This is a genomic window from Bacillus cereus group sp. MYBK245-2, assembly GCF_051916145.1.
Classification (GTDB): Bacteria; Bacillota; Bacilli; order Bacillales; family Bacillaceae_G; genus Bacillus_A; species Bacillus_A pacificus.
In genome coordinates, this window is record NZ_JBQAGB010000020.1 from 1 (window position 1) to 57,671 (window position 57,671).

The following is a 57,671-nucleotide window of genomic DNA, read 5'->3' on the forward strand; positions in this document are numbered from 1 at the left end:
CAAACTCTCCAATAAAGTTAGTTTGTCTAGCATCATAAAATAAAAATTGACGTTTCACGTTGTTTGTTTCGTTCAGTTTTCAAAGAACTACTTGGTCGCTCATTTGCGACTTCCTTATGTTAACACTTTCGTTTTTTGATGTCAACTAAGTTTTTTAATTTCTTTTTGTCGTTTTCTGCGTTTCTGCATCAGCGACGGTTATTAATATATCATGCAGTACATAAAGGGTCAATACTTTTCATAAAAAAATTTCACATCCCGTTAAAACTTTAAAATCATGTTCCAAAAGCCATTATAGCTTCCCTTCATCCTACTCCACATTTCATATCTTATCACTCTATCACATTTTTAGACGAGTGAAAATTCTAAATTTTATGTTATATTATTATTATAGGAGCGTGGTGAGAATGGGCATTAAATATTCGAACAAAATCAATAAAATCCGGACCTTTGCATTAAGTTTAGTATTTATCGGTCTCTTTATTGCATACTTAGGAGTCTTTTTTCGTGAGAACATTATTATTATGACAACATTTATGATGGTTGGCTTTTTAGCTGTTATCGCTAGTACTGTCGTTTACTTTTGGATTGGTATGTTATCTACTAAAACCGTACAAATTATTTGTCCAAGCTGCGATAAACCTACAAAAATGCTCGGTCGTGTCGACGCATGTATGCATTGCAACCAACCTTTAACAATGGATCGAAATCTAGAAGGAAAAGAATTTGATGAAAAATATAATAAGAAGAGCTATAAGTCATAAGTATATACGGAGACAATGCATCCTTACAAAACTAAACATGAAAAGGTGATTTCTTAACCAAGAAATCACCTTTTGTATTTATCCTTAATTAAATCCTCCACTGAACATTTTAAATCATTCTGAACCTAATGTAATTCCCATATATAATAAAGAAAGAGGTTGACGTAAAGCCGTCAACCTCTTTCTTTATTATATATTACGCCTTATGACACTCTGGACAAACGCCATAAATTTCTAAGCGATGACTATTAATAACGAAGCCTGTCGTTTTCGCAGCTTCCTCTTCAAGCTGTTCCAAACCTCCATAAGGAAAATCAACAATCTTACCACATTTTTCACAAATCACATGATAATGTTGACTTGTAACATAATCAAATCTACTTGAAGCGTCTCCATAAGTTAATTCCTTTACAAGTCCAACCTCTTTAAATACACGCAAGTTATTATAGACAGTTGCAACACTCATATTTGGAAACTTACCTTCTAATGCTTTATAAATTTCATCCGCTGTTGGGTGCGTCATAGATTCCACAAGGTACTCTAAAATAGCATGACGCTGTGGAGTAATGCGTACACCCGTATTTTTCAGCATTTCTAGCGCTTCTTTTAATTCTTCTTTGACCACCGTCATGCACCCCGATTCTATACGGATTATTATTTTATAATTCTTATAAAGAGTGTACTCCTTTTCTTATAAATCGTCAATATTTCTACTATAAGTATGTGGTTTATTTTTGTATATAGCCTTATTCTTATGTATCTTTCCCTATTTTTTATGCATTTACAATAGAAAAAAGTGCGACATAATCGCACTTGGAATACTATCATCTGAGGAGGTATGCCCTACACTTCACTTTATGTAAGACAATAAAATATGTATAGACACTCGCCTTACTTCTATATATTTTATCTCCACAATGGATTTACTTTATATAAGAAAGAACATCTTCAACATGTCCCTTCACTTTCACTTTACGCCACTCTTTTACAAGCTCACCGTCTTTATTAATAAGGAATGTAGAGCGCTCAATTCCCATGTACTCTTTCCCAAAGTTCTTTTTCAACTTCCAAACATCATACAATTCCGCTACCTTATGATCTTCATCTACTAAAAGTACAAATGGAAGTTCATGCTTCTCAATGAACTTCAGATGTCTGTTCGCTGAATCAGGACTTACACCAAGAATAACTGTGTCCTTCTCTTGAAATAATCCATATGCATCTCGAAAATCACATGCTTCAGTTGTACACCCTGGAGTCATATCTTTCGGATAAAAATATAGAACTACATTTTTACCACGAAAATCAGCTAAGCGAACTTGTTCCCCGTTACTTCCCTCTAATGTAAATTCTGGAGCCATTTCTCCTACCGTGATCATTGTTATCACTCCTACTCTTTTCTTTTACTATAACAAATGCTTCCTTATTTTTCATTGTCTATTACAGACCTCATTACAAAAGCAAACGGTAATGTATATCCAATTAGCGCTTCTCCAATCGCAATCCACCGCCCAATTCCAATCGGAGATATGTCACCATATCCAACAGACAATAAAGTAACTGCGCTAAAATACAAACAAATTTCAACCAGTTGAAAAGAGTGAGCGTTTAAGCTTTCTCCATCCTCTTTCAAAACTGCAAAACCCATTTCCTCTAATACAACGTAACTTAATCCAAATGCAATCAATACTGTTGTATAAATCAAAAATAATGTAGCTAAATTATACAGCGAAAAAAAACGCGTTGAATCCGAATAGGAACTCCATAATAATTGGACACTCCTCAAAATAGCAATTGCTGCAATTAATAGAATAAATCCCCATAACATGTCCTCCACCTCATTTTATATGTATGAGACAGCCATTAGATTTATCCCTTAGAAACGAACAAGCTTTTATAATTAATTCCCTGCACCACGGTACCTTTTTACCCCTTGATTCCAAAGAGTAATTGCAATCGTAAAACAGATAACACCAACGAGCGGTGTTGCAAATGCATAGCTATTCCACTCTGTTTTCCTTAAAAAGTACGCTGCTGGATACACTCCGACAAACGCAAATGGTAGGACAAACGTTAAAATAAAGCGAATCACACGGTTATAAATATTAACAGGATAGCGGCCATAATTCCCTATGTTATACATTAGCGGCATAATCGAACTTTTCGCGTCCGACCAAAAACCAAGGCTTGCAAGCGTAACAAATATCCCTCCGTATACAAGTGCGCCCCCTCCTACCATCAACAAGAATAAGAAGATATCGTACCAGTAAAAAGATAATTGCAACTCCACTGCTGCGTAGCCCATTACAATCATTCCCGTAATCGCTCCAATTAAAGATTCAAGCTCCATTCTCTCTAATATAATTTGAAATAAACTATGAATCGGTCTCGTTAATATGCGATCCATTTCTCCTTTAATAATGTAACGATCATTAAAGTCCCATATGTTAAAGAAAGCTGAGAAAATGGCAAACGGCACTAAAAAGAAACCATAAATAAAGATGACTTCTTCTCTACTCCAACCTTTTAATGCTTGCGTATGTCCAAACACAACAAGAATAAAGATTAAATTAACAGCCTGTAGTGATAAATCAGAAAGTAACCCAACGATAAAATCGCCCCGATACTCCAATTTTGTTTTTATATATTGACTTGCATATTGCAAAAATAGTTTTATATATATCATCTCATCATCCCCCTTGTACAATTAGACGTTTTCTCGCCGTTCTCCACATGAGTACAATCGGAATAATAAGTACAATGGCCCAAATTACTTGGAATAATAATGCCTCATACAATTTACTTCCTTGTATACCTTCTGAGAAAATCATACTCGGAATATAACTAATAGCCTGAAACGGTAAAAACATCATTGCCTTTTGGGCCCATAACGGATAAAAACTAATTGGTAATAATAGACCTGAAAACAAATCAATAACAACACGTTTTGCATACATAATTCCGCTATTATTAAATAAGAAGAATGTGAGCATTCCCGTCATTAAATTAATTTGTGTATTAATAATAAAACTAAATATTAAAGATAAGAAGAAATATAACCACGTTTGAAAGTTCGTTGTAATTTGCAATGAAAATAATAAGGTAACGATGACCATACCCGGAATTGAAAAGAAGGCAAAGCGAAATATTCCTTCACCAAGACCTTGCATCACTTTCATCCCTAAATAGTTATATGGACGTATCAGTTCTACCGCTACACGTCCTTCTTGAATCTCCATCGCAATTTCCCTGTCTATATTATTAAAATAAAAAGCACGTGCCATCCACGCAATTGCGATATACGTAGTCATTTGCGAAATAGATAAACTTTCAATATTCTCTTTTCCGCTATAAATTGCTTGCCACAAAAAATAATATGCGCCGATATTAATTGTATAAATTAAAATCCCGCTATAGTAGTTTGTACGATACGCAAGCATCATTAAAAAGCGAATTCGAATCATTTCAATGTACTTACCCATGTTTAATACCTTCTTCATAAATGTTACGAATAATTTCCTCTGTAGACACTTCATTAATTTTTAAATCTTTAATTTGAAAGGCTTGTACCACTTTAGAAATAAGCATTGAAATAATAACTTCTTCATTCGGGATTTTGGCAATCCACGCGTTTTCCTCTTTCGCTTTCGACCAAACGACATGACTATCTGGCATAACCATTGATAAAGCCTGATAGGAAACTGGTGCGACAAACTGAAAATGTATTTCTTTCTCTGCTCCCCACTGCGTACGAAGATTATTTAAAGAACCGTCATACATAATATTGCCTTCATCCAGCATGATAACGCGCTCACATAAAGCTTCAATATCAGTAATATCATGAGTTGTTAATAAAATCGTTGTTTTATAACGTTCATTCATTTCTTTTAAAAATTCACGTATTTTCAATTTCACAAGTACATCTAACCCAATTGTTGGTTCATCTAAAAATAATAACGGCGGATTATGAATTAATGCTGCCGCTAATTCACAACGCATTCTTTGACCTAAAGATAGCTTTCGAACTGGCTTATCTAATAAAGGACCAATATCTAACGTTTCGATCACGTGCTCCATATGTTCTTTATACTGAGCGTCTGATACACCGTACACTTTTTTTAATAAACGAAACGATTCTTGTACGGCAATATCCCACCAAAGCTGTGAGCGTTGCCCGAAAACAACACCAATCGTTCTTACAAATTCTTCCCTCTGCTTATGCGGATTCATCCCGTTTACTAAAATGTCTCCTGATGTCGGAGTCAAAATCCCCGTAAGCATTTTAATTGTCGTTGATTTACCAGCACCATTCTCACCGATATATCCAACCATTTCACCTTGTTTCACAGTAAAAGATACATCATTTACTGCTGGTACTATTTTATAATTACGATTCAATAAATCGCGAAATGCACCCTTTAAACCTGGACGACTTGAATAGGCTGTAAATTCTTTACGTAACCCTTGTACCTCAATTACCGATTTCATAACCGGACCCCCTTCCTAAATGTCACAACGAATAGTTTACCCAACTGCCTTCTCTATCACAAACAATACGTCTTTTCGAAAAACATGTTAGAATAATACATAGATTTTTGTAAGGAGATGAATGGTAGTGAAATTCACAAAATCAGAAGCATTACATAAAGAAGCTTTAGAACATATCGTTGGCGGTGTTAATAGTCCTTCTCGTTCTTTTAAAGCAGTTGGTGGCGGCGCTCCTGTTGCTATGGAACGTGGAAAAGGTGCTTATTTCTGGGATGTAGACGGAAATAAATATATCGATTATTTAGCAGCATACGGTCCTATTATTACTGGACATGCTCACCCGCACATTACAAAAGCAATTACAACAGCTGCTGAAAATGGTGTACTTTACGGAACTCCAACAGCGCTAGAAGTAAAATTTGCAAAAATGTTAAAAGAAGCAATGCCTGCATTAGATAAAGTCCGCTTCGTAAACTCTGGTACTGAAGCTGTAATGACAACAATTCGTGTCGCTCGCGCTTACACAGGCCGCACAAAAATTATGAAATTCGCTGGTTGTTACCACGGTCATTCTGATTTAGTACTTGTAGCAGCTGGATCTGGTCCTTCTACACTAGGAACTCCTGACTCAGCGGGTGTACCACAAAGTATCGCTCAAGAAGTTATTACCGTTCCATTTAATAATGTAGAAACTTTAAAAGAAGCATTAGATAAATGGGGACATGAAGTAGCAGCTATTCTTGTAGAACCAATCGTTGGAAACTTCGGTATTGTAGAACCAAAACCTGGCTTCCTTGAGAAAGTGAATGAACTTGTTCACGAAGCTGGTGCACTAGTAATTTATGATGAAGTTATTACTGCTTTCCGCTTCATGTACGGTGGTGCTCAAGACTTACTTGGCGTAACACCAGACTTAACAGCGCTTGGTAAAGTTATTGGCGGCGGACTTCCAATCGGTGCTTACGGTGGTAAGAAAGAAATTATGGAACAAGTTGCCCCTCTTGGACCTGCATATCAAGCTGGTACAATGGCAGGAAATCCTGCTTCTATGGCATCTGGTATTGCTTGTCTAGAAGTTCTTCAACAAGAAGGGCTTTATGAAAAATTAGATGAACTTGGTGCAATGCTTGAAAAAGGAATTTTAGAACAGGCTGAAAAACATAATATCGATATTACATTAAACCGCCTAAAAGGCGCTTTAACTGTATACTTCACAACAAATACAATTGAAGATTACGATGCAGCACAAGATACAGACGGAGAAATGTTCGGTAAATTCTTCAAACTTATGCTGCAAGAAGGAATTAACTTAGCACCTTCTAAATACGAGGCATGGTTCTTAACGACAGAACATACAAAAGAAGATATTGAATATACAATTGAAGCTGTAGGTAGAGCATTTGCCGCTTTAGCAAACAATAAATAATCCCGTCATTAAAAGGAAAAAAGAAAGCACACCTTTCTTTTTTCCTTTTTTCTATTTCATAAATCCCTTATTAATAGTATAATTATTCATAATTATCTGTTTAATTTTATTTTATATCCTTACTATCTTTGTATACAAGGCTGCTCACGCCTCGAATAGTAAGATTATTCAAACTTTCATAAGAGGGGGGATTGACGGATGCTCAATAAAACAAACACATGGACACCGTCTTTATTTCGAGATTACAAAAATGCAGAACACGATGCGTGTGGAATCGTTTCCGTTATGGAGAAACGAAAAATTCCTACAAAAGAAAATATTGACCTTTGCATACAATCGCTCGTCAAAATGAATCATAGAGCTGGTTTCATTAATGGCGAAGGTGATGGAATCGGTATTCACATTGATGTACCAAAAGCACTTTGGAATGAAAAATTAAAAAGTAGCGGATATAATCCAACGATCGTGGATCATCCCCACTTTATCGTTGGACATTTTTTTCTAAACAAAAACGAAAATATAGTTAATTTAAAAAATCATATTCGTACACAACTAAACAACGAAAACTTTGCAATTCTTTTCGAAAGTGATGATGTAATAAACTCCGATGCACTCGGTCCACTTGGTAAACAAGAAGAACCTTTATTTTGGCAAGTTGCTCTTATCGCAGAAAATGAAGTTACAAATATTGAGCAAACATTATTTACAGTAACGATAAAAATAGAAGAAAATGAAGCGATTCATGTTGCTTCCTTAAGTCGTGATCACGTTGTATATAAAGTTCTCGGTGCTGGTGATACACTTGTTGCCTATTACAATGATTTACAACACCCACTTATTGCTTCAACTATGACACTAGGACACAATCGCTATTCTACTAATACATTATCTAACTTCTTTCGTGTACAACCATTTAGTATCCTCGGACATAATGGTGAAATTAACACAATTGCAAAATTACGCGATCAAGCTGAAATGATTCACGTTCCACTTACTGCTGGGGGCAGTGACTCCCAAGATTTAAACCGCACCTTAGAAACTCTACTTGTTCAATACAACTACAGTTTATTTGAAGCAATGGATATACTATTCCCGCCAATTATTAATGAAATTAAACTTTATGAACCACATTTACAAGATTTATATACGTATATACGTGAAGCATGGGGCCATTTTGCACAAGGTCCAGCTGGCATTATTTCACGTTATAAAGATGAAGCTGTTTTCAGCGTGGATTCCCTTGGGCTACGACCAGTATGGAAAGTAGAGACAGAAAGCTCTTATATTTTCTCTTCTGAACCTGGAGTTGTATCACCAACTGAATATGTAGCAGAACCAAAACCACTCGCTCCAGGGGAAAAAGTCGGACTAAAGTGGAATGAACAAGATGAGCTTGTTCTTTATGAATATGACAAATACCAAGCTCAAGTATATGACCGTTTTAAAAAACGAGTGAATACTAAAGATTATCATTTAAACTTATCTACTCCTGAAACGAAAGAAATCCAAGGATTATGTGATTCTATGCAAGTTGAAACAAAACAATACGTTGCTTTCGGATGGGATCGTGAACATATTCAGCTTCTTGAACAGATGGCAACAAAAGGCGTTGAGCCAATTCGCTCACTTGGGCATGACTCACCACTCGCTGCACTCGATACTGATAGACGAAATATCGCTGACTTCATTAAGGAAAGTGTAGCTGTCGTTACAAATCCAGCAATCGATCGCGATCGAGAAGTTGAACACTTCTCCACACGAACGATACTTGGCAAACGTCCAAGTTTATTGGCTGGTGCTAAACAGCCATTTGTAGTTGAGATGCTTTCCCCAATCATTTTAGAAGGAAGTGTAGCACAATCTATTGTAGAAGAATTACACACAATTACGTACGAGCAACTTATACAACTATTCAATACTCATAGCTCTATCGCTACAATCTCTGCTACATTCAGTCAGGCAGAAACTTTACAATGTGCCTTAAGTCGAATTAGTTCTGAAGCGATAACAGCCGTGAACGATGGAGCTTCCCTATTATTAATAGACGATGCTGATGCTCACCTAAATGGACGATTATGGATTGATCCGCATTTAGTTACCGCGAAAGTACATCAAGTATTAAACCAAAATAAATTACGCCGAAACTGCTCTCTCGTTATACGTTCTGGTGCCCTTCGCTCCTTACACGATATCGTCACACTGTATGGATTAGGAGCAGATAGTATCAATCCATATTTACTATTTGCAACCGTAAATGATGGGACAAAAACACCAATTACGAATTTATATCATGCACTTAATAAAGGACTGGAAAAAGTCATTTCAACAATTGGAATTCATGAATTGCGTGGTTACGGTCGCCTCTATTCTTCTATCGGGTTACATGAAGAAATCGCAAATATATTGCAAATTACAAATTTCTTAGGTTCAAATGATTTAGCTTTTTCTCTTGAATCACTTGCTGAAGATGCACAAATGCGAGCTAACGATTATAACAATCCTAAAGTTAGAATGCGAAAATCTTTTCATATATTCCCGCGAATTTGGAAAGCAATCGGCGATGTTGCAAAGGGAAACTCTTATGATGATTACCGTGAAAAATTAAGTGAATTAGAAGAAAATAACCCAATCGCAATTAGACATCTTGTTCAAACGAAAGAAACAAAACATGTCGTTCCGGCTGAAGAAGTGTCCATCAGTATTCAAAATCATGATTTACCATTTATTATTAGTTCCATGTCATTCGGTTCTCAAAATGAAATTGCCTTTCGTGCATATGCAGAAGCAGCCGATCAGCTAAATATGATTAGTTTGAACGGTGAAGGCGGCGAAATTAAAGATATGATTGGAAAATATCCACATACACGTGGACAACAAATCGCGTCCGGACGATTTGGCGTAAACGCCGAACTACTCAATTCATCAAACTTAATTGAAATAAAAATTGGGCAAGGTGCCAAGCCTGGTGAAGGCGGACATTTGCCAGGTTCAAAAGTAACAGCCAAAATCGCCGAAGCGCGTAATGCTACAATTGGCTCTGATTTAATTTCACCTTCTAACAACCATGATATTTATTCCATTGAAGATTTAGCTCAAATGATTACAGAAATTAAAACGGCTAATCAGCTTGCGAAAGTAGCTGTAAAAGTCCCTGTCGTCCCTAACATTGGAACAATTGCTGTTGGTATCGCAAAAGCTGGTGCTGATTTTATTAACATTAGCGGATTTGATGGTGGTACAGGAGCTGCACGTATTCACGCATTGCAACATGTAGGGCTTCCTGTAGAAATTGGTGTGAAAGCCGCTCACAATGCTTTATTAGAAGCAAATATGAGACATAAAGTAGAAATTTGGGCTGATGGTGGTATTCGAAGTGTGAATGATGCCTTGAAAATTATGCTCCTTGGAGCAAACCGCATTGGATTTGGTACATTATCCATGATTGCAATCGGCTGTACAACTTGCCGCGGATGTCATCTAGATACTTGTCACGTTGGAATTGCAACACAGATTGAATCTGAAGCTCAAGCGAAAGAACACGGATTACGCCGCTTCGTCCCGCGTGAATTAGAAAGCGCCGTGGCTGGATTATTACATTTATTCACTACTTTTGGCGAAGAACTAAAACGATTAACAGGAAATCTCGGCTATACAAATTTACAAGAAATTGTCGGGCGTTCCGATTTATTAAAACAAGTTCGAGGCAAAAATTTATTAAACTTATGTAATTTACTACAAACGATAGAACATCCATCTAGTACAAAAACAGAACACGTACTAGAAAAACAATTTGAAACAATTCATTCCCCCCATTCAAAAGAATTAGTGGGCGTTGGCGTAGAACAACGCGTTATGGGTGGTCTAGAATCTTGTTATCGCGTTCGTAGTAAATTATATGAAGACACGAAGCTTGAACCACTTACATTAAAGTATACGAATGGCTCGATTCCTGGAAATGGATTAGGTGCTTACAATAGTGAGAACTTATTTATACACGTAAATGGCGGCGCACAAGATGGTATTGGTAAAACCTCCTTTGGTGGTGGTATTTATATAACGAAAGCAAAAGGAAAAGATGGTCTATATTATAACGGTTCTGTCGGAAAAGGTTTTGGATACGGTGCACAAAAAGGGGCGCTATACGTTCAAGGTAACGCTGATGCTCGCGCTGGCATTCGCCTCTCTGGAGCAGACATGATAATTGGCGGACGCATGATAAAGCCACTCCGTGAAAAAGAGCAAGGGAATATAGGAGCATACTCTAATATTAAAGGTTTCGCTTTTGAATATATGACAAATGGGCGCGCTCTTGTTTTAGGGGATCCTGGTCCATGGATTTGCGCTGGTATGACTGGCGGTGTTGTTTATTTACGCCATGATTCAAGCTTAGGTTTAACAGAACAGGCCTTAAAAAGAAGAATCGCAAAAGGAGCAAATGTTACATTACAACCACTTAGTAAAAATGGTGTGCAAGATGTGACCGAGTTATTACTAGATTATATCCGTGTATTAAATGAACATGAGCAATACGAGGAAGTTGCTTTATTGACACCGTTACTCGATGATATGCCGCAACAGTTTTTTGAAATCATCCCGAAAAAAGAGCAGGCTGATCCATCTATCTCAACAGAGTGATATGCCTATTTTTCATCTTCAAGAAAAAAATTGACGAAGTACACTTCTCATAGTAATCTATAGTAACAATTTGAAACCTGCTGAAATTCAGCAGGTTTTTTTACTAAAAATTGATGTTTAAAAAGAATTAGGAAAAAGTATAAAATGAATCTTAATTTCTTATTAACGTCACTAAAATATCACTTGCTAACATATTGTAATGAATGTATAGTATCATGTTGTACATTCATTATGACAAGAGAAAGGATCTTATTAAGGGTATGAAACTTGGTGCTCGCATTTTAAAAACGGGTATTGCCATCACATTAGCTTTATTTGCTTGTATTTTACTTAACTTACCGAGTCCAGTATTTGCGGGAATCTCAGCTATCTTCGCTGTTCAACCGTCTGTATACCGTTCGTATTTAACTGCACTTGAACAAATTCAAGCAAACGTCATTGGTGCGGTATTCGCTATCGCATTCGCTACTGCTTTTGGACATAATCCTTTTATTATTGGATTAACATGTATATTAGTAATTGCTCTTACATTGCAATTACGATTAGAAAACACAATATCAATTGCTTTAGTAACAGTTATCGCTATTATGGAGTATCAAGGTGAAGATTTCTTTAGTTTTGCCTTACTTCGATTTGCGACGATTATGGTTGGAATTATTGCGGCTTCACTTGTAAATTTAGTGTTTATGCCGCCAAAATACGAAACAAAGTTATATCATCGCATCGTTGATAATACAGAAGAAATTGTAAAATGGATTCGAATGAATAGCAGGCAAGCTTCTGATTTTACAACATTAAAAACTGATATTGATCGTATGAAAGAAAAAATGATCAAACTAAACCATTACTATTTGCTGTATAAAGAAGAAAGAAGCTATACGAAAAAAGTAAAGTTCGCAAAAATTCGTAAGCTTGTTTTATTCAGACAAATGTTAGCGACGACAAGTCGTGCTTTAAGTACATTAAAATCATTACATCGTACTGAAAACGAACTGCGCTATATGCCAGAAGAATTCCAGGAATCTATTCAGAATGAACTTGATTCATTAACACATTATCATGAACAAGTTTTATTAAAATTTATTGGTAAAGCAAAAAAACAACAATCTGTTGAAATGCTTGATGAAGTTGAAACAGGTAAACAGGAATTAATTGATATCTTTATGGAATATCAAAACAAGGATGATGAGGAAGCATATAAAACATGGCTACATCTCTTCCCTCTTATTTCTGCTATTATTAACTATAGTGAAGAAGTAGAGCATTTAGATTTACTTGTGGATAGCTTCTACACATACCATAAACCAGAAGCAGAACTCAAAATCGACGATAAAAAAGAAGACGAATAAAAAACAGCTCCTTTTACGCTAAAGGAGCTGTTTCTGTTATATGTTGAAGTTGATATAAATTGTAATAAAAACCTCTTTTTTTCATTAATTCTTCATGAGAACCTGTTTCTTTAATTTCACCATCTTCAATGTAAATAATCGTATCCACATGCGTAATCGTCGCCAATCGATGCGCAATTATGATCGTCGTTCGATCAGCAGCTAACGTTTGAAGCGCCTCTTGAATATATCGTTCATTTTCTAAATCCAAAGCGGAAGTCGCCTCATCTAATATAAGTAACGATGGATTCTTTAAAAACACGCGTGCAATCGCTACACGTTGCCTTTGCCCACCAGATAACTTCACACCGCGTTCCCCGACGACAGTATCATAACCATCAGGTAACTCAATAATAAAATCATGAATTTGCGCAGCTTTGGCAGCTGCAATTACTTCTTCCTCTGTAGCTTTCGGATTCCCATATAAAATATTTGCCCCGATTGTATCGCTAAATAACAAATTATCTTGCAGTACAATTCCAATATGACTACGTAAATTTCTCATATCATACTTTCTAACATCTATCCCATCTACATAAACTGCGCCTGAAGAGACATCATAGAAACGCGGGATTAAACTAGCAAGAGATGACTTCCCTCCCCCACTCGCTCCTACAAGTGCTACCTTCTCTCCTGGCAACATAGTTAACGAAAGGTTATGTAATACCTCTTTTTCATCCGAATTGTAACGAAAAGATACATTATCAAATATCACTTCACCATTTAATTTTTTCGTTTGTATCGCACTTGGGACATTCACAATATCATATTTTTCATCCAACAGTTCAAACACTCGATCCATCGATGCGAAAGACTGTGTTAATGTCGTAGAGGAATTAACAAGGCGGCGAAGTGGACTATACAAACTATCCATATATCCAACAAAGGCAACCATAGTTCCTAATGTTAACTGCCCCTGAATCACTTCATACGCTGCAAAACCGATCACGAGTAGCGGCCCTAAGTCTGTTAACGTATTTACTGCCGAAAATGTTCTCGCCGTCCAACTCGTATGCGTTAACGCTTTCGTCAAAAATTCATTATTTCTTTTTTCAAATTGCTTCCCTTCATACTCTTCTAATGCAAAGCTACGTGTCACTTGCATCCCTTGAATACGTTCATGTAAATACCCTTGCATCGTTGCTAACGCTTGTGAACGCTCTTTCGTCAATTTTCGAAGACGCCCGAAAAAATATTTCACTGCCACTACATAAATAGGTAAAATTAATAGCGCAACAAATGTCAATTTTATATTCATAGAAAACATAACAATAATAGCAATAGCAATTGTTGCCGTATCTAACCAAACATTCATCAAACCAGTAATTACAAAATCCTTCGTTTGTTCTACATCATGAATGACACGTGAAATAATCTCCCCTGTTTTTGTATTCGAATAATAACGTAAACTCAACTTTTGTAAATGGCCAAAAATATGTTTTCGCAAATCATATAGTATTGTATTTGCGATACGCTGCGCAAAATATTGACGATAATATTCAATCGGCGGTCTTAACACTGCAAAAATAAAAAAAGCAATCCCAATCGCTGTTACTAGTTGGGACGTCTTATCTTGAAATGACCCTCCGCCCTGAATAACATCATCAATAATATACTTTAATAACCACGGCATAATGAGCGGGATGCCGAATTTAACTAGACCAATCATAATCGTAATAGCAATAAGCCATCGATATGGTTTAACAAATTGCAAATATCTTTTTATACCTTGCACATAATCCCCCCTCTAATAGGACAAACCTGCGGGGAAATCCCCTGCAGGTTTGTTTTAATTTCTGTACATTAAATATCTCTCATACCACATATCTACAAAGTCTGGTGCGAATGGCCCTTTTCTTTGATGAATCCATTGTGTTAGTTGTGCTACATTTCGTTTTAAAATCGTATCAATTACAGGTGGATATTGCATAATTTGACTATGTTTTTCATATTCATCTTCATCTAAAAGTGTATATGTCATATCTGGATACACTTTAATATCTAAATCATAATCAATATACTTTAACGCTTCAGAATCATATGCAAAAGGTGAGCTTAAATTACAATAATAATATACGCCCTCTTCCCTTAACATTCCAATCACATTAAACCAGTAGTTTGCATGAAAATAACAAATTGCTGGTTCACGAGTAATCCATGTTCGGCCATCTGATTCTGTCACTACTGTACGATCATTTGCTCCGATCACAAGACTTTGTGTCCCTTTTAAAATCGTTGTCTCTTCCCACATTCTATGAATGGAGCCATTATGTTTATAACTATGTATTTGTACTTTTTCTCCTTCTTTGGGAAATCCCATATATGCTCCCTTCCTTCAACTGCAAATGCCCTTTGAACTGCATTCACTTTTTTTCTATTATAACTTTTTTGTCGAAATTTTAAAACTAAAGCAATAAGACTCTATGTTTCACACTGAATACCATATCCATAGTCTTTCTTAGGGAGCGGGGCCAAACGAGGAACGGAGAATAAAGTGAAACTTTAATCAGTGGGGGTCTTACTGCCCATTAAAGTGGGACAAAAAAAGTCCTTCCTCATTTCCATGTACAGAAGGACCTTTCACCTAAAGGCAACAATATATCTTATCCTAAATTTGAAATCATTTTTTCAGTTTCAAAAGATTGAATCACACTATTTGTTTGCTCTTCAAATTTCTCATGTAATAACTTAAGTGCTAATTCTGTTCTATATATTTCTTGGCGAATAAAATGTAATTCCTTTTTATCGCACGTATCCTTTTCGCTCATTTCAATTTGCTGATACTTCTCTAGGTGAGCTTGTAACTTCAACAACTCATCCATCGTTTCCAATTGCTCTCCTACCAACTTATCAAAATCGTTCATTACTTACCCCCTTTTGGATTTATTTATCAGTTATTATTTCCTCATTACATATTTCTAATCTTTAACTTCCTTCTCCTTTGACTACATTTGTTGACTTATTAGAAGTTATGTCGTTCGTTTTATTTTCATTACCATGACCAAAGCACAAAGAAAACACTTCTCCCGAATTAGAGAAGTGTTTTTCTTTCATTACTGATTTGAACTAGAAGATTGTGATTGTTTTGCAGCTGATTGTGCATTTTGTTTTTTCACAGCATGCACGTCTGTTTCAGTTGCAAATTCAGTACCATAACTAGCGTTTGCACTTTGTGCACCAGAAGCTTGTGCTTTCTTTGCTTCTGATTGTGCGTTTGCTTGTTTTACCGCTTGCACATCTGTTTCAGTTGAAAACTCTGTACCATAACTAGCATTTGTACTTTGAATGCTAGCACCAGAAGTTGCCTTGTTATAACCTTGTTGTTTTTTACTCATCTTTCTCACCTCCACAACCAATAATGTAACCAATTCACTTAGAAGCTATCCGTGATTTTCTTTTTTTAATCTCCGTATATATCTCTTGTCACTCATTCAAACTATAGAAAATGGAGGTGGAAATATGTATATAGGACGCGATATGACTGAACTAACGATGATTTCAAAAAATGAGTGGAAAGAAGATGAATTAGCTTATTTTCATCATTCATTACAACAGATTCTGCCGTATTTAAATACAGAAGGTCAAAGTATCTACAAAGAAATTGTAATAGAAATTGAATCAAGAGGTGGCTTACAAGAGGGTGATGCTAGTTGGACTCATGGGACAAAAATTTCTTACGATTAAAAAAGTGTTCCCAATCTAGGGAACACTTTTTTGTTTATCCCGCTTTAATGGACAGTAAGACCCCCACCTCAAAATGCAGCGAAAGCAAAGAAGTTAGGTGGGGGGGCGGGCTGCCCATTAAAGTCCGATTGGTGACGGCTAATAATCAGTGGGGGATGAAGAAAACCCCCACTGATTAAAGTTTCACTTTATTGCATTGTAATTTTCTCAACACAACTCTCATAAATCGTACGATGCGATTTAGAGAAAGGTAATTGCTCAAATGCTTCTTTCGATACAATTTTCAATGTATCTGTTTCAACAATGTCGCCAGTTACTTTTCCGTAAAATACGAATATATCCCAAGTGCGATGTGTAAAAGTATGTTGTACATTCATTGCGTATTCTTCAATAGAAATCGAAAGCTCAAATTTTTCTTTCATATAATCTATAAGCTGTTCCTTCTGATTACGAATCCCTTCGCCAAGTTCAATATTCGGAAACTCCCACATATTGGCTAATAAACCGGTACTTGGACGTTTATTAATGACGTAACGACCATCTTCTGTTTGAAGTACTCCTGCAACAATCGGTACCATCGTAGGGGCTTTCGCTTTACTTTTTACTGGTAATTCCTTTTGAACACCTTCAGCATATCCCCTGCAATGCTCACGTACAGGACAAAGTAAGCATGCTGGATTTTTAGGAATACAAATCAGTGCTCCTAATTCCATCAAACCTTGATTAAAATAAGATGGATTTTCAGCCGAAATAATTTCACGCACAATCTCTTCAAACACTTTTCTCGTTTTCGGTTTTGCAATGTCATCCCATACTGATAAAATGCGAGATAATACACGCATAACATTTCCGTCAACTGCCGGCTCTGGTATACCATATGCGATACTTAAAATAGCACCTTTTGTATAGGGACCGACTCCCTTTAATTTCTCAATCTTCTTTACATCACTTGGCACAATCCCGCCATATACTTCTTTTACTTCTTTTACGGCTGCATGTAAATTTCGCGCTCTAGAATAATACCCTAAACCTTCCCATGCTTTTAACACTTCTTCATCATCAGCATTTGCCAAAGCTTCTAGAGTAGGAAACTTCCCCATGAAATTTGCGTAATATGGTTTTACAGCTTCTACCCTAGTTTGCTGCAACATAATTTCCGAAACCCAAACACGGTATGGATCTTTATTTTTACGCCACGGTAAGTCGCGTTGCTCTTTTTCAAACCAACCAATTAAATCATTTTGAAACTGCTCTATGTTAAAATTATTTAATATTTCAAGTGTCAAACTTGGTCCCCCTCATTTTTTTGCATATAAGTACTATTATAAAGATTTTAGGAAAAAATTTAAGTAAGATGACATAGGAAATAGAAGGCAAAGGACTTGAGGTATCGAATAAAAAGAGTTACATTAATAAAAAACGGAGGTGGATTTCTATGGACACAGCCACTCACCTTGTTATGGGCGTTACTCTAGGCAGTTTGGCCACGTTAGATCCAGCCATAGCACAAAGTGATATTGGGCCACAAGCAGTTATGCTTGCTACAATTGCCGGCTCCAATATTCCTGACATCGATACAGTTTTAAAATTGCGTAATAACGCTAAATATATAAGAAATCATCGTGGGATTACTCATTCCATTCCTGCAGTGATTCTTTGGTCTTTCCTTATAAGTGGCATCTCTTTCGCCTTCTTTTCAGACGCTCCATATTTGCATCTACTACTTTGGTCCTTTATTGCCGTCTTTCTTCATGTCTTTGTAGATATTTTTAATGCCTACGGTACACAAGCATTACGGCCCTTCACAAAAAAATGGATAGCGCTCGGCATCATTAATACATTTGATACCGTCATTTTCTTTATCCATATACTCGCAATTGCTTGTATGCTCGTAGGTTCCCATAAAGGATATACTGCCTTAGCTGCGTATATATTAATGATTGTTTACTACATCGGACGGATTATGATGCATAGAAATATAAGAAGCGTTGTACAAAAACGTTTCAAAAATGTTGAGAAGATAATCATTTCTCCTTCTTATCGATTTTATCATTATCATTTAGCAGTCGTTACAACCGATTATTACTACGTTGCTAGATGGCATCGCGGTAACATCATGATTTATGATAAGTTCGATCGGGTACCGTTCCCAGATAATGCTATTATGCACGCAGCTAAACAAGATGAAAACATCTCAGCATTTTTATCTTTCTCCCCTGTATATCGCTGGGACATTTTCGATTATGATCATTATTATGAAGTTCGATTCATTGATTTGCGATATCGCAGTAAAGACTATTATCCATTCGTTGCGATCGTTCAACTCGATCATAATTTAAATATTATTAGTTCCTATACAGGATGGATTTTTAGTGAAGAAAAACTTCGAAAAAAACTTGAGTTACTTCCACATTAAAAAAAGCGACTTCAGTCGCTTTTTTTAATGTTTCAAATGATCTTCTTGATTGATTAGATGGCTATATTTCGGATTATTTGTACGCATTTCATGAAGGCGTCCTCCATGATTATTAATCCATGATCGCACCACTTGTTCGGTCATTTCTTCTCCTTGATAACGACCTGATTTCGCATAAGTCGTTTGAAAATCTTCCCATAGTAATTCAACCCACGCACGAGCTTGCGCGTAAGAAAGCTTGTCATTTTTGTCTAATAGTTCTTTCGTTAATGCTTCATAAATATCATTCATGTTCTAGTCTCCTTTACCTAATTATCCCTTCATTTCTAAAGGATAGTTTCTTCTATTTTGCACATTCTATAATTGATACTTCTTCAAGAGGTATCAACTGATGATGAGGAGGGCGTTCGCAATGGGTAAACAAGCCGAATTTTGGTCTGAGTCAAAAAACAACAGCAAAATCGACGGTCAACCGAAAGCGAAATCACGCTTCGCTTCGAAACGACCTAACGGCACAATTAACACGCACCCACAAGAACGTATGCGTGCTGCAAATCAGCAGGAAGAGTAGTAACAAAGTAACTTAACTTCCTACACGAGGTGATAAAGATGAGCTACCGTGATCGCTTAGATAGTCGTTCTGAATTATTTAACCATACGTGGACTCGTCCGAAACATGCAAAAGCGCAAGTTAACGGACAGACGCAACAAACCCAGTCTCTCATTATATTGGCGAATGAATGTAAAAAACGCCAATTTTAGAATCTCCTATCTCCTGTAACGCCTACCAAAGATGAAAACCAGAGAGATATTCGCTCTCTGGTTTTTATTTTTCTTGCAATAAAGAAATCGGTATTCCAATCTCTTCATTATCATTTTGCTTATGTCCCCAAGCAAATACCCCATTGAAATACGTAATTTCAAATAATATACCAGGTTCTTCTACTAATTCATATGTCTCACCGATATGGAATTTGTTTATGTCAGTCATATAAGCGCGAGCCATTGCTATCTTTCGCATTAATACATCGAACTCATTTACAATTCCAAGTTGCTCAGCTTTTATCGCTTGCTCTTTCAAAACCCCAATTTCTTCCCTTAGCTCATATGGTGTCATTTCACTGTAGCGTTTTGGCATATTCATTTTGTTCCCTCATCCCTCTTCGCGTTTCATTTGTAAAAATATCTCTATCTCATCAATAGAGAATCCTTTACGATATAACGCTTGTTTCATCTTATTTTCAAATGTCCATCCATCATACTTCTTATATTTCTCATAATATTTATTCCCATGATAGTGTAACGCTTCTTGTTGCTTTTCGTCATCTTTTTCGTCTTTCAATTCTTCCAAACAAATTTGAATCACATCTCTAGAATATCCTTTACGAACAAGCATTTCGTCTAACTTTAGCTTCATTTGTAAAAAGGAATGCTTTTGATAAGATTTCTTTTTCTTTTCTATAAGAATTAAAGCATTCTCAATTTGCTTTTCCTTCGGATATTCTTGTAAACTATGCGTAATAATTAGATCCTGAACACCTTTATTTAACAACTCTCTTTTAATAACCGTTGGACCTTTTCGATTCACATTACTTTGTGTTCTCGTATATAAAATAGCATACTCTTTATCATTAATATATCGGTCATGTAATAATTTCGAAACGACTTCAGAGATGATGGCTTGTCCCACTTCTTTTTTTCGTAAAAAATCTTCTATTTCTAGTTTCGTTCTCATTTGATAGGATAAATAGGAAATTGCTTGTAAATATGCTTTTTGTACCTCTTCATTGTACAAAATATTTCCTAACGCTATTTCATCAATTTCTAAGCCCTTTTGTAATCCGTGTTTTATTAAGATTACTTCATTCACACTAAATCCGTATTCTTCACCTTTACCTTTATCGATATAAATATTAAACCGTTCTTTCGATCGTTTTTGCACTTCTATTTTTGTAATGACAGCCATACTCTCACCTCTCTATTATTTTAACATAGTCAAGGAACGTTTTTGCTTTTCAAGAATATATATAATGAGGAGGAAATAATTGTGAAAATCGCAATTTCTGGTGGTACCGGCTTTATCGGTAAATACCTTTCTACTTTTTTTATTCAAAAAGGATATACTGTTTACATTCTCTCGCGAAAAAAAACTGCTGAAACTTCCGATCCTAACCTTCAGTATGTACAATGGACACCAGATTTACGAACCTTCCCCCTCTCTTCTATTGATGTAGTTATTAATCTAGCTGGAGAGTCTATTAATAGTAGATGGACAAAGAAACAAAAGAAAGTCATTTTAAACAGTAGAATTCAAACAACAAAAGGACTCATTAAACAATTGCAGGCACTCCCTACAAAACCACACACATTTATTAACGCAAGCGCAATTGGATACTACGGAACGTCTGAAACTGAGTCTTTTACAGAACAGCATGCGACTCCTGGAAATGACTTTTTAGCAAATACAGTATATTCATGGGAACAAGAAGCATCTAAAGCACGTTCTCTCGGAATACGAACAATCTACGCAAGATTCGGAGTCGTATTAGGGCCAGACGGAGGAGCTCTTCCAAAGATGCTACTTCCCTATCAATTTTATATCGGAGGTACAGTCGGGTCTGGAAACCAATGGTTATCATGGATTCATATAGATGATGTCGCTTGCATGATTGATTTCATCATACACAAAGAAGAAATTGATGGACCTCTTAACATTACAGCTCCCGAGCCTATAAGAATGAAGGAATTTGGAGAAATCATTGCAACTATAATAAAAAAACCTCATTGGTTACCTGTCCCTTCATTTATGCTTCACGCTTTACTTGGTGAAATGAGCATACTTGTACTAGAAGGGCAACATGTATTGCCTAGTAAAGCAATTGAGCATGGATATCAATACGCATTTCCGTCAATAGACCATGCATTACAAAATATACTTTCGCATACAATGTAGTACTTCTAAAACACAGTTTTACAGGAGGCCCTTTCAAAACTTTCATTTTCTAGCATCCGGAGCATTATTACACAAATAATCTTTCAGTTACTTTCCTTTACATTCCATTAACATTATAAAGTAACAGAAATGAGGTACCTATGAAAATATTGCTCAAACAAGCCATTGTCTATCCTATTACATCCCAAAAATTTCAAGGGGATGTACTCGTTACAGGAGAAAAAATTGCTGAGGTCAAGCCTTCCATTCAACCTACTCAAGATATGACAGTTATAGACGCACGTGCTCTTCATCTCTTACCTGGATTTATTGATGTCCATACCCATCTTGGTCTCTATGATGAAGGTACTGGTTGGGCTGGCAATGACGCAAATGAAACATCTGAAGTTTCAACACCACATATCCGTTCTTTGGACGGAATTCACCCTTTTGATATTGCATTTCAAGATGCGGTACAAAATGGAATCACAACTGTTCACGTTATGCCAGGAAGTCAAAACATTATCGGTGGTACGACTTGTGTAATAAAAACAGCTGGAACTTGTATTGATCATATGATTATTCAAGAGCCTGCTGGCTTAAAGATTGCCTTTGGAGAAAATCCTAAAAAGGTCCATAGTAATGGCACAAAAGAGTCCATTACGCGTATGGGAATTATGGGATTACTTCGGGAATCATTCTATGAAGCACAGCACTACGGGCATGAAGCTGATTTTCGAATGCTTCCTATCTTAAAAGCATTACGCCGTGAAATACCCGTACGTATCCACGCTCACCGAGCAGATGATATTAGTTCTGCTCTACGCTTTGCAACAGAGTTCAATCTTGATTTACGTATTGAACATTGTACAGAAGGACACTTTATTGTTGAAGAGCTTTCAAAACACAATTTGAAGGTTTCAGTTGGCCCCACGCTTACACGCCGTTCTAAAATCGAACTAAAAAATAAAACATGGGATACTTACCATATATTATCAAAAAATGGAGTGGAAGTTTCCATCACAACAGATCACCCCTATACACCCATTCAATATTTAAATGTTTGTGCTGCTGTCGCAGTAAGGGAAGGATTAGACGAAAAAACTGCACTAGAAGGAATCACTATATTTCCAGCGCGAAATTTACGTTTAGAGGATAGAATTGGAAGCATTGAGACTGGAAAAGACGCCGATCTTGTGCTCTGGACCCATCATCCTTTCCATTATTTAGCCAAGCCTGTACTAACTATGATTGATGGAAAAATAATTTACAAAAAAAATAAAAAAAACTAGTTTATTTTTTTGACTAGATAAAGTATTATACGATTATAAACTGAATGAAACCATAATCAATTTGTGTCGTGATTATCATTTTCAAATTGATGAATGGGGAAGGCAAATGGTGCGCCACCAGCGTTAGAAACTGGTTCTAGTGGGTTCGATTCCCACCCCGAAATTTTTTAAAGATTGATATAAAAATTTCGAGGGTGGGGTGTTTTTTCGTCATGCTACCCTCGTGTGAGGAGGAGTTAGTATGTTGAAAAAACGCGACTTACACGACAGCCACGTTCTATACGAGTTAATGGTGGATCCAGCTGTCTTCCCTTTTGTGCGTCAAAAGGCTTATTCTTATGAGGAATATTTATTTTTAACGAAACAAACGATTGAAGCTGAAGAGCGTGGGGAATTAATTTCACGCACAATTTTAGACGAATGGGGTAACCCTATCGGAACAATTACTTTATTTGATGTGCAAGAAAAAGCCGGCTTCCTTGGAACATGGCTTGGCAAACCTTATCACGGAAAAGGCTACAATAAATTGGCAAAAGATTCATTTTTTAGCGAACTTTTCTACGAGTTAGATATTGAAACGATCTTTATGCGTATTCGCAAAATAAATATTCGTTCTATTAAAGCTGCAGAAAAATTACAATATGTAAATCTAGCAAACGAAACAAGAAAATCCGTTTATGATGAAATTAACGCGAATGAAGAAGTATATAACTTATATGAAATTCCAAAAGATCAATATACACTTGCTACAATGCGAGATACAACGTTCCAAGATTCTCATCACTTAAAAGAAGCGTAATCTAAATTTTCAGAAATAATAATTAACCATTAACATTTTGATATATACGTATATCACCCCATGTCTCTGGAAACGATATATAGTAAATTTAGGACACGAGGTGATTTGTAATGGATAAAAAGAAACGTGACAAAGCAAAAAACGCATTATCTAGTACACAAGAAGTTCTCTACCAACGAGAATTTCGTAAAGCAGATCGCGCAGCGGGTTATCGCTCAAAAAGTATTTAAAGTGAGAATGAATAATTAGAAGTTCTCCCCCCTAATTATTCATTCTCATTACATATTTTTTCTACGTGATAGAGTAGAAAAAAGGTTCCTTATAAATAAGGAACCTTTTTTCTGTGGATAACGTTATCCACATAATTTATAGAATTGTGAATAAATTACAAAAACCCTTCACAAGTTTGTATGTTGTAACGCACATCAAATGTTAGAATTGTGGATATTTTTCTAAAAATTGTGGATAATGTGGATATAGTTGTTAATATTCCGACTTTACTGTTTAATGAAAGCGCACTCTTCATGTGGATAAGTCTTTATCTTGGAAAACAATAAAAAACCCTCTTTAAACATACAAAAGAGGGTTTCATATTAAGTAAATGATTGTGCAAGAGCAGGTGATTTAATAGGTATATGATTCGGTTCTACATGATTTTCTGCCAAAATTGTATCCACAATATGATCAGCTGGCTCTGGGCGATAAATGCTTTTCATCGCTTCTTTCATTTGAAGAAGCTTCATATCATCTTGTAATAACGCCTCTGTTTTTGCAAAAACCTCACTATCATCACGAATGACAACTGCAGCCCCTTTTCTTTCAAAGTACATCGCATTTTCATTTTCTTGTCCTGGAACAGGCTTATATAAAATGACAGGTACTTGCAATGCTGCCGCTTCACTTAACGTAATACCGCCTGGCTTTGTAATCATACAAGAAGTAACACGGAATAGTTCATCAATATTTTCTACATAACCAAACACTTTTAATGCATCAGGATTTTTTTCCTGTAACCCTAATAAATCCTGTTTTAACGCTTCATTTTTCCCACAAACGACAACTACTTGTAAATCAGGTACTGACATAAATGATTGGCATAGTTCTTTTACACTTCCTAATACTCCATGAGCACCTGCTACAATTAGTAAAATCTTTTTATTCTTACATAACTGATATTTATTATATATAATATCTGAATTGATCTTTAACTCAAAACTACTACGAATCGGAATTCCAGTTTCAACAATTTGCTCCGCAGGCACACCAATATCAACCATAACTTTTTTTACGTGATCAGTTGCTACAAAATAACGATCTACTTCCCGATGAATCCATATTTTGTGCACACAAAAATCCGTTAATACGTTATACACAGGAATTGAAATACCTGTTTGCTTTTTTAATTCTGGTACAGCTATAATCGGAAAGGTATTAATAACAATATCCGGTTTCTCCGCTTGTAAAAGTAATTTCAAACGTTTTCTTCCAAAATTAGCATACCAAGATGCTATTTTTTTATCATAAATTTTTTCTACGCCATAATAAAACAAGCGGTACAATTCTTTTCCTATTGTATAACTTTTTAAATATAAATATTTTGTAATATCGGTTATAACCGGATGTGATTCTCCGAACAAATCGCATACAATTACATCTTTAATTCCTTTTTGGCGAAATGTTTGTTCTAATGTTTTCGCTACTTGCACATGACCGTTTCCGTAATGTGCAGTTAATATTAAAACCTTGGGGTTTTTTATCAAACAAATCCACTCCTAGCTTATTGTTTCTCCATATTGCATATACGACAATAGGAAAAACATTTTCCTTAAAAATTACATAAACAGACTCTAATATTTCACTTTCAGCTATGTACCTGTCGTGGATATGCAAAGCATATAAGATTGACCCCTTAATCCTATCTGTGCTCATATCTTTACATTATACTTTCCTATAAGAGCTTTCGCAATAACTTACAAATGTTCTCTATTCCATGATACTCACTCTTTTACTTCTTAATTCTTTTTACTATTTTGATTTCCCTTTACAATTATGTAAATTTCTCCACTTATTCCTTACAAAAATATGGATATTCTATTTTCAGTATACTCTTTTCTCCATATATACTCTAGGTTTTATTGTAAAGAAAGCAAAAAGCCTAACCCAATATTTGGATTAGACTGCTTGTAAAATATGTCTTGCTTCTTCTACATTTTTTTCAGTAGGCGGTTCTACATTTGCGAGTGGATACTTATGCCCAAGTGCCTCCCATTTATATACACCAAGCTTATGGTATGGTAGCACTTCAACTTTCTGAACATTAGACAGACTTTGAATAAAACTAGATAGTTTTTGTAGATCCTCTTCATTATCAGTAATACCAGGAACTAATACGTGTCGCACCCAAATCGGTTTATTTTTATCCGATAAATAACGAGCAAATTGTAAAATATGTTCATTTGGTTTTCCTGTTAATTTACGATGTTTCTTTGAATCAATATGTTTCAAATCCAATAAAACTAAATCTGTGTACTCCATTAAAATATCTAGCTTATTTTGGAATTCTGGTTCTTCAGAATAACAACCACCTGAAGAATCAATTGTTGTATGAATTCCAATTCCCTTACATTTCTTAAATAATTCAATTAAGAAATCTAGTTGTAATAATGGTTCCCCACCACTAACTGTTATACCGCCTCCGGAAGCTTCAATAAAAGGAAGGTAACATGTCACATCCTGCATTACTTCTTCGACTGTTATTTCTTTTCCTTTACCGATCTCCCACGTATCAGCATTATGACAATATTGACAACGTAATAAACACCCTTGTGTAAATATGACATAACGAATTCCTGGGCCATCAACAGTACCACAAGACTCTACAGAATGAATTCTTCCTTTTACCATGTTACTTCCTCCTTTATTGAAACAGCCTCCCTCTGCTATTTATAAAATGCAGAGGGACACTTTTTTCATTTACATGCTTTCATGCATTGTACGGTTAATTACATCGATTTGTTGTTCACGAGTTAATTTAATAAAGTTTACAGCGTAACCAGATACGCGAATTGTTAATTGTGGATATTTCTCAGGATGTTCCATTGCATCCATTAATGTTTCACGGTTAAATACGTTAATATTTAAGTGATGTCCTTCTTTTACTGCATAACCATCAAGCATTGATACTAAGTTACGTACTTGTACTTCATCCTCTTTACCAAGTGCTTTTGGAATAATAGAGAATGTATTAGAAATGCCATCTTGTGCATCTTCATATGGTAATTTAGCTACAGATAATAATGAAGCTAACGCACCTTTTGTATCACGTCCATGCATTGGGTTCGCACCTGGTGCAAATGGTTCTCCAGTACGGCGACCATCTGGAGTGTTACCAGTTTTCTTACCGTATACAACGTTAGATGTGATTGTTAAGATTGACATTGTATGAACAGAATTTCTATATGTTTTGTGTTTACGAAGTTTATTCATAAATGTTTTCACAAGATTTACAGCAATTTCATCTACACGGTCATCATTGTTACCGTATTTAGGGAAATCTCCTTCGATTTCAAAGTCAACTGCAATTCCGTTTTCATCGCGAATTGGTTTTACTTTTGCGTATTTAATTGCACTTAAAGAGTCTGCTACTACAGATAGACCTGCGATACCTGTTGCCATTGTACGAAGAACATTTGTATCATGAAGTGCCATCTCAATACGCTCGTAGCTATATTTATCGTGCATGTAGTGAATAACATTTAATGTGTTTAAATATAGACCCGCTAACCATTCCATTGTCATATCAAACTTATGCATAACTTCTTCATAATCTAATACTTCAGAAGTAATCGGTGCGTACTCAGGACCAACTTGTGCTTTAGATTTTTCATCTTTACCACCGTTAATCGCATATAGTAATGCTTTTGCTAAGTTTGCACGTGCGCCGAAGAACTGCATTTGTTTACCAATTCTCATTGCAGATACACAACAAGCAATTCCGTAATCATCGCCGTAGTCAGCACGCATAATGTCATCATTTTCATATTGAATTGCTGATGTTTTAATAGACATTTTCGCACAGTAGTTTTTAAAGTTCTGTGGTAATTGTTTAGACCAAAGAACTGTTAAGTTTGGTTCTGGAGCTGGTCCTAAATTATCTAGTGTATGCAAGAAACGGAATGAGTTCTTTGTTACTAATGGACGGCCATCTAATGCCATACCGCCGATAGACTCAGTTACCCAAGTTGGGTCACCAGAGAATAATTCATTATAATCAGGTGTTCTTGCAAATTTCACAAGACGTAATTTCATAATGAAGTGATCCACAATTTCTTGTACGTCTTCTTCTGTTAAAGTACCATTTGCTAAATCTCTTTCAATATAAATATCTAAGAATGTAGAAGTACGTCCAAGACTCATTGCAGCTCCGTTTTGCTCTTTAATTGCTGCAAGATATGCGAAGTATAACCATTGGAATGCTTCTTGAGCAGTTGTTGCTGGCTTAGAAATATCAAAGCCATGAGAAGCAGCCATTTGTTTTAACTCTTGAAGTGCACGTATTTGCTCAGATAACTCTTCGCGTAAACGCATTGTATCTTCACTCATTACACCGCCAGTTAAATTTAAATCTACTTTCTTCGCTTCAATTAAATGATCTACTCCATATAATGCTACGCGGCGGTAGTCACCAATAATACGTCCACGTCCGTATGCATCTGGAAGACCAGTAATAACACCTGATTTACGAGCAGCTCTCATTTCTGGTGTATAAGCATCAAATACACCTTGGTTATGAGTTTTTCTCCAATCTCTGAAAATACGACTAAGCTCTTTATCCATTTCGTATCCATAAGATTCACAAGCTTGTTCCGCCATACGAATACCACCGTATGGTTGTAAAGAACGTTTAAATGGTTTATCAGTTTGGAAACCGACTACTTTTTCAGTCTCTTTATTTAAATATCCTGGTTCATGTGATGTAATAGAAGAAACAATTTTTGTATCCATATCAAGAACGCCACCGTTTTCACGTTCTTTCGTTGTTAAATCCATTACTTGATCCCAAAGTTGTTTCGTTGCTTCAGTTGCTCCCGCTAAGAAAGATTCGTCTCCCTCGTAAACGTTTACATTATTTAAAATGAAATCGCGAACATCAATCTCTGCTTTCCATTTTTCACCTTTAAAGTTTTCCCATGCGTTTTTAACATTTTCTAATACTTGAGTCATCCTAATCTCCTCCATTTTTGATTAGTACAGGACTAAGATTTTTTATATAACAGCTTACACACTTAGAATACTACTTTTTTACGAAAGTGAACGAAATAGTTGTGACATGTTTGTGAAATATTGAGCAAACTACTATATACATAGTGTTAACTTCATTTGAAAGTCTTTAAAATTAACCCTTTCCTTAATTGTATTTTTTTGGTATTCTTATATACGAGTCCTATTTTGTAATATAAGAACAATACCCATTGTAGAGCTGTAATACTCTTATCTCCTAATCTGTTATAGTTTTTATAGCAGAACAAAAAAGTGTACATATGTTGTACACTTTTTTGTTACCTATAAAATGAAACTTTAATCAGTGGGGGTCTTACTGCCCATTAAAGTCGGATAAAATATCTCTTTTTCTATTTCCATCATGGAATCCACCACGACTGCCTGTTAATACAATTAATTGCTCTAACCCTTCTATATGATCACCAATAATTCGAAGTACAGCTGGTGGATGACCTATTTTAGCAAAATGTTCACTGGGTCGAATACGGTTCATCTTATCGACTTCAACACGACTTACACATGCAACTTCAAATCCTGAAAGAATAGCTTTCACTTGAGCTACACACGGTGCCAGTAAAGATCTATATCCAATTTCTTTCAAACACTTACGACTAAACGCATTCGGTACAGCGATAAGAGAGCCTACGCCTAGATCTTTTCTATCACAAGCTAAATTTAATGCATATTTAAATGCAGTTACAAGATGAAGCGGTACTCTTAAATCTAAATAATGATTTAGATCATTTAATGCAACGTCTGTTCCATCTGCAATAGCTTTCGCAAAAGGATATAACTCACTCGCTGGAATAACAAAATCGCCGTCTATAAATAACACAATTTCTCCTTTTGCGAAATACGTTCCAAGTGAGCGCCCCACATCATTTCCGAGTGCTTCTTTATATACAATTGTCGTTGCTCCCTTTTCTTTTGCAATCGTTGCTGTTTGATCAGACGAACCATTTACAACAACGATAATTTCAAAAGGTTCAATTTTGCGAAGCTCTTCTATAACGTTTCCAATTGTTTTCTCTTCATCTTGTACAGGAATAATGACCGATAATTGCTTTCCCTTATACAAATTCGATGTAACGCCCCATCCTTGATAAAAATCTTTAAAATCTAAAGTATGATAGACACTATCTCTTTTCCTATTTCCATCATAATACCCTCCGCGTTCATCGCTACCTACTATTCGCTCCGCTACAGCTTCTATATGGTCACCTATCATCCTTTTTTCAGAATGAGAAAGACCCGTGCCATACGCAGCATGCTCGGTCGGCCGAAATTTATTTGGTGTAATAACGTCAATTGCACAATGTCGACTAATTCTCCATTTGCTTTGAATAAGGCGTAAATGAGCGACAATAGGATTAACAAAACATTCATACCCAATGCTTTGAACAACTTCTTTCGTCAACGCGTGAGGTACAGATAATAAAGAATCAATCTTTAACTCTTCACGCTCTAGCATTGCATTTAATATTTGGCGCCATACTGTCACTGAGTGCGGTTTTTGTTTCTTTAAAAATAACGCATCCAAATTATTTAAAACGATGTCGGCCTGATCATGTAAAATTGGATTTAGGAATAATTGTAACTTTGAAGTTTGAATAGCAAAATCTCCATCTATAAATAGTAATACGTCACCTATCGCGTGTTTTGCGCCAACTGCACGGCCAACATCATTCCCCAGTAGCTCTGTATACTTGATTACTTTACACCCTAAACGATCAGCAACCTCTTCTGTTCCATCATTACAACCGTTTGCTACTACAATAATCTCTACTGGATTTAATCCTTTTGCCGATTGAATAACGTCTGAAATCGTATCCGCTTCATTACATACAGGTATAATAATCGATAGTGACTTAGCCATTGTTTTCTTCACGAAACCATTTAATAGTTTCTTTCAACCCTTGTTCCCACGTTACTTTCGCTTGAAATTGAACAAGTTCTCTTAATTTCGTTACATCTGGTCTTCTATTTGGAATTTCTTCAAAGCCATGTGGATATACCTCTTCGAAAGGAACTTGAACAATCTTTGAAGAAGATTTCGTTAGCTTTTTAATTACTTCTGCTACTTCTTTTATACTCTTTTCATTCTCAGAACCTATATTAATAATCTCACCATTTACCTTCTCATCCATTGCTCGAATCGTTGCCTCTACTGCATCACTTACATACGTAAAACAACGTGTCTGTTTTCCATCTCCATATACGAGAATGTCTTCTCCTTGCAGTGCTGCGCGGATAAATCGCGGGATTACCCCTGCATACGGACCATCTTTCGCTCTTGGACCATAAATATTAAAATAACGAACAATCGTTACAGGTAAGCCTTCTAAACCGTATCCTAAACATAATGTTTCTTCTAACGTTTTACAAACTGCATAACTCCAACGTATTTTAGAAGTTGCACCGTATAATCGATCTCCTACTTCAGAAAAGGGTGGCTTTGCCTTACCATATACTTCTGAAGTAGACGCAAAAACAACTTTCTTCTTTCCTTTTAGCGCTGCTTGTAAAATGTTTCTCGTTCCATCAAAATTCGTTTCAATAAGCTCTATGCTCTTTTCCATTGTCGTTTTCACACCTAAAATTGCTGCTAAATGAAACACTACATCATGTTGATTTACTAATTCATAAATAGAATTTTTATCTAAAACACTTATTGGAATAACCCGAATTTCTTTCATTAACTCATCATGATATTTATTTTTCCCTTTATAGAAGTTATCAACGATAGTGACATCATAACCTCTTTTCACCAGCTCTTCAGCTAAATGCGATCCAATAAATCCTGCTCCACCTGTAATTAAACATTTCTTACTCATACACTCACCTTCTTTATAATTCCACGTGTATCTACGACTTGCTTTATCCCTTTAAAAACCTTCCAATCAATATTAGAGTGGTCTGTTAAAATTAAAATACAATCCGCTTGTTTAACGACTTGTTCATCCAAAGAAACAGATTGATACACCTTATCTCCAAATTTTGCAGAAGAAATATATGGATCGTGATACGCTATCTCATATCCTGCTTTTATTAACAATTCAATAATTGGCAACGCTGGCGATTCTCTTAAGTCATTTACATCTTTTTTATATGCAATCCCTACAATTAAAACCGTTGCAGGTGATTGCACCACACCTTTTACTTTCCGGACCACTTTCTCTGGCATTTCCTCATTAATTACATGTGCCGCCTCAATTAATTGACTAATTGCTCCATTCTTTTTTATTCTCCACTGGAAATATAAAGGATCTACCGGAATACAGTGTCCCCCTATCCCTGGTCCTGGCCAATACGGCGTAAATCCAAACGGTTTTGTAGATGCCGCTTCAAGTGCCTCATAAAAATCAATTCCTAAACTTTCACATAGTATATTTAACTCATTTACTAATGAAATATTGACTAAGCGCTGAATATTTTCAAATAGCTTACACATTTCTGCTACTTTTGGGGAGCTAACTGGAACAACTACATCAAATATAGTGCTATACAAAGCCTGTACTTTTTGTTTACACATTTCTGTTTGTCCACTAATGACTTTTGGAATCGTTTGAACTGAATATTGACTATTAGCTGGATCAATTCTCTCAGGAGAATATCCAATATAGAAATCTTCTCCTACCTTTTTTCCTGTTTGAGAAATAATCGGAATAATAACTTCCTCGAGCGTACCTGGATATGTGGAACTTTCGAAAATGAAGGTTTGTCCTTTTTGAAGGTTTTGTTGTATATAATGCGAAGCTGAAATGAGGGCACTTAAGTCTGGTTCTCTTTGTTCATTAATTGGGGTTGGGACAGTGACAATAACGTAATCACTATTTTGAAAATCAGCAATACCTTGATCCGGTGTATTTACTATTAATTTTTTTCTAGTCAATAAACTTTGTAACAATTTAGAAGAAACATCTGGAATATAACTTTCTCCCTGTATAATTGATTCTATTTTTCTAGTATCTTTATCTAATCCAAGTACTGTATGTCCTCTCTCTGCAAAATGAACTGCCAAAGGAAGACCAACATATCCTAATCCGATAATGGCAACTGTACTACTAACATTCATCTGTATTCTCTTCTTCCTTTCTCAATTGTTGAATGATATTTCTATCCCGCTCTCCATCTGTAAAACTCCCGCGCTCGTCTGTGGATTGCAATAAATATGCAATCGCCTCGAGTTGATCACCGAAAATACGATCAAATGCTGGAATACGCCCATTTACAAATCCATGTTGCTCTGGGCGTACTCGATTTGTTTTTATAACATCTACAAATTCTACCGCTGTAATAGAGAATCCCTCCAAAATAGCTTTCATTTGAGCGAGTGGCGGAATGATAAGAGAATCATATCCGATTTTCTCTATTACTTTTTTATGCATAGCATGTGGTACTGCCGTTAATGAGTTATTCCATAAATCTGGTCGTTTCGCCACTAAATTCACAAAATATTTTCCCATGCTAATTGGGTCTGCCGGATGAAACATATCTAATAAACACTGTAAATCATTTAATGCCACATCATTTCCATCTTCAATAGCATGTAAAAATGGAATTAGTTTTTTTCCTGGAATAACAAAATCACCATCGACAAATAAACAAATATCGGCCGTAGCATGCATAGCTCCTATCGCTCGGGCTACATTATGTCCAAGCGCTTCCTCAAATTCAATAACAATGACATTCTCTAGCTTCGCTTGTTTAATTGTCTCAACGTCCGCTCCATTCGCAACAACTATAATTTCATCTACACCTGATTTTTTCACTTCTTGTATAACAGATCTTATAGTCGTCTTTTCTTCTGATACTGGGATAATCGCACTATATTTCGCTTTTTTCTTTTGTAATAAAACTGGTTTATACTTTCCTATAAATGCTCTATCCCTATTTCCTTCCGAAAAGCCACCACGCTTACCATATATTTCGATTACGTATTGCAAAGCACGTAAATGATCCCCCATAATACGACTAGTCGCTTTCGGATAAGGAGAGCCAGGTGATGTACCAGTATGAACGGGACGCACTTTATTTGTATGAATGACATCGACAGAAGCCATATCAACAATATCTACTCCTCTAGACATCGCTATCGCTTGAAATAATGCTGGATCCGCTAAATTCCACCAACCAAACTTTTGAATAACTTCCCTACTCATTGCATGCGGAATTGCGATTAAAGATCCAACAACAAGCTCTTTTTTATTCAAATAACGATTCAACATAAATTTGCCAACTGTCGTATAATGCGGTCTCATCTTTAAATAAACAGACCATGTTAAATTATTCACAACAATTTGGTGACCTTGCTGAATGCCTTTTATAAAACGTTGTAGCTCTTTATTATCAATGACGATATCACCGTCTAAAAACAAAACAATGTCGCCTTTCGCTTCTCTTGCACCAATTGCCCGTCCAACATCATTACCAAGAGAATATTTATAATAAATGACATGGCAATGATGTTGTAAGGCTATTTCTTTTGTTCCGTCTGTCGATCCATTATCTACTACGATAATTTCATATGGTTTCAATTTCTCCACTTCTACTAAAACTTGTGATAAAGTACTCGCTTCATTATGCGCTGGAATAATAACTGATACCCTCATACTTGTACCACGCTTACCCTTCCAAGCGAACATAAGAAATGATAGGAATACGTACAACTACATCTTCCGGTGGTCCATAAGAAGGAGAAGTACGAACACTTACTGCCCCGTCTGTCACAGATAACAGAATACCTGCAACAATTTCGGCCGCTGTCACAACTTGCACTAGCTCACCAACATGATTACGTAATTCTTCAGTAAATAACATATATAAGTCTCCTTTCTTACGCTTCTTTAATTGATATAATACTTGTAAATGGCAATAAAACTTCTGTTCCTATTCCTTCTTGCAGTGTTAAGAAATCATCACCAACTGCTACAATCACACCTGTTAACTGTCCAACTGTCACCGTAATTTCTACGTTTTTACCCAAATACTGCTCTGCAATTTCTTTAAAAGGTGATGTATTACATTCTTTTAAAATGTTACAAATAATAGATTGAAATCTACTTGATTCAATAAATTCTTCCGTAGCTTGCTTAGAGTTTCTTTGAATAAATCTCGCGAAGTTTTGTGAAAATAAAAGTCGTTCCACAGCAGGTAATAACTTATTATCTAAAAAATAATCTAATTGTCTATTAAACAATCTCGATAACTTTTTCCAATAATTACTGAATAAACACATACACTTCTCCTCCTATTATTTTTAAATTATAAAAATATATCCATACATCTTAATGTATACAAAGCAGACTCTTTTTGTGATAGGTAAGACATACATTTTTCAACGAAACAATATGTTCTAATTACAAAAAAGATAGATGGTATCCCATCTATCTTTTTTTATATCTTAATTTTTAATTGTAACTATCGCAGAGACACTATAATAAACCGCTCTCGGTAATGCTGCCTGTTCACTTATATAAGCTGTAACAAGAGAACCACCGCTTGCCGAAAAATACTTAACAGCTTCTAATGGAATACCATCTTCTTTCACATCAATATGCGTTCCATCTCGCCAGTCTATTTTCTGCATTGTTGCTGAAAGATCCCCAGTCACTTTACCGCATTCTTTACCATCCACCCCTAAAAAAATCCATTCCCACTTTGTTAAACTTAGTACTTGTTTCAACTCTCCAATTTTCTTTCCATCTACATTAGAAAAAATATAAAAGTTGCGTACTCCCATCTTCTTTTGAACACGCAATAATCTTTCTCCCGAGTGATTATATAAATAAAATTGTTGCTTATGTAGTCCCTTAAAAAGAAAAGAGAGTACAGCTTGCCATATACTTTGAATCACAAAATCATACTCTTCTTTTAAAAATCCTACTGCACTGCCATCTAATCCAAAGTATGTAATCACTTGAAATACTCCTACCTCTTTGCGAACAACAAATTTTTGTTGCTCCAATAATTCAGAAGTCTCTATATTATAATTTTCCTGTTTGAGCATTTTTGATCTTCGTTTTTCTATAAAGCTATATATTAATAATCCAAATGCCGGTATTACAACACTTATTAATTTCAAATTTTCTTTCTCCGAAGTGAATAGCGTCCCTTTTTTATATTCCATCACTAATCCAATTGCGACGATAATCCATACAATGACAGATACAAAAAAAATGCGTTTCGCATTACGTGCGTGATGCCTATGTATGCTCATATCCCTCCCCCTTTTCCATTTATCCCGCTATTCGCCGGGCAGTAAGACCCCCACTTCAAAATTCAGCAAAAGCAAGGAAGTTAGGTGGGGATCGACTGCCCGTAAAATCCCGATTGGTTCAACTAATAATCAGTAGGGGATGAAGAAACCCCCGACTGATCAAAGTTTCACTTTATTTCATTATCCCATTGCACATACACTTCCTCAATAAAAAAAGACTATCCAATAGGATAATCTCTTACACTTCAATATTTCGTAACATCGTATAAATGTCATTATTCACTTTACCAAAGGATTTAATATTGTTTTGAATGTTAGATAATAAAACGACATATACACTTCCATTTTTACTAAATCCATTTAAACAGTTCCAGCCTGGCATTACACCGTGGTTCGAGTAACTTCCCGGGTCTACATACCATCCAAACCCGTAATCTTTTTTTCCACCTGTAAACATTTGATCGTAGCTTTCTTTTGAAATCAACTTTCCAGAGAAGAGCGCTTCATTAAATAAATATAAATCATGGGCACTTGTATATATATCACCACAACCATAAAGTTGTGACATACTTGGAATATTAGGTGTTGTCATATTGTTATTTACTATTTTATAACCTGTCGATGGAAATCTTGTTTGTTCTAGCTCTCTACCAAAACCAGAATGTTTCATACCAGCAGTAGCAAAAATATGTTGTTTAATATACTCTTCTAACGGTTGTCCGCTTACCTTCTCAGCAATATAGGCGAGTATTGAATAGTTAGAATCGGAATACTTCCATTTCTCTCCTGGACTTCCAATACGCTTTTGCTTTCCTATTCGTTTTATCAATTCTTCATGAGAGATATCCTCTGTTCCCTGCTCATACTCTGGAATTCCTGATGTATGTGTTAGTAAATGTTTTAACTGAATACCATTACCTTGAGGGAAATCTGGAATATACTTCGCAATCGTATCCTCTACATGTAACTTATTTTGATCTTTTAATTGCATAATAGTAGTCGCTACAAAAGCCTTTGAAATAGAACCAATATAAAAAGTTGTCTCTGAATTATTCGGTACTTGTTTTTCTTTGTTCGCCATACCGTATCCTTTATTCAAAAGAACCTTTCCGTTCTTCACAATAACCGCTGTCCCGCTAAATCCTGTTTTTTGCAAATATTGATCTAATTGAGCGTTTTCATTAATTTCTTGAGGTGGTCCCTCAGCAGGCTTTTCCACAGCTTGTGCTTGCTTCACTTGTTCTTCCTGCTCTTTTTGTTTTTTTGCTTCTTGCTTCTTTTTTTCTTCTTTCTTTTTTAGCTCTTCTTGTTTCTTCATTTCTGCTGCTGCTTTTAAAGTTTCTTCTTTCTTATTATGCGCAACAATTTTTGTATACATGAAATATACAAGTGAAAATAGTAAAACGAGAATGATTGTTCTTTTTATGTATACAATTGGCCGACGTGATTTCCCATTCGCATTATTTTTTTCGTGATCCATGATTGCTTTTTTCCCCTTATTTACCGATAATTTAATTCCACTACACAAGATTCATTCCGGATCTTTTTCATAGATTTTCGACATTCCATTCGATGTCATCCCTACTTTATCACGCACTGCACATATTACCAACCTATATGCACAAAAAAGAAAAAGAAAATTTACAAAAGTAAGATTCCCGTTAAATTTTTAATATAAAAAAAGAGGATACCCTCTAAAAAACTGATGTTATCAATTTTTTTGGATATCCTCTTATCTAATTATTTATACGTGTTTTTTCATATCATCGGCAACAGATTCAACATTTGTACCTACGATAACTTGGACACTCGTGTTACTTAATTTCATAACACCTTTTGCACCAGCACGTTTTAATGCTGCTTCGTTTACTTGACCAGCATCTTTCACTTGTAAGCGTAGACGTGTTGCACAGTTATCAATAACTGTTAAGTTTTCTTTTCCACCTAAAGCTGCTACGTAAGTTTCACCAATTGAACCTGCAACTGGAGCTTCTTCACCTTCAGCTACTTCCTCTTCCTCTTCCTCTTCACGACCAGGAGTTTTTAGGTCGAACTTCTTAATTAAGAAGTAGAATACTACAAAGTAAATTGCTGCGTAAATTAAACCAATTCCTGCTAATAATACTGGTTTTGTTGCAATACCGAAGTTTAAGAAGTAATCGATTGCCCCAGCACTAAATGAGAAACCATCGTGTATGCCAAGTGTTGTTGTAATGAATAGAGACAGACCTGTTAATACAGCATGAATACCATATAATACTGGTGATAAGAACATGAATGAGAATTCAATTGGCTCTGTAATACCAGTTAAGAATGAAGTTAATGCTAGACCACCTAACATACCTGTAACCATTTTACGTTTTTCTGGTTTAGCAGCTGCAATCATTGCGAAACATGCTGCTGGTAAACCGAACATCATGATCGGGAAGAAACCAGTCATAAACATACCTGCTGATGGATCTTTTGCAAAGAAGCGTGCAATATCACCATGAACGATATCGCCAGCCGCATTTGTAAAGTCACCAAGTACGAACCAGAAGTATGTGTTCATTACGTGGTGTAAACCGATTGGAATTAATAAACGGTTTAATAATCCGAATAAACCAGCACCAATTGAACCTAAGTTTACGATACCATGTGCTACTGCATCAATACCACTTTGAATTGTTGGCCAAATTTGACCGAATACTAATCCTAAAAGTAACATTACGATTGAAGTAATGATTGGTACGAAACGTTTTCCTGCAAAGAACCCTAACCATTCTGGCAGTTTAATCTTATGGAATTTGTTGTATAGTAATCCCGCAACAACCCCTGCAATAATACCACCGAGTATGGCCATATTGATTTTCGGCGTTAACGCCGCTGCTTTTGAAACCTTTGTCATTGTATCTGCTAATTTAGTTGGATCTACTGAACCGACTAAATCTTGAACACTTTTTAATTTATCATTTAACTCTGCTGCTGAATACGTCTTACTTAGAGCATTCGTTGTATTTTGTAAAACAAGATATCCGATTGCTCCGGCAAGTCCAGCTGCTCCACTACCGTCAACAGACAAACCGATTGCAACACCAATTGCAAAAATAAGTGCTAAATTATCAAAAATTGCTGCACCGGCCTGTGCCATAACAGGAATGTTAAATACGTCTTCTTGTCCTAAACGAAGCAATAATCCTGCTGCTGGTAGTACGGCAATTGGAAGCATTAACGCTTTACCAATACGTTGTAGAAACTGCAACATTTTAATTCCCCCTATCAAATTTATGAAATCGTTATCATTATAAGTACGCCTTAGAAAACGCTTTCTATTTACATAACCATAATAACATATAGTTGTATAGATGTGTAGTTTTTATTTTTGAATTTTTTATGGATAAATCTCCTATTTCCAAACTGTTATATAAAAGGAAATTTCTCCTTTTTTACTACAGAATATTCAAAACAAAAGACCCTCTATAGAACATGCAGCTTTCGTTTTATCATTCCACTTTTTCATGTTATTATTTATTTCCGAGCATATCGGGAAAAGTAAACTTAGTTAATTCGAAATAGGAGCGTTGGTACTATGCAGTGCATTGAAACAAACAACTTACAACAGTTGTTAGAACAAGTAAAACCATATACGAAAAAAGGAAAGCTTGCTACTTATATCCCCGAACTAGGAAATGCCAATCCAGATGATTTAGGGATTGCCATTTTCCATAAAGAAACAGAATACATCCATGCTGGCAACTCACAAACACTATTCACTCTTCAAAGTATTTCAAAAGTAATTACACTTGCACTTGCCCTTTTAGATCGTGGTGAAGAATATGTATTTTCTAAAGTTGGAATGGAACCAACTGGTGATCCATTTAATTCTATTATTAAGTTAGAAACGACAAGTCCTTCTAAACCACTTAATCCAATGATTAATGCGGGGGCACTAGCCATTACAAGCATGTTAGCAGGTAAAGATAATGAAGAAAAAATGGAGCGCATTCTTCATTTCGTACGTGAAATAACAGATAATCCTACTATTAATTATTCTTCTAAAGTTGCTAATTCAGAATTAGAGACAGCTTACTTAAATCGCTCACTTTGTTACTATATGAAACAAAACGGAATTATCGATTGTGACATTGAAGAGCTGATGGATTTATACACTCGTCAATGTGCAGTTGAGGTAAACTGTATCGATTTAGCACGTATCGGCTTAATTTTTGCGATGGATGGATATGATCCATATAAGAAAAAACAAATTATCCCTAAGCATATTACAAAGATTTGTAAAACATTTATGGTTACATGCGGTATGTATAACGAGTCTGGTGAATTTGCGATTCGTGTTGGTATCCCCGCAAAAAGTGGTGTAGCTGGTGGCATTTTCGGCTGCGTAAAAGGAGAAATGGGAATTGGTATTTTCGGACCAGCTTTAGATGCAAACGGAAATAGCATCGCTGGTTTTAAAATCCTTGAACTTCTTTCTGCTCAAGAAGGTTGGAGCATTTTTTAATTCAGAACCATCCTGCTATACTAGCAGGATTTTTTTTGCATAAAACCCTCAATTTTATTAGCTACCGATCCCCTTACAAAAACCGTGCTGAAAGTTTCTCTATATTATGCATATTTGCTCCCCCAACCTGAATAGTATAGTACAACCTAGCGCTATATGTGGAGGTGTGAAAGATGAAACTAATATTTCAAATGGGAAAACAGCCTGTTCTTGAAAAAACAATTCTTCTTTTTATATTGAGTATTGTAGAAAGCTTAAAGCTAAAAGTTGTTTCACTCGATGAAGCTCACCGATACATATTCAATTTAGAAGTACTTGAACTATTAATGGATCGGAACATCGATGATCAAGTACTTGAACTTATTCATTTCGGAATGGGACTTGAAGACGTTCATCATGTGCTTCCTGAAGAATTTGAGCATACGATTGAAGAATTAAAGTGGCTTTGTATCCAAGTATTAAGTGAGTACAGTATGCATGAAGAATCGGAACAATTAATTGAAGATATACGTTAAAAAAGCACCTATGTAGGTGCTTTTAATGTTTTTTCAAACTATTTTTATACGTTTCAATATTTACTGGTAGCTCTTCCTCTTCTAAAGTATGTTCATTTACATCTTTATGAATGAATGCTCCTTTAGGTGGTTGATGGTCATGCCCTTTTTTCTTATGATCAAATGCTTTTCCGCGTCCCATACGGATCCCCCTTTCTTTAAAAGAAATCCGTATTAGTATGGAGAAAAGTACGTCGATATATGCAATCCTTTGCCATATTTCCAAGGAAATACTCGAACGTTGTTTTTTGTTCTCCTTACAACAACTGATCGATCCCAATAAGAATTAATAACACTCCCGCAATAACCGTAGCCCATTTCCCTAAGTATTCTGCTAAGTATCGTTTTCCTACATACGCAAAACCACTTATACAAATAAAACTAAACACACCAGAAATAATCGCTGTAAGCCAAAGGTTTAAATTTGTTACCCCAGCATCAAATCCACCTGCAATATTATTAATTGATAATGCAACGCCCAAAACAATTGCTTCTGAAAAACTAATTGTTTTAGAACCATCAAAATCTGCTTTTTCCGGATCACGTAAAATCCCCATAAGTACACTATCATCTTTAGAGTCTACGGTCTCTTTTTTACTCAAGAAAGGCTGACATAAAATAAACACTCCAATTATTCCTAAAACAATTGCCCCTATCAAATTTGCCGTAAACTCTGAAATAAATAATGCGATCCAACTCCCAAAAAAGCCAGCTAATAAAGTAAATAAAAACCCAAAAAATGCGATGATAAAATTGTTGAACCACGAAATTCTAATTTTACGAATGCCATATGCAATTCCAACACCTGCATTATCTAAATTAGAAGCAATCCCAATTAAAAAAATTGAAAATAGACCTGCCGTACTCATAAACAGCCACCCCTTTTTTCTCACTTTTCCATGCATCTTATGAAAATGTTGAGCAACTGTGCCTGTCTGTTTCATATACATGTAATAAATGCTCAACATTTTTTCAACAACAAAAAGGAGTGCCTTCGCTATGCCTAAAGAAAATCCAAATGAGCGGCTTAGTACATTAATAAAAAAACTTTTAAAAGAACGTGCCTTATCTATGCGCCAACTCGGAATGCTTACAAATATTGATCCCGCAACAATCTCAAGAATTATGAATGGTAAACAACCGCCAAAACAAAAACATCTACAAAAATTTGCAGAATGTTTGCAAGTTCCACCCCAATTGTTATTTGATGAAATGTATCCTGATTCTCCTCACATTAATAAAGAAAAGACGGATATGTACACATCTCTTGATACCATTCAGCAAACACTGCAATCCTCTAACTTATTCGATTTCGACTACACAACAACCCGTGTGAAACAAGAACTTGAAAATTATGAACGATATGCTCAAACAACAGAAGGAGAAAAACGTATTCATGACAGTTTTGCAAGTAAGCTAGAACAAATTGATAGTGCTGGTCCTTTCATTGAACAATTAACGGATATGTATCAACAATTTTGCAATGAAACGATTCCAAAAGAAGAGCGTGCAGTTCTTGGAGGGGCATTACTGTATTTCATTTTATCGACAGATATTATTCCTGACTATCTCTTTCCAATTGGCTATTTAGATGATGCAATTGCTGTTGAATTAGCAAAAGAGAAATTAATCGAACTAAAACGAAAGACATAGAAAATAAAGAACTATTTCAGTTGTTTCTATTCAACTCTGAAATAGTTCACTAAAAAATCGTACAAGTATACATACCTGTACAATTTCAACATACTAATCTATTTTTTCGTATGACACCATTCATATATAAATGCTGTTATTACTTTTGTAAATTCGATTAACTGTTCCACTTCAACTTTCTCATTTATTGAATGAGCCTCTTCTAATGTACCTGGTCCGTAAATAACAGCTGGAATATGAAATTCACTAAACCAACCACCATCCGTTACCGTTGCAGACATATCTAAAATTGCATTTTTAGATAAAATTGATTCATGTACTGAGCTAAGCGTTTTTACAGCTGCATGTTCACTATCTATTTCTAAAGAAGGGAAAATTTCACCACGATCCACAATCATTGATTCTCCGCCCCACTTAAATTGTGGTGGATTTTCACTTAACCATGGATCGACAGCTGCTACTTTCCCAATATACTCTTCAATTTCTTTTATTATTTGTTCATGTGTTTCATTCGGATAAAAGTGTACTGTTATCCATAACCGGCACTCATCCGCAATAAACGCTGCATGTCTTCCGCCCTCAATAACAGCTGGATTAATTGTTGTTGTTCCAGATGGATAGCCTTCATATGTTTTCATGACTGCCCAATGACGCTCTAATTCTTGTAAACTTTGTACAATTTTCATCATTTTTTCAATCGCACTCGCTCCGAATAAACGTCCTCCAGCATGAATCATTTGTCTGCGTGTTGCATCATGAAACGTTTGGGGGCTTTTCACAGTAATCCATCCAGTAATTACGCCCCCCTGTCCTTGCATATGTAAATCACTCGTATCCACTACGACTGCAAAATCAGCATCATAACCCCTTTTGCAACATTGAAGCGTACCTGCCTCTCCAACTTCTTCTCCGATTACGGATTGAAAGATTAAATCTCCGGGCAATTCAATGCCTGCTTCTTGTAAAAGCTGAATAGCAAATAATGCCCCAGCTAATCCCCCTTTCATATCTGCCGCACCACGTCCAACTAACCAACCATCTCTTATAAATGGCTCAAACGGACTCGTTTCCCACGCCTCATATGCTGATATTTCCGCTACATCCATATGCCCATTAATAATAAGACTTTTATGTGTGTCACTTTCTATCCCTTTTTTCACCCCAACAACGTTCGGGTCATTCGGATATACATCCCATTTATCAACACTAAAATTTCGTTTTCTTAGAAACTGTGCAACAAATTCTTGCGCCTCATTTGTATTTCTCGCCGGCGGTGCTGGTGTTTCAAAACGAATTAATGTTTTTGTAAGCTCTAGTAACTCATTTTTTCGTAGATCAATCTGTTCTAATAGCTGTGCAACTTCTTCATTCATCGCTAATTCCCCTTTGCATACGTAGTATGTTCCCAGCTTTATTTTCACAAAAAAAGAGACTGTTTACAATTTTACAGTCTCCAAATTAATCACTATTATAAACTCTCTATTTCTGTTGTCTTTGTCTTTTCAATATGCTCTAAGTTACTCCCCTTATTTCTTGTCGCACGGTAAAACAGTAAACAAACAATCATAAAGGGAATACCACAATACAATGCCATTCTTTGTTCTGGAATAAAGGCCATAGCAACAATTACTGTTACATTTAATACTAATGCAAGAAGTGGTACGAATGGATATAGCGGTGTTTTAAATTTCAAGTCTTTCACATCCCCGCCCTGCTTTATATACGCCCTTCTAGCTAATAAGTTAGATAGAGCAATAGATGCCCAAACTAGTATTGCTCCAAATCCAGCAATAGAAAGCAACCATAAATAAACTGTATCTTCCGCATAAATACCTGATAGTAATGAGAGACAACCTACAATTGTACTTACAATCAATGCATAAATTGGAACGCCGCTTTTAGATAACTTACTAAAAATCGGACTAATCATTCCTTGATTAGACATAGACCATAGCATACGAGAAGTTGCATATAGCCCTGAATTTGCAACGGATAGAACCGCTGTAATAATAACGAAATTGATAATATCAGCTGCATAAGGAATACCAATTTTATCAAATACAACTACGAATGGACTTTCTATCACTCCTGCTTGTTGCCATGGGAATAATCCTGCAAGAATGAAAATAGATAATACAAAGAACACAAGTATACGCCAAACTGTATTATTAATTGCCTTCGGGATTGTTTTTTCTGGATTTTCACTCTCTCCAGCTGCAATACCAACTAGCTCTGTTCCTTGGAAGGAAAAATTAACAGCAATCATCGTAATTAAAATAGCGGATAATCCATTTGGAAACAACCCACCATAATCAGTAAAGCTAGAAAACATTGGTGCTGGCTCATTTCCTTTCATATCTAGAAAACCAAACATTGCTGCCCCGCCCAAAATAATAAATGCAATGATTGTAATGACTTTAATACTTGCAAACCAAAATTCAACTTCTGCAAAACTTCTTGAAGATAACGCGTTAATAGCAAAAAGTAGTACCGCAAACACTACGCACCAAATCCAAGACGGTACATCAGGAAACCATCGTTTCATTAAAATACTAACTGCAATGAGTTCAATACCTATTGTAGCCGACCAGTTTAGCCACGACATCCATCCGACTACATAACCCGCTGCAGGGGAAATATGCTTCGTAGCATACGTTTGATAAGATCCTGCGTCAGGCATCGCAACAGCTAATTCTCCGAGACAGAGCATCGTTAAATACATAACAAATCCTCCAACAAGATAAGCTACAATCGCTCCTCCAGGCCCAGCTTCATGAATTGTATACCCCGATCCTAAAAAAAGTCCGGTACCAATAACTCCTCCAAGTGCAATCATAAATATGTGTCTGCTTTTCAATTCCCTTTTTAATCCTTGGTTTTGATCCATCATATAAATCCCCCCTTTTCCCTTTGGAAACCCATTTCATGTAAGCGTTTTTAAAATTGTTTATACGAAAAATAATTATTGAAAAGAGCAAAATACATAGTATTAATCACTACCTGTTATTAAAAGATCATCCCTCACTGTTATTAATAACTTTTTATTAGCGATAGCTTGTCCTTCTACTACTTCTAATGACTCGATATACCCACTGATTCCTACCTTAATTTCTACTTTCTGTTTATCTATTGTTTCAATTAACGCTAATTTCTCCCATTCGTATACGTAAGAATTTTCCGTAACAAATAACTTCTCAACTTTCCCGTAACAAGGACTATACACGCCTTCTATAACCGTCTTCACTTTATACACTCCTCCTTCTTATTAATTGGTACTGAAACGTTGCATATCCCTCCTTTAAAGATTTCAACTATTCTTTATGCAAAATGCGTACCAATCTTAAATTCCTATTTAAAATGAGGGTTCCTCACAAAAAAATCTTCATAACCGCAAATTTTTTCTACCGTGTAAGAAGTTTTAAAAGGAAAATCGCAAAAAAATTTTGCGATTTTATAAGAATTTTAATAAAATTATAAAAAGTCAGTCTTCATAGGGTGAAATGAGGAGAAGATAATCTATGCGTACAGAAGAAATTAATTTGAAACAGATCATTGAAATGAATATGCTATATGAAACTTTGCTCAATGAACTCGATATCGGGATTCATATTATTAATGAGGAAGGTAAAACGATTATCTATAACCGTAAAATGATGGAAATTGAATCAATGGAGCGCTCAGATGTGCTATATAAAAGTCCTTTAGAAGTATTCGCATTTGAAGAAAATAAAAATAGTACTCTTATAGAAGCATTAAAATTAGGAAAAACAAACAAAAATATAAAACAAACTTATTTTAACAATAAAGGGCAAGAAATTACGACGATTAACAATACTTTCCCAATAATAGAAAACGGAAAAATTAAAGGCGCTATTGAAATTTCAAAAGAGATGAATCACTTAAAGCAAACAATAAAAATGGACTCTTCCCGAAAACAAAACACTAAATTTACCTTTGATCACATAATTGGTGATTCTGAAGCCATTCAATCCACCATTGCGGAAGGAAAAAGGGTAATTCGCACATCATCCTCCATACTTCTCGTAGGAGAAACAGGAACTGGAAAAGAACTATTTGCACAAAGTATCCATAATGAAAGTCAACGTTCGGGCAAACCATTTATTTCGCAAAACTGTGCCGCTATACCTGATACACTCATGGAAAGCTTATTATTTGGTACGAACCGCGGTGCATTTACAGGAGCTATCGATAAAGCCGGTTTATTTGAAGAAGCAAACGGAGGAACTTTGTTATTAGATGAGATCAATTCGTTAAGTCCAGCACTTCAAGCGAAGTTGCTGCGAGCTATACAAGAAAAAACAATACGAAGAATCGGAGGCACACAAGAAAAAGAAATTGATGTTCGTATTATAGCAACTATTAATGAAGACCCTCTTGAAGCTATTACACACAATCGATTGCGGGAAGACTTATATTACAGATTAAGCGTCGTTACTTTATGTCTCCCGCCTTTACGTGAACGAAAAGAAGATATTCCAGCTCTTGTTCAGCACTTTATCGAAAAGTACAACATTCAATTTGGACTCGGCGTAACAGATGTAGATATACATGTAAGAGAATTCTTATATGCATATGATTGGCCTGGAAACGTACGAGAATTGGAACATGTCATTGAAGGTTCAATGAATTTAGTTGAAGATGAAAATATCATTACAGCGTTTCACCTTCCCACTCGCTTTCGCGAACGAATAAAAAAAGAATTCAATATGCAACCTCTCCTAACTAATAACGATACTGATGCGCCAAAAACGTTAAAGCACACAATAGAAGCAATGGAAAAGAACTACATCACTCAAATTTTGAAAGAGTATCACGGTAATATTTCACAAGCTGCAAAGTTTTTAGGATTAAGTAGGCAAAACTTACAATATCGAATTAAAAAATTGCATTTACACATATAAAATAAGACGTTAATCAGTGGAGATTTTGTCCATCTTCCACTGATTACTAGCCTAACTTTTATTTCCTACTAAAACCGCATTAAATTTTTTCCAAGTACAAATAAACATTTGGTAAAATATGCTACAATAAACATATAACATACTAGAAAGGAACGATATATATGAGTAATGATAACAAATTAAAGTTATTACAATACTTAGCCTTCTTCCCTACCATTGTATGTATGATGTTACTAGTTGATATAAACGCCTATCCTTATGCAAAACTATTAGCAACAATTAGCGGCTCTTTTGCAGCTATTATGCTTGCTGCTTTTTGGAATTTGAAGATACGTATGAAGAAAGAAAAATCTTCTTAACGCCAAAACATAAAAAATCGAGCCTACACAGCTCGATTTTTTTATTACTATTAAAACTCAACATTCTCCAAATACAAACCACTCGCCTCAGCAAGGCAATTAATCTGATTACGTTGTTTCGCCTCTAAAATCTGTGGAATCGCCTCTGCATCTAATTGTCCTAACCCAACTTCAATTAATGCTCCAACAATTTTTCGGACCATGTTATGAAGGAATCCGTTACCACTTACTCTAATTTGTACAAATCCTGCTTCTTCCATCACTTCAAGTGTATATACTTCTCGCACCATAGACTTTTTCTTTGATTTTGCATTTGAAAAAGCAGTAAAGTCATGTGAACCAACTAAATGTTTCGCGGCTTCTTTCATGCTTTTCACATTTAATTTTTTATTCACATGCATGCTGTATTTACGCATAAATGGGTTCGTGTGCTCTTCATTCCAAATTTTATAAAGGTATGTTTTTGCTTTAGAATTGTAACGGGCATGGAATCGATCATGTACTTCTTCTACATTCGTAATACTAATATCATTAGGTAAATATTGATTTAAATATTTTTTTACTTTATGTTCCACTAACTTCTCATCACTTTGAAAGTTAGCAACTTGATTCAAAGCATGCACACCAGCGTCTGTTCTACTACAACCGATAATTTCAGTTTCTTTTCCGACCATTTCAGAAATGACACTTTCGATTTTTCCTTGAATCGTATTATCGTTATTACCGAGACGCTGCCATCCTTTAAAACGTGCACCGTCGTACTGAATCGTTAATTTATAATTGTGCATAATATTCTCCTTCATAGAAAATATTCCCTCATACCATGAGGGAATATTAATAAACTTTACTTTCTAACAAGCTTCACTACATTTTCTACATGAGCTGTATGCGGGAACATATCAACTGGTTGTACATATTCCACTTCATAGCTCTTCATTAACGCTTGTACATCACGTGCTAATGAAGAAGGGTTACAAGATACGTAAACAACTTGTTTCGGCTTCACTTTTAAAATTGTTTCCAGTAATTTATCATCGCAACCTGTACGAGGTGGATCGACAACAATTACATCTGGACGCCATCCTTCTTTTACCCATTTCGGTAACCATTGTTCAGCTTTACCTGCTTCATATTTCGTATTTGTAAATCCGTGACGCTTCGCATTTTTTCTTGCATCTGCAATTGCTTCTGGAATTACATCCATACCACGTACTTCCGCCGCATCATTTGCAAGCCAAAGTCCAATTGTACCAACGCCACAATACGCATCTACAATTTTCTCATTTCCAGTTAAGGCAGCGGCTTTTTTCGCTTCATTATATAAAACAACCGTTTGTTCTGGATTCAACTGGAAGAATGCACGTGCTGATAATTCAAATGATAAATCACCAAGTGTTTCTTGAATTACTTCTTTTCCAGCTAATTTAAATGTTTTATCACCAAAAATAACAGATGTTTTACGCCAGTTTACATTTTGCATAATTGATTTAACAGCTGGCATCTGTTTTTGTACTTCTGCAATAAATTGTTCTTTATTTGGCAACTCTTCTTTTGTTGTAATAAGTGTAACTTGTACTTCCCCTGTTTGAACTGCAGTACGTGTCACAATTGTACGTACTAAACCTTTTTGTTTTTTCTCATTGTAAATAGAAACATTTAATTTTTCTAAAATACGTCTTACAACTTTTGTCGCTTCATTCGTTGCTCTATGTTGAATCATACAATGAGCAATATCAATTAACTGATGTGAATTTTGTTTATACAGTCCTGTAATAACCTTTTCGTCTTTACGCCCCACTTGTAGTTGACTCTTATTACGATAATGCCATGGATTTTCCATGCCTAGCGTCGGACGAATTTTCTCTTCCAAACCGTTGTTCATATACTTCTGGAATGCTTGTACAACGATATCACGCTTTTGATTTAATTGTTCTTTATAGTCTAAATGTTGCAATTGGCAACCGCCGCACTCTTCATATACCGGACATGGCGCTTTCACGCGATGTGGTGAAGCTTTACGAACCTTTTTCACTTTCGCTTCAGCGAAGCCACGCTGAATTTTCGTCGTTTCAGCAACAACTTCTTCTCCTGGTAATGCCCCTGGAATGAAGACAACTTGTCTCTTAAAATAACCAACGCCTTCTCCGTTAATCCCAAGACGTTTAATTGTCACAGGAAACGTTTGACCAACTTCCAACTTACTCTCATGTTGCTTTTGTATCATTATTACACCTCTACTCTATACTTTTCCATAAATATAACGCTGCATAACTGCAGTATGGTTCACACTCTTGTTTCACGTTTTCTAAAAATGCATCATCAGGTTTATCATCTAATTGAAATACACCTTGTACTGCACGCTGAATCCCAATGTCTGCTTTCGGAAACATATTTTTCCGTCCAAGCCCAAACATTAAAAAGTTTTGCACTGTCCATGCACCAATCCCCCTAATTGGTAACAATTGTGCTGCAACCCCTTCTTCTGTTTCGTTTTCTATTCTAGCTAAATCTAACTTACCACCTATAATACACTTTGCTAATCCTACCATATATTCAGCTTTTCGCTGACTAAACTTCTGCTCTCTCAATTCCTCTATTGAAATATTTGCTACTATTTCTGGAGTGGGGAAAAAGAATACACCGTTCTTCTCTGTTCCATATCGTTTCACAAACTGTTCTGTTAACACAGTAGCAAATTTCAAATTTATTTGTTGATGAATGATACAGCGAAGAAGACAAGCAAAATAATCGAATTCTAAAATAATTGGAGTATAAGCATATGTTTCAAATAGTGGACGTAATGATGTGTTTAAAAAATGATTTTGTATATCTTGAAACGGTTCATTCCAATGAAAAATGGCCCTCATTCGTTTCATGACTTTCTCTGAATCTCCTGTCTGACTAGAAATCCAAAACTGTGGATTTTGAACAGTACCAATCCCTTGCAGGCGAACAACAATCTGTTCCTCGTCTATACAAAGCGGGACATAAACAACTTTCTCATCTAATTGAATGACGTTAAGAGGATCAAAAGATAAACGTTTTAACACTTCTTCAAAATGATACGGATACTCTAACGTAACATGTTCGCTCCACATACGTTTCCCCATCCTTTTTACACATCATTATAGCATGAGAAAACCGCAAGCATACATGCTTACGGTTGATTGCTTTTTACTAAGTCATCTAGACTTTTAAAATGATACCCTTTCTCGCGCAAATCATCAATGATTTTTGCAAGTGCTTCTGCATTATCTTTTGATATGGCATGAAGTAATAAAATAGATCCTGGATGAATCATCGTCATAACATTATTATGCGCATATTGCCATCCTCTTTGCTGATCTACTTTCCAATCCAAAAATGCAAGTGACCAAAATACATTATAGTAGCCCATTTCTTTCGTAAGGGCTAACGTTCTTTCACTAAATACACCGCGCGGGGGACGTACATATTTCACTTCTTTTTGCCCAGTTACTTTTTTAATTTCTTCCGTTACACTCGTTAATTCTTCACGAAGTTTCTCATCGTTTACCGCTGTGAAATCAGGATGGCTCCAAGAATGGTTTCCAATAATGTGTCCTTCATTCTTCATTCTTAACAATAAATCTTTTTGTGTTTTAATGTAATGCCCCGTTACAAAGAAAGTTGCTGGTACTTTTTTCTCTTTTAATACGTCTAAGATTTTCCCTGTGTATCCATTCTCATAACCATTATCAAATGTTAAATAAATATCTTTTTTCTTCGTATCCCCTAAATAAAAACCGCCATTTTTTTGTAGTAAATCTGTATATAACTTTCCTGCATCTGGTACTGTTTCATTTTTAGGGCGCGGGATTCCCCAGTTATGTGGAGTATTTGTATAAGCTAATGCCGAAACTGGAACAAGTGCCATCATAATTGAAAAAATGAGACCGATATATAACCATTTATGTTTCATAAATAGTCTCCTTTCCATATATAATCGTACTTGTAGTTTCTGTTGCTACGCATTCTTTCATGCTGAACATGTTTTTCTATATATACCAAAAAAATGCATCTCGAATGATTCGAGATGCATTTTTGTTTACTTAAATACTGGCTCTTTAAAGCTAGCTAATTTTTCAAGTGATGTTTTATCAACATCTGCATGTAAGCTATTACCGTGGGAATCCATTGTTACAACTGCTTTAAATCCATCGATACGTAAATGCCACATTGCCTCTGGAATACCAAATTGTAAGAAATCAACATCTTTCACTTCTTTAATACATTCAGCATAATATTGCGCTGCACCACCAATTGCGTTTAAATATACACCGCCGTGTTCTTCTAAAGCTGCTAATGTTTTCGCACCCATACCGCCTTTTCCAATGACAGCTCTAATACCGAATTTCTTCATAATGTCACCTTGGTACGGTTCTTCACGAATACTTGTCGTTGGACCTGCCGCTTTAATTTGCCAATTGTCATTTTCATCTTTCACAACAACTGGACCACAGTGGTAAATAATTTGCCCATTTAAATCTACTGGACAATCGTTATCCATTAAATGCTTATGAATTGCGTCACGACCTGTATACATCATGCCATTAATTGTTACAACATCACCAACGCGAAGTTCACGAATTTGCTCTTCTGTAATTGGTGCTTGTAATACAATTTCACGTTGCTCTGTTTTTTCTTGTAATTCTTGCTCCAGTGTATCTTCACCTTCTTGATATAACCAATCCATAATTTCACCTGTTTCAGGATGGATTGTTACGCCAAGGCGGCGATATGCCCAGCAATTATACGCCACAGATACGTAGAAACTAGCTGGCAGACGGTTATATACGCCAATTTTACAACCAAGTAAAGTTGTTTCTCCACCAAATCCCATCGTACCAATGCCAAGCTTATTCGCATTTTCTAATACGTACTCTTCAAGTTGTTGTAATTCTGGGATTGGATTAACATCATCTAATGTACGGAATAATTGATTTTTTGCTAATTCGTAACCTGATGTGCGGTCTCCCCCGATACCAACACCAATTACACCTGCACTACATCCTTGACCTTGCGCTTGATATACTGCATGAAGAAGGCATTTACGAATCCCTTCTAAATCACGGCCAGCTCGTCCAAGTCCTTCTAGTTCGCATGGTAAGCTATACTGAATATTTTTATTCTCACAGCCACCACCCTTTAGGATTAAACGTGCATCAATATAATCTTTTTCCCATTGTTCAAACTTAATTACCGGTGTACCTGGTCCTAAATTATTTCCACTATTGTCTCCAAAAAGAGAATCAACAGAATTTGGACGAAGTTTACCATCTTTTGTCGCCCGCTCAAGCGCATTATAGATGGCTTCCTTCAACTTTAATTGGTTCACACCAACTGGTGTATAAATTTTAAACGTTGGCATCCCTGTATCTTGGCAAATTGGCGAGATGTTATCATCAGCCATTTTAATATTATTTGTAATTGTGCCAAGTGCCATCGCAGAACGAGTCCCTGCATTTTCTCGCTCTTTCGCTTGTTGAATCGCACGACGAACATCTTTCGGTAAGTTCGTTGACGTTTCAACAATTAGTTGATACATGCTTTCTTGAAGCTTTTCCATTGTTACTTCCCCCTCAATTGTGAACGCTACCAAAACGTTATGAGCTGAAAATTTCATTGTTATGCTCTTTCACTTTTTATTTGTTTCACGCTATTCAAGCATAAATGAAATTTTTCACAACTTGATTATACCTCTTTTTCTATCGTCCTTCTATTATCCACACAGAAAAAGGCTACCAAATTGGAATTGGCAGCCTTTTTAATATATTATTCGTCTTTTTTAAATTGCTCACATTTTAATTCTAATTCATCTAACATTGCAAGAAGACGATCTACATCTTCTAATTCTACTTCTTCAGGTTCAATTGTATCAATTACTTCAATGAACATATTTAAACGTTCCTTTAAATATACTAATTGTGTATCTTTATCTTGAATTGCTTTTCCCATGAAGGCACTCTCCTTTTAATTCGAGTTGCTTTTATTATACCGCAAAAATGATTACAATGGGTATGTAATTTCATCAATTTTGTCACGGTTATTCACTATAATGTAAGCCCTCTCTCTTTTTCCTCTAAAAAGTTTCACTTTATAAAAAGTACATATTCTTCTATTATAGAGAATGGACAAATTGTTATTTCAATAGTCAAAGGAGTATTTCATATGACGATATCACAAAAAATGAAGCCGATTACTCCTTCTTACGATCCATGGGAAGCGTATATGGACCTTGAAGAGTACGGCAAACTACTATTAACAAATGTTGAGTTTACAACGACGACGTTATGCAATATGCGCTGTGAGCATTGCGCTGTTGGTTACACGTTACAGCCGAAAGACCCGAATCCGCTTCCGATGGATCTTTTATTAAAACGATTAGATGAGATTCCTCATTTACGTTCTTTAAGTATTACTGGCGGAGAACCTATGCTTTCAAAAAAATCCGTCGACAACTATGTAACACCACTCTTAAAATATGCCCATGAACGAGGCGTTCGCACTCAAATCAACTCAAACTTAACTATAGATTTAGCACGTTACGAGCAAATTATTCCTTATTTAGACGTACTGCACATTTCTCATAACTGGGGAACAATTGATGATTTCGTTGAAGGTGGATTTGCAATGATGGAGCGTAAACCTACGTATGAACAACGTGCAAAGTTATTTGAACGAATGATTACAAATAGTAAAGCTCTATCAGATGCAGGTGTACTTGTATCTGCTGAAACGATGCTGAATAAACGAACTCTACCACACATTGAACATATTCATCGTCAAATCGTTGACGAAATGGGATGTAAACGTCATGAGGTTCACCCAATGTATCCAAGTGACTTTGCGAGTAATCTAGAGATTTTAACAAAAGCTGAAATTCGTGATGCAATTGAGCATTTACTAGAAATTCGCGATGAAAATGTATGGATGTTATTTGGAACTTTACCTTTCTATGCTTGTAGCGATGACGAGCGAGACATTGCCACATTTAAAAAATTACAAAAGAGCAAAAATGTCACAGTTCGTAATGATCCGGATGGCCGTTCTCGTTTAAATGTAAATATTTTCGATGGAAATATTATTGTAACGGACTTTGGTGATGTTCCACTTCTAGGAAACATACAAACAAATACGTTACAAGAAGCGTATGAAAAATGGAGCGCTTCAAAAACAGCAAAATCATTAAGCTGTCACTGTCCTGCAGTAAAGTGTCTTGGACCGAATGTTCTTGTAAAAAACAGCTACTATCCGACAGAAGATTTCTTATCAAAAACAGCAAATATTACATTATAAAAAAACGTCAGCTTATAAGCTGACGTTTTTTTATGTTATTGCGAGTGAGAAGAAGAAATGAATTTAAAATACAAATGATCATGAATTGGAATAGCCGCTCCAATTCCTTGAGAAGTAATATTTTTTACAACGAGCCTTTTTTGATTTCCCTTTAATACAAGGTATACTTCTCCAAATGTTACTTTCCCTTTTTCATTTACTGCTGGTGTATAAGCATATAAATATCCAAGTTGACTCGGACTAATGTTATACACACGTTCATGTCCTGTGCCATAACCAATAGTCGTTTTAAATGAAAGCGGCAATTGTACCTTTTCAAGTGCTTTGAGAAGCATCATTTTCTTCACATCTGCAGCATCTTTCATATCTGCTGTTAAATCGCCTTCAACCGTCTTTTGCGTTTCTTGCTTATAGCGTAGCGGATATAGGCGATCTCCTCCTCGATTATCATACACATTGCGATTTACTTGTTTATATTCCCAATTGATTGATGTATCAACCGATTCATAATGCAAAGCCCATTGACCTAAATAAATCTTCGCTCGGTACCCTACCGCAAGCGGCGCATTCGAAATTGTCGTTTCATTAAACATTCGAATTAAGTCTGGGTTTTCGATTTTAATATTCGCTGTTTTCAATAGTTCTTGAGCAAACTTACTCGGCTGCAAACGCGGTAAATCTTGCGCATCATTCGGAAACGTATTGTCTTTAGAAATATTTAAAACAGATGAAGGCATTTTTGTTTCTACCGTTGTCTTTGCAAAACTCATGTTAGGAAATAATAGAATAAACGAGACCATAGTTGAAAGACATATGCTGTATACTCGTTTCACCTGTCTGGCTCCTTCCTATGTAAAGGTATATATACTACTTTGTTTATTGTTTTCTCTGGGCACAATTGTTATGCCTATTTTTCATAATAAATAAAAACCAATTCCCATAATGACATACGCTGCTAATAAAGTACCACCTTCAAACCAATTTGTATCTCCATCATTTGAAATCGCAATCGTTAAGAAAACAGCTGTAATCATAGAAACAAGTTCTGGTATCGTAAATACTAAAGGCATCCTTTGCGTGAAGAACATAGAAAGCAGTACTAATACAGGAGCAACAAACATGGCAATTTGTAATGTAGAACCTATTGCAATCTCAACTGCAATGTTTACTTTATTTTTATACGCCATAATAATTGCAGATGCATGTTCCGCTGCATTCCCGACAATTGCGACGATAATAACCCCTATAAATAGTTCTGACCAACCAAATGATTTTGCAACTGTCTCAAATGTATGCACGAGCGCCTCTGACACATACGCTACCGCAATTGTTGCTATCGCTAAAATGAGTAATGCTTTCCCTTTCGACCACTCTGGTTCTTCCTCATGAGCGACTTCATCACTTTTATGCTGATATACACCACGGTGCGTAACTAACTTAAATAGCAATGCAGCAAGGTACATAATAATCATAATAATCGAGACACCTATACTTAACTGATACGTCTTTCCAGCGTCCATCTTCATTGAAAAAATCTCTGGAATAACAAATGCTACTACTACAGCAAAGATTAATAAAGCCGAATTATGCCTTGCATCATACACATTAAAACTTTGTCTTTTATATTTAAGCCCTCCCACAAAGAAGGATAGCCCTCCTACTAATAATAAATTTCCAAGTACAGAACCCGTTAAAGAAGCTAACACTACCTCAATTAATCCTGCCTGAAGTGCAAAAATTGAAATGATTAGTTCAACAGCGTTACCGAAAGTAGCATTTAATAATCCACCTATTCTAGGACCAGATACAATTGCCAAACTTTCTGTCGCTCTCCCCATAAAACCCGCTAATGCGATAATCGTAATACAATACACAGCGAACATAATTGTTTGAGGCCAATGAAGTGTTTTCCCAAGTACAGACAGTGGTACACCTATAAGCGCTACTATAAGAAATATTTTATTAAACATGCTTTTCATCCTTCCATCGTATGTATTTCTCCTCGATATTATTATTATTCTTCTCCTAACTTGTCCGATTTCATC

General features: G+C 35.8%; 57 protein-coding genes. 18 read left to right on the top strand and 39 right to left on the bottom strand.

Features of this window, described 5'->3' with window-relative positions:
• The first annotated feature begins 407 nt into the window (after positions 1–407).
• Positions 408–764, top strand: coding sequence for a YgzB family protein (locus ACTFRN_RS24250; RefSeq protein WP_000511742.1), 357 nt, complete (start codon positions 408–410; stop codon positions 762–764).
• Positions 765–960: 196 nt separating this feature from the next.
• Here ACTFRN_RS24250 and perR read toward each other — a convergent pair whose 3' ends face one another.
• From perR to ACTFRN_RS24280, 6 genes are all read right to left on the bottom strand, one after another.
• Positions 961–1,389 carry a peroxide-responsive transcriptional repressor PerR gene (gene perR, locus ACTFRN_RS24255; protein ID WP_000237834.1) on the bottom strand — a complete coding sequence of 143 codons (429 nt, stop codon included), beginning with the start codon at positions 1,387–1,389 and terminating at the stop codon, positions 961–963.
• Between the two features lie 298 nt (positions 1,390–1,687).
• On the bottom strand, positions 1,688–2,143 hold the full coding sequence (bcp, locus tag ACTFRN_RS24260) for a thioredoxin-dependent thiol peroxidase (RefSeq protein WP_000633721.1): 456 nt from the start codon (positions 2,141–2,143) through the stop codon (positions 1,688–1,690).
• 44 nt (positions 2,144–2,187) lie between these two features.
• Entirely contained in the window at positions 2,188–2,592 is a 405-nt protein-coding gene (locus ACTFRN_RS24265; RefSeq protein ID WP_000964350.1) for a potassium channel family protein, read from the bottom strand.
• A 72-nt stretch (positions 2,593–2,664) separates the two neighbouring features.
• Entirely contained in the window at positions 2,665–3,450 is a 786-nt protein-coding gene (locus tag ACTFRN_RS24270; protein ID WP_000639354.1) for an ABC transporter permease, read from the bottom strand.
• Positions 3,451–3,454: 4 nt separating this feature from the next.
• Positions 3,455–4,246: an ABC transporter permease gene (locus ACTFRN_RS24275; RefSeq protein WP_000521517.1), complete on the bottom strand. Its 792-nt coding sequence runs from the start codon at positions 4,244–4,246 to the stop codon at positions 3,455–3,457.
• A complete protein-coding gene (locus ACTFRN_RS24280; RefSeq protein WP_000843645.1) occupies positions 4,239–5,252 on the bottom strand; it encodes an ABC transporter ATP-binding protein in 1,014 nt (337 codons plus the stop codon). Before ACTFRN_RS24280 ends, ACTFRN_RS24275 begins: the two co-directional genes overlap by 8 nt.
• 121 nt (positions 5,253–5,373) lie before the next feature.
• Here ACTFRN_RS24280 and hemL point away from each other — a divergent pair, with 121 nt between their 5' ends.
• The 3 genes from hemL (at position 5,374) to ACTFRN_RS24295 (ending at position 12,662) form a co-directional block, all read left to right on the top strand.
• Positions 5,374–6,678, top strand: a complete 1,305-nt coding sequence (hemL, locus tag ACTFRN_RS24285) for a glutamate-1-semialdehyde-2,1-aminomutase (protein ID WP_000260535.1) — start codon at positions 5,374–5,376, stop codon at positions 6,676–6,678.
• A gap of 198 nt (positions 6,679–6,876) precedes the next feature.
• Complete coding sequence (locus ACTFRN_RS24290; RefSeq protein WP_088106209.1) at positions 6,877–11,313, top strand: glutamate synthase-related protein; 4,437 nt, start codon at positions 6,877–6,879, stop codon at positions 11,311–11,313.
• Between the two features lie 260 nt (positions 11,314–11,573).
• Positions 11,574–12,662, top strand: a complete 1,089-nt coding sequence (locus tag ACTFRN_RS24295) for an aromatic acid exporter family protein (protein ID WP_000765784.1) — start codon at positions 11,574–11,576, stop codon at positions 12,660–12,662.
• Between the two features lie 13 nt (positions 12,663–12,675).
• Here the strand turns inward: ACTFRN_RS24295 and ACTFRN_RS24300 are convergent, their stop codons facing one another.
• The 4 genes from ACTFRN_RS24300 to ACTFRN_RS24315 form a co-directional block, all read right to left on the bottom strand.
• Positions 12,676–14,436, bottom strand: coding sequence for an ABC transporter ATP-binding protein (locus ACTFRN_RS24300; protein ID WP_088106208.1), 1,761 nt, complete (start codon positions 14,434–14,436; stop codon positions 12,676–12,678).
• A 54-nt stretch (positions 14,437–14,490) separates the two neighbouring features.
• Positions 14,491–15,021, bottom strand: coding sequence for a nucleoside tri-diphosphate phosphatase (ntdP, locus tag ACTFRN_RS24305; protein WP_000506628.1), 531 nt, complete (start codon positions 15,019–15,021; stop codon positions 14,491–14,493).
• A gap of 283 nt (positions 15,022–15,304) precedes the next feature.
• A complete protein-coding gene (locus ACTFRN_RS24310) occupies positions 15,305–15,565 on the bottom strand; it encodes a YgaB family protein (protein WP_000997582.1) in 261 nt (86 codons plus the stop codon).
• 189 nt (positions 15,566–15,754) lie between these two features.
• Positions 15,755–16,036, bottom strand: a complete 282-nt coding sequence (locus ACTFRN_RS24315) for a gamma-type small acid-soluble spore protein (protein WP_000039045.1) — start codon at positions 16,034–16,036, stop codon at positions 15,755–15,757.
• Positions 16,037–16,160: 124 nt separating this feature from the next.
• On the opposite strand from ACTFRN_RS24315, the gene ACTFRN_RS24320 reads away from it, so the two are divergent.
• Entirely contained in the window at positions 16,161–16,385 is a 225-nt protein-coding gene (locus ACTFRN_RS24320; protein WP_000275435.1) for a hypothetical protein, read from the top strand.
• Between the two features lie 188 nt (positions 16,386–16,573).
• On the opposite strand, the gene mutY is transcribed toward ACTFRN_RS24320, so the two are convergent.
• Positions 16,574–17,671, bottom strand: coding sequence for an A/G-specific adenine glycosylase (mutY, locus tag ACTFRN_RS24325; RefSeq protein ID WP_000171402.1), 1,098 nt, complete (start codon positions 17,669–17,671; stop codon positions 16,574–16,576).
• A gap of 149 nt (positions 17,672–17,820) precedes the next feature.
• Between mutY and ACTFRN_RS24330 the strand changes: the two genes are divergently transcribed.
• Positions 17,821–18,801 (top strand): metal-dependent hydrolase, encoded by a 981-nt coding sequence (locus tag ACTFRN_RS24330; protein ID WP_000379121.1) that lies wholly within the window; start codon positions 17,821–17,823, stop codon positions 18,799–18,801.
• Between the two features lie 24 nt (positions 18,802–18,825).
• On the opposite strand, the gene ACTFRN_RS24335 is transcribed toward ACTFRN_RS24330, so the two are convergent.
• On the bottom strand, positions 18,826–19,092 hold the full coding sequence (locus ACTFRN_RS24335) for a YfhJ family protein (RefSeq protein WP_000998157.1): 267 nt from the start codon (positions 19,090–19,092) through the stop codon (positions 18,826–18,828).
• Between the two features lie 121 nt (positions 19,093–19,213).
• Between ACTFRN_RS24335 and ACTFRN_RS24340 the strand changes: the two genes are divergently transcribed.
• Positions 19,214–19,372, top strand: coding sequence for a small, acid-soluble spore protein K (locus tag ACTFRN_RS24340; RefSeq protein WP_000517891.1), 159 nt, complete (start codon positions 19,214–19,216; stop codon positions 19,370–19,372).
• Positions 19,373–19,410: 38 nt separating this feature from the next.
• A complete protein-coding gene (locus ACTFRN_RS24345) occupies positions 19,411–19,563 on the top strand; it encodes a YpzG family protein (protein ID WP_000122093.1) in 153 nt (50 codons plus the stop codon).
• A gap of 64 nt (positions 19,564–19,627) precedes the next feature.
• On the opposite strand, the gene ACTFRN_RS24350 is transcribed toward ACTFRN_RS24345, so the two are convergent.
• On the bottom strand, positions 19,628–19,945 hold the full coding sequence (locus ACTFRN_RS24350; protein ID WP_001057035.1) for a YfhH family protein: 318 nt from the start codon (positions 19,943–19,945) through the stop codon (positions 19,628–19,630).
• Between the two features lie 9 nt (positions 19,946–19,954).
• Positions 19,955–20,767 (bottom strand): recombination regulator RecX, encoded by an 813-nt coding sequence (gene recX, locus ACTFRN_RS24355; RefSeq protein WP_000268499.1) that lies wholly within the window; start codon positions 20,765–20,767, stop codon positions 19,955–19,957.
• An 81-nt stretch (positions 20,768–20,848) separates the two neighbouring features.
• Between recX and ACTFRN_RS24360 the strand changes: the two genes are divergently transcribed.
• From ACTFRN_RS24360 to ACTFRN_RS24375, 4 genes are all read left to right on the top strand, one after another.
• Positions 20,849–21,754, top strand: coding sequence for a TIGR01777 family oxidoreductase (locus ACTFRN_RS24360; protein ID WP_088106207.1), 906 nt, complete (start codon positions 20,849–20,851; stop codon positions 21,752–21,754).
• Between the two features lie 140 nt (positions 21,755–21,894).
• Complete coding sequence (locus ACTFRN_RS24365) at positions 21,895–23,025, top strand: amidohydrolase (protein WP_000698310.1); 1,131 nt, start codon at positions 21,895–21,897, stop codon at positions 23,023–23,025.
• A 241-nt stretch (positions 23,026–23,266) separates the two neighbouring features.
• Complete coding sequence (locus ACTFRN_RS24370) at positions 23,267–23,824, top strand: GNAT family N-acetyltransferase (RefSeq protein WP_000914741.1); 558 nt, start codon at positions 23,267–23,269, stop codon at positions 23,822–23,824.
• A gap of 110 nt (positions 23,825–23,934) precedes the next feature.
• Complete coding sequence (locus ACTFRN_RS24375; protein ID WP_000358480.1) at positions 23,935–24,054, top strand: YfhE family protein; 120 nt, start codon at positions 23,935–23,937, stop codon at positions 24,052–24,054.
• 363 nt (positions 24,055–24,417) lie between these two features.
• On the opposite strand, the gene ACTFRN_RS24380 is transcribed toward ACTFRN_RS24375, so the two are convergent.
• From ACTFRN_RS24380 to nagE, 12 genes are all read right to left on the bottom strand, one after another.
• Positions 24,418–25,584, bottom strand: a complete 1,167-nt coding sequence (locus tag ACTFRN_RS24380) for a diglucosyl diacylglycerol synthase (protein WP_000594712.1) — start codon at positions 25,582–25,584, stop codon at positions 24,418–24,420.
• Between the two features lie 412 nt (positions 25,585–25,996).
• Complete coding sequence (pflA, locus tag ACTFRN_RS24385; RefSeq protein ID WP_000238488.1) at positions 25,997–26,728, bottom strand: pyruvate formate-lyase-activating protein; 732 nt, start codon at positions 26,726–26,728, stop codon at positions 25,997–25,999.
• A gap of 69 nt (positions 26,729–26,797) precedes the next feature.
• Entirely contained in the window at positions 26,798–29,047 is a 2,250-nt protein-coding gene (gene pflB / locus ACTFRN_RS24390) for a formate C-acetyltransferase (RefSeq protein WP_074615572.1), read from the bottom strand.
• 370 nt (positions 29,048–29,417) lie between these two features.
• Positions 29,418–30,980: a glycosyltransferase family 2 protein gene (locus ACTFRN_RS24395; RefSeq protein WP_001129987.1), complete on the bottom strand. Its 1,563-nt coding sequence runs from the start codon at positions 30,978–30,980 to the stop codon at positions 29,418–29,420.
• Positions 30,973–31,938, bottom strand: coding sequence for an NAD-dependent epimerase/dehydratase family protein (locus tag ACTFRN_RS24400; protein ID WP_074568056.1), 966 nt, complete (start codon positions 31,936–31,938; stop codon positions 30,973–30,975). The genes ACTFRN_RS24395 and ACTFRN_RS24400 overlap by 8 nt, the downstream gene beginning before the upstream one ends.
• Positions 31,935–33,179, bottom strand: a complete 1,245-nt coding sequence (locus ACTFRN_RS24405; RefSeq protein WP_001103213.1) for a nucleotide sugar dehydrogenase — start codon at positions 33,177–33,179, stop codon at positions 31,935–31,937. The genes ACTFRN_RS24400 and ACTFRN_RS24405 overlap by 4 nt, the downstream gene beginning before the upstream one ends.
• On the bottom strand, positions 33,169–34,749 hold the full coding sequence (locus tag ACTFRN_RS24410; RefSeq protein ID WP_000458459.1) for a glycosyltransferase family 2 protein: 1,581 nt from the start codon (positions 34,747–34,749) through the stop codon (positions 33,169–33,171). The genes ACTFRN_RS24405 and ACTFRN_RS24410 overlap by 11 nt, the downstream gene beginning before the upstream one ends.
• Entirely contained in the window at positions 34,730–34,924 is a 195-nt protein-coding gene (locus ACTFRN_RS24415) for a hypothetical protein (RefSeq protein ID WP_000899480.1), read from the bottom strand. Before ACTFRN_RS24415 ends, ACTFRN_RS24410 begins: the two co-directional genes overlap by 20 nt.
• 16 nt (positions 34,925–34,940) lie before the next feature.
• Positions 34,941–35,342 carry a hypothetical protein gene (locus ACTFRN_RS24420; RefSeq protein ID WP_000335549.1) on the bottom strand — a complete coding sequence of 134 codons (402 nt, stop codon included), beginning with the start codon at positions 35,340–35,342 and terminating at the stop codon, positions 34,941–34,943.
• A gap of 165 nt (positions 35,343–35,507) precedes the next feature.
• Complete coding sequence (locus tag ACTFRN_RS24425; protein WP_088106206.1) at positions 35,508–36,323, bottom strand: sugar ABC transporter ATP-binding protein; 816 nt, start codon at positions 36,321–36,323, stop codon at positions 35,508–35,510.
• Between the two features lie 238 nt (positions 36,324–36,561).
• Positions 36,562–37,803: a serine hydrolase domain-containing protein gene (locus ACTFRN_RS24430; RefSeq protein WP_014893337.1), complete on the bottom strand. Its 1,242-nt coding sequence runs from the start codon at positions 37,801–37,803 to the stop codon at positions 36,562–36,564.
• A gap of 264 nt (positions 37,804–38,067) precedes the next feature.
• Positions 38,068–39,567, bottom strand: a complete 1,500-nt coding sequence (gene nagE, locus ACTFRN_RS24435) for an N-acetylglucosamine-specific PTS transporter subunit IIBC (protein WP_088106205.1) — start codon at positions 39,565–39,567, stop codon at positions 38,068–38,070.
• Positions 39,568–39,891: 324 nt separating this feature from the next.
• On the opposite strand from nagE, the gene glsA reads away from it, so the two are divergent.
• Both glsA and ACTFRN_RS24445 read left to right on the top strand, forming a co-directional pair.
• Entirely contained in the window at positions 39,892–40,821 is a 930-nt protein-coding gene (gene glsA / locus ACTFRN_RS24440; protein ID WP_001149853.1) for a glutaminase A, read from the top strand.
• 173 nt (positions 40,822–40,994) lie between these two features.
• Entirely contained in the window at positions 40,995–41,336 is a 342-nt protein-coding gene (locus ACTFRN_RS24445) for a DUF3969 family protein (RefSeq protein ID WP_000766605.1), read from the top strand.
• 22 nt (positions 41,337–41,358) lie between these two features.
• On the opposite strand, the gene ACTFRN_RS24450 is transcribed toward ACTFRN_RS24445, so the two are convergent.
• Together ACTFRN_RS24450 and ytaF are read right to left on the bottom strand one after the other, a co-directional pair.
• Entirely contained in the window at positions 41,359–41,517 is a 159-nt protein-coding gene (locus ACTFRN_RS24450; protein ID WP_000532411.1) for a hypothetical protein, read from the bottom strand.
• A gap of 115 nt (positions 41,518–41,632) precedes the next feature.
• A complete protein-coding gene (gene ytaF, locus ACTFRN_RS24455; protein WP_000100734.1) occupies positions 41,633–42,244 on the bottom strand; it encodes a sporulation membrane protein YtaF in 612 nt (203 codons plus the stop codon).
• A gap of 130 nt (positions 42,245–42,374) precedes the next feature.
• Between ytaF and ACTFRN_RS24460 the strand changes: the two genes are divergently transcribed.
• Positions 42,375–43,028: a helix-turn-helix domain-containing protein gene (locus ACTFRN_RS24460; protein WP_001123724.1), complete on the top strand. Its 654-nt coding sequence runs from the start codon at positions 42,375–42,377 to the stop codon at positions 43,026–43,028.
• 98 nt (positions 43,029–43,126) lie between these two features.
• Here the strand turns inward: ACTFRN_RS24460 and ACTFRN_RS24465 are convergent, their stop codons facing one another.
• From ACTFRN_RS24465 to ACTFRN_RS24475, 3 genes are all read right to left on the bottom strand, one after another.
• A complete protein-coding gene (locus ACTFRN_RS24465; protein WP_074568054.1) occupies positions 43,127–44,401 on the bottom strand; it encodes an acetylornithine deacetylase in 1,275 nt (424 codons plus the stop codon).
• Positions 44,402–44,496: 95 nt separating this feature from the next.
• Positions 44,497–45,918, bottom strand: coding sequence for an amino acid permease (locus ACTFRN_RS24470; protein WP_000969258.1), 1,422 nt, complete (start codon positions 45,916–45,918; stop codon positions 44,497–44,499).
• Positions 45,919–46,017: 99 nt separating this feature from the next.
• Positions 46,018–46,272 (bottom strand): biotin/lipoyl-containing protein, encoded by a 255-nt coding sequence (locus ACTFRN_RS24475; RefSeq protein WP_000859488.1) that lies wholly within the window; start codon positions 46,270–46,272, stop codon positions 46,018–46,020.
• 274 nt (positions 46,273–46,546) lie between these two features.
• Between ACTFRN_RS24475 and ACTFRN_RS24480 the strand changes: the two genes are divergently transcribed.
• Together ACTFRN_RS24480 and ACTFRN_RS24485 are read left to right on the top strand one after the other, a co-directional pair.
• On the top strand, positions 46,547–47,950 hold the full coding sequence (locus ACTFRN_RS24480) for a sigma-54 interaction domain-containing protein (protein ID WP_001258440.1): 1,404 nt from the start codon (positions 46,547–46,549) through the stop codon (positions 47,948–47,950).
• Between the two features lie 161 nt (positions 47,951–48,111).
• On the top strand, positions 48,112–48,309 hold the full coding sequence (locus ACTFRN_RS24485) for a hypothetical protein (RefSeq protein ID WP_000063916.1): 198 nt from the start codon (positions 48,112–48,114) through the stop codon (positions 48,307–48,309).
• A 50-nt stretch (positions 48,310–48,359) separates the two neighbouring features.
• Here ACTFRN_RS24485 and truA read toward each other — a convergent pair whose 3' ends face one another.
• The 6 genes from truA to ACTFRN_RS24515 all read right to left on the bottom strand — a co-directional run bounded on the left by truA (position 48,360) and on the right by ACTFRN_RS24515 (position 54,285).
• Positions 48,360–49,097, bottom strand: coding sequence for a tRNA pseudouridine(38-40) synthase TruA (gene truA / locus ACTFRN_RS24490; RefSeq protein ID WP_000553123.1), 738 nt, complete (start codon positions 49,095–49,097; stop codon positions 48,360–48,362).
• 56 nt (positions 49,098–49,153) lie between these two features.
• Positions 49,154–50,533, bottom strand: coding sequence for a 23S rRNA (uracil(1939)-C(5))-methyltransferase RlmD (gene rlmD / locus ACTFRN_RS24495; protein WP_000615225.1), 1,380 nt, complete (start codon positions 50,531–50,533; stop codon positions 49,154–49,156).
• Between the two features lie 10 nt (positions 50,534–50,543).
• Positions 50,544–51,407, bottom strand: coding sequence for a DNA-3-methyladenine glycosylase family protein (locus tag ACTFRN_RS24500; protein ID WP_000269453.1), 864 nt, complete (start codon positions 51,405–51,407; stop codon positions 50,544–50,546).
• Positions 51,408–51,466: 59 nt separating this feature from the next.
• Positions 51,467–52,249, bottom strand: coding sequence for a delta-lactam-biosynthetic de-N-acetylase (gene pdaA / locus ACTFRN_RS24505; protein WP_000681212.1), 783 nt, complete (start codon positions 52,247–52,249; stop codon positions 51,467–51,469).
• Between the two features lie 126 nt (positions 52,250–52,375).
• Positions 52,376–53,896 carry a class I fumarate hydratase gene (gene fumA, locus ACTFRN_RS24510; protein ID WP_088106204.1) on the bottom strand — a complete coding sequence of 507 codons (1,521 nt, stop codon included), beginning with the start codon at positions 53,894–53,896 and terminating at the stop codon, positions 52,376–52,378.
• 206 nt (positions 53,897–54,102) lie between these two features.
• Positions 54,103–54,285 (bottom strand): SE1561 family protein, encoded by a 183-nt coding sequence (locus tag ACTFRN_RS24515; RefSeq protein ID WP_000513558.1) that lies wholly within the window; start codon positions 54,283–54,285, stop codon positions 54,103–54,105.
• Positions 54,286–54,498: 213 nt separating this feature from the next.
• On the opposite strand from ACTFRN_RS24515, the gene yfkAB reads away from it, so the two are divergent.
• Positions 54,499–55,626: a radical SAM/CxCxxxxC motif protein YfkAB gene (yfkAB, locus tag ACTFRN_RS24520; RefSeq protein WP_000156010.1), complete on the top strand. Its 1,128-nt coding sequence runs from the start codon at positions 54,499–54,501 to the stop codon at positions 55,624–55,626.
• Between the two features lie 35 nt (positions 55,627–55,661).
• Here the strand turns inward: yfkAB and ACTFRN_RS24525 are convergent, their stop codons facing one another.
• On the bottom strand, positions 55,662–56,459 hold the full coding sequence (locus tag ACTFRN_RS24525) for a YfkD famly protein (RefSeq protein WP_014893338.1): 798 nt from the start codon (positions 56,457–56,459) through the stop codon (positions 55,662–55,664).
• Positions 56,460–56,540: 81 nt separating this feature from the next.
• Positions 56,541–57,596: a calcium/proton exchanger gene (gene cax, locus ACTFRN_RS24530; RefSeq protein ID WP_000482144.1), complete on the bottom strand. Its 1,056-nt coding sequence runs from the start codon at positions 57,594–57,596 to the stop codon at positions 56,541–56,543.
• Positions 57,597–57,671 lie beyond the last annotated feature (75 nt).

Coding starts and splice junctions, on each gene's coding strand:
- ACTFRN_RS24270 (WP_000639354.1), bottom strand. CDS start 3,450: ATGATATATATAAAACTATTTTTGCAATATGCAAGTCAATATATAAAA.
- recX (WP_000268499.1), bottom strand. CDS start 20,767: ATGGCTGTCATTACAAAAATAGAAGTGCAAAAACGATCGAAAGAACGG.
- glsA (WP_001149853.1), top strand. CDS start 39,892: ATGCAGTGCATTGAAACAAACAACTTACAACAGTTGTTAGAACAAGTA.
- ACTFRN_RS24275 (WP_000521517.1), bottom strand. CDS start 4,246: ATGGGTAAGTACATTGAAATGATTCGAATTCGCTTTTTAATGATGCTT.
- ACTFRN_RS24315 (WP_000039045.1), bottom strand. CDS start 16,036: ATGAGTAAAAAACAACAAGGTTATAACAAGGCAACTTCTGGTGCTAGC.
- ACTFRN_RS24345 (WP_000122093.1), top strand. CDS start 19,411: ATGAGCTACCGTGATCGCTTAGATAGTCGTTCTGAATTATTTAACCAT.
- ACTFRN_RS24405 (WP_001103213.1), bottom strand. CDS start 33,179: ATGAATGTTAGTAGTACAGTTGCCATTATCGGATTAGGATATGTTGGT.
- ACTFRN_RS24335 (WP_000998157.1), bottom strand. CDS start 19,092: ATGAATGATATTTATGAAGCATTAACGAAAGAACTATTAGACAAAAAT.
- ACTFRN_RS24340 (WP_000517891.1), top strand. CDS start 19,214: ATGGGTAAACAAGCCGAATTTTGGTCTGAGTCAAAAAACAACAGCAAA.
- ACTFRN_RS24430 (WP_014893337.1), bottom strand. CDS start 37,803: ATGGATCACGAAAAAAATAATGCGAATGGGAAATCACGTCGGCCAATT.
- truA (WP_000553123.1), bottom strand. CDS start 49,097: ATGCACAATTATAAATTAACGATTCAGTACGACGGTGCACGTTTTAAA.
- bcp (WP_000633721.1), bottom strand. CDS start 2,143: ATGATCACGGTAGGAGAAATGGCTCCAGAATTTACATTAGAGGGAAGT.
- ACTFRN_RS24460 (WP_001123724.1), top strand. CDS start 42,375: ATGCCTAAAGAAAATCCAAATGAGCGGCTTAGTACATTAATAAAAAAA.
- ACTFRN_RS24445 (WP_000766605.1), top strand. CDS start 40,995: ATGAAACTAATATTTCAAATGGGAAAACAGCCTGTTCTTGAAAAAACA.
- rlmD (WP_000615225.1), bottom strand. CDS start 50,533: ATGATACAAAAGCAACATGAGAGTAAGTTGGAAGTTGGTCAAACGTTT.
- ACTFRN_RS24425 (WP_088106206.1), bottom strand. CDS start 36,323: ATGAGCATACATAGGCATCACGCACGTAATGCGAAACGCATTTTTTTT.
- ACTFRN_RS24485 (WP_000063916.1), top strand. CDS start 48,112: ATGAGTAATGATAACAAATTAAAGTTATTACAATACTTAGCCTTCTTC.
- ACTFRN_RS24350 (WP_001057035.1), bottom strand. CDS start 19,945: ATGAATATGCCAAAACGCTACAGTGAAATGACACCATATGAGCTAAGG.
- ACTFRN_RS24450 (WP_000532411.1), bottom strand. CDS start 41,517: ATGGGACGCGGAAAAGCATTTGATCATAAGAAAAAAGGGCATGACCAT.
- yfkAB (WP_000156010.1), top strand. CDS start 54,499: ATGACGATATCACAAAAAATGAAGCCGATTACTCCTTCTTACGATCCA.
- pflA (WP_000238488.1), bottom strand. CDS start 26,728: ATGGTAAAAGGAAGAATTCATTCTGTAGAGTCTTGTGGTACTGTTGAT.
- ACTFRN_RS24290 (WP_088106209.1), top strand. CDS start 6,877: ATGCTCAATAAAACAAACACATGGACACCGTCTTTATTTCGAGATTAC.
- ACTFRN_RS24265 (WP_000964350.1), bottom strand. CDS start 2,592: ATGTTATGGGGATTTATTCTATTAATTGCAGCAATTGCTATTTTGAGG.
- ACTFRN_RS24320 (WP_000275435.1), top strand. CDS start 16,161: ATGTATATAGGACGCGATATGACTGAACTAACGATGATTTCAAAAAAT.
- ACTFRN_RS24365 (WP_000698310.1), top strand. CDS start 21,895: ATGAAAATATTGCTCAAACAAGCCATTGTCTATCCTATTACATCCCAA.
- ACTFRN_RS24250 (WP_000511742.1), top strand. CDS start 408: ATGGGCATTAAATATTCGAACAAAATCAATAAAATCCGGACCTTTGCA.
- ACTFRN_RS24500 (WP_000269453.1), bottom strand. CDS start 51,407: ATGTGGAGCGAACATGTTACGTTAGAGTATCCGTATCATTTTGAAGAA.
- fumA (WP_088106204.1), bottom strand. CDS start 53,896: ATGGAAAAGCTTCAAGAAAGCATGTATCAACTAATTGTTGAAACGTCA.
- ACTFRN_RS24420 (WP_000335549.1), bottom strand. CDS start 35,342: ATGTGTTTATTCAGTAATTATTGGAAAAAGTTATCGAGATTGTTTAAT.
- ACTFRN_RS24410 (WP_000458459.1), bottom strand. CDS start 34,749: ATGTTCGCTTGGAAGGGTAAGCGTGGTACAAGTATGAGGGTATCAGTT.
- ACTFRN_RS24400 (WP_074568056.1), bottom strand. CDS start 31,938: ATGAGTAAGAAATGTTTAATTACAGGTGGAGCAGGATTTATTGGATCG.
- ACTFRN_RS24330 (WP_000379121.1), top strand. CDS start 17,821: ATGGACACAGCCACTCACCTTGTTATGGGCGTTACTCTAGGCAGTTTG.
- ACTFRN_RS24295 (WP_000765784.1), top strand. CDS start 11,574: ATGAAACTTGGTGCTCGCATTTTAAAAACGGGTATTGCCATCACATTA.
- pdaA (WP_000681212.1), bottom strand. CDS start 52,249: ATGAAACATAAATGGTTATATATCGGTCTCATTTTTTCAATTATGATG.
- ACTFRN_RS24465 (WP_074568054.1), bottom strand. CDS start 44,401: ATGAATGAAGAAGTTGCACAGCTATTAGAACAGATTGATCTACGAAAA.
- cax (WP_000482144.1), bottom strand. CDS start 57,596: ATGTTTAATAAAATATTTCTTATAGTAGCGCTTATAGGTGTACCACTG.
- ACTFRN_RS24515 (WP_000513558.1), bottom strand. CDS start 54,285: ATGGGAAAAGCAATTCAAGATAAAGATACACAATTAGTATATTTAAAG.
- nagE (WP_088106205.1), bottom strand. CDS start 39,567: ATGTTGCAGTTTCTACAACGTATTGGTAAAGCGTTAATGCTTCCAATT.
- ACTFRN_RS24310 (WP_000997582.1), bottom strand. CDS start 15,565: ATGAACGATTTTGATAAGTTGGTAGGAGAGCAATTGGAAACGATGGAT.
- ACTFRN_RS24375 (WP_000358480.1), top strand. CDS start 23,935: ATGGATAAAAAGAAACGTGACAAAGCAAAAAACGCATTATCTAGTACA.
- hemL (WP_000260535.1), top strand. CDS start 5,374: ATGGTAGTGAAATTCACAAAATCAGAAGCATTACATAAAGAAGCTTTA.
- ACTFRN_RS24280 (WP_000843645.1), bottom strand. CDS start 5,252: ATGAAATCGGTAATTGAGGTACAAGGGTTACGTAAAGAATTTACAGCC.
- ACTFRN_RS24370 (WP_000914741.1), top strand. CDS start 23,267: ATGTTGAAAAAACGCGACTTACACGACAGCCACGTTCTATACGAGTTA.
- ytaF (WP_000100734.1), bottom strand. CDS start 42,244: ATGAGTACGGCAGGTCTATTTTCAATTTTTTTAATTGGGATTGCTTCT.
- ntdP (WP_000506628.1), bottom strand. CDS start 15,021: ATGGGATTTCCCAAAGAAGGAGAAAAAGTACAAATACATAGTTATAAA.
- ACTFRN_RS24470 (WP_000969258.1), bottom strand. CDS start 45,918: ATGATGGATCAAAACCAAGGATTAAAAAGGGAATTGAAAAGCAGACAC.
- pflB (WP_074615572.1), bottom strand. CDS start 29,047: ATGACTCAAGTATTAGAAAATGTTAAAAACGCATGGGAAAACTTTAAA.
- ACTFRN_RS24415 (WP_000899480.1), bottom strand. CDS start 34,924: ATGTTATTTACTGAAGAATTACGTAATCATGTTGGTGAGCTAGTGCAA.
- ACTFRN_RS24480 (WP_001258440.1), top strand. CDS start 46,547: ATGCGTACAGAAGAAATTAATTTGAAACAGATCATTGAAATGAATATG.
- ACTFRN_RS24395 (WP_001129987.1), bottom strand. CDS start 30,980: ATGGCTAAGTCACTATCGATTATTATACCTGTATGTAATGAAGCGGAT.